The organism is Paenibacillus sp. GQ49, assembly GCF_059759055.1.
Genome location: NZ_JCAXEL010000033.1, coordinates 1 through 52,373, shown reverse-complemented (window position 1 = coordinate 52,373; position 52,373 = coordinate 1). Strand labels below are relative to the sequence as shown.

At 46.9% G+C, this 52,373-nt stretch carries 46 protein-coding genes, 1 tRNA gene and 2 other annotated features; of the genes, 1 reads left to right on the top strand and 46 read right to left on the bottom strand.

The features are described 5' to 3' along the window. Positions 1-447 precede the first annotated feature (447 nt). From AC6CIF_RS31210 to AC6CIF_RS30985, 46 genes are all read right to left on the bottom strand, one after another. Positions 448-2,079 (bottom strand): LysM peptidoglycan-binding domain-containing protein, encoded by a 1,632-nt coding sequence (locus AC6CIF_RS31210; protein WP_498202681.1) that lies wholly within the window; start codon positions 2,077-2,079, stop codon positions 448-450. Positions 2,080-2,274: 195 nt separating this feature from the next. Next, a complete protein-coding gene (gene ilvE, locus AC6CIF_RS31205) occupies positions 2,275-3,159 on the bottom strand; it encodes a branched-chain-amino-acid transaminase (protein ID WP_017692630.1) in 885 nt (294 codons plus the stop codon). A 148-nt stretch (positions 3,160-3,307) separates the two neighbouring features. Then, entirely contained in the window at positions 3,308-4,180 is an 873-nt protein-coding gene (gene pheA / locus AC6CIF_RS31200; protein ID WP_498202680.1) for a prephenate dehydratase, read from the bottom strand. After that, entirely contained in the window at positions 4,177-5,145 is a 969-nt protein-coding gene (thrB, locus tag AC6CIF_RS31195; protein WP_339297828.1) for a homoserine kinase, read from the bottom strand. Before thrB ends, pheA begins: the two co-directional genes overlap by 4 nt. Continuing rightward, positions 5,142-6,212 (bottom strand): threonine synthase, encoded by a 1,071-nt coding sequence (gene thrC / locus AC6CIF_RS31190; protein ID WP_036605915.1) that lies wholly within the window; start codon positions 6,210-6,212, stop codon positions 5,142-5,144. The genes thrB and thrC overlap by 4 nt, the downstream gene beginning before the upstream one ends. Positions 6,213-6,327: 115 nt before the next feature. After that, on the bottom strand, positions 6,328-7,614 hold the full coding sequence (locus AC6CIF_RS31185; protein WP_017692626.1) for a homoserine dehydrogenase: 1,287 nt from the start codon (positions 7,612-7,614) through the stop codon (positions 6,328-6,330). Positions 7,615-7,672: 58 nt separating this feature from the next. Continuing rightward, the gene (locus tag AC6CIF_RS31180) at positions 7,673-8,110 is read right to left on the bottom strand and encodes an ACT domain-containing protein (RefSeq protein WP_017692625.1); all 438 of its coding nucleotides are present in this window, start codon (positions 8,108-8,110) and stop codon (positions 7,673-7,675) included. 229 nt (positions 8,111-8,339) lie between these two features. Then, positions 8,340-9,650, bottom strand: a complete 1,311-nt coding sequence (obgE, locus tag AC6CIF_RS31175; protein WP_076216952.1) for a GTPase ObgE — start codon at positions 9,648-9,650, stop codon at positions 8,340-8,342. Positions 9,651-9,667: 17 nt separating this feature from the next. Then, the gene (locus AC6CIF_RS31170) at positions 9,668-10,465 is read right to left on the bottom strand and encodes a Spo0B domain-containing protein (protein WP_235193928.1); all 798 of its coding nucleotides are present in this window, start codon (positions 10,463-10,465) and stop codon (positions 9,668-9,670) included. 90 nt (positions 10,466-10,555) lie between these two features. Next, positions 10,556-10,867, bottom strand: a complete 312-nt coding sequence (rpmA, locus tag AC6CIF_RS31165; RefSeq protein ID WP_017692622.1) for a 50S ribosomal protein L27 — start codon at positions 10,865-10,867, stop codon at positions 10,556-10,558. 23 nt (positions 10,868-10,890) lie between these two features. Further along, on the bottom strand, positions 10,891-11,220 hold the full coding sequence (locus tag AC6CIF_RS31160) for a ribosomal-processing cysteine protease Prp (RefSeq protein WP_036605912.1): 330 nt from the start codon (positions 11,218-11,220) through the stop codon (positions 10,891-10,893). A 14-nt stretch (positions 11,221-11,234) separates the two neighbouring features. After that, positions 11,235-11,546, bottom strand: coding sequence for a 50S ribosomal protein L21 (gene rplU, locus AC6CIF_RS31155; protein ID WP_017692620.1), 312 nt, complete (start codon positions 11,544-11,546; stop codon positions 11,235-11,237). Between the two features lie 14 nt (positions 11,547-11,560). Next, positions 11,561-11,645 (bottom strand) — a sequence feature (ribosomal protein L21 leader region). A 56-nt stretch (positions 11,646-11,701) separates the two neighbouring features. After that, positions 11,702-12,952, bottom strand: a complete 1,251-nt coding sequence (locus AC6CIF_RS31150) for an Rne/Rng family ribonuclease (RefSeq protein WP_036605911.1) — start codon at positions 12,950-12,952, stop codon at positions 11,702-11,704. Positions 12,953-13,058: 106 nt separating this feature from the next. Further along, positions 13,059-13,919, bottom strand: coding sequence for a M50 family metallopeptidase (locus AC6CIF_RS31145; RefSeq protein WP_498202679.1), 861 nt, complete (start codon positions 13,917-13,919; stop codon positions 13,059-13,061). Beyond that, positions 13,912-14,760 (bottom strand): peptidoglycan DD-metalloendopeptidase family protein, encoded by an 849-nt coding sequence (locus AC6CIF_RS31140; RefSeq protein ID WP_498202678.1) that lies wholly within the window; start codon positions 14,758-14,760, stop codon positions 13,912-13,914. Before AC6CIF_RS31140 ends, AC6CIF_RS31145 begins: the two co-directional genes overlap by 8 nt. Before the next feature lie 148 nt (positions 14,761-14,908). Then, entirely contained in the window at positions 14,909-15,703 is a 795-nt protein-coding gene (gene minD / locus AC6CIF_RS31135) for a septum site-determining protein MinD (RefSeq protein ID WP_053783092.1), read from the bottom strand. Between the two features lie 3 nt (positions 15,704-15,706). Next, positions 15,707-16,369, bottom strand: a complete 663-nt coding sequence (gene minC / locus AC6CIF_RS31130) for a septum site-determining protein MinC (RefSeq protein WP_017692615.1) — start codon at positions 16,367-16,369, stop codon at positions 15,707-15,709. 74 nt (positions 16,370-16,443) lie between these two features. Further along, complete coding sequence (gene mreD / locus AC6CIF_RS31125; protein ID WP_091037552.1) at positions 16,444-16,977, bottom strand: rod shape-determining protein MreD; 534 nt, start codon at positions 16,975-16,977, stop codon at positions 16,444-16,446. Next, positions 16,977-17,849, bottom strand: a complete 873-nt coding sequence (mreC, locus tag AC6CIF_RS31120; RefSeq protein WP_498202677.1) for a rod shape-determining protein MreC — start codon at positions 17,847-17,849, stop codon at positions 16,977-16,979. Before mreC ends, mreD begins: the two co-directional genes overlap by 1 nt. A 185-nt stretch (positions 17,850-18,034) precedes the next feature. After that, positions 18,035-19,069: a rod shape-determining protein gene (locus AC6CIF_RS31115; protein WP_017692612.1), complete on the bottom strand. Its 1,035-nt coding sequence runs from the start codon at positions 19,067-19,069 to the stop codon at positions 18,035-18,037. A 181-nt stretch (positions 19,070-19,250) separates the two neighbouring features. Then, the gene (gene radC / locus AC6CIF_RS31110) at positions 19,251-19,940 is read right to left on the bottom strand and encodes a RadC family protein (protein ID WP_498202676.1); all 690 of its coding nucleotides are present in this window, start codon (positions 19,938-19,940) and stop codon (positions 19,251-19,253) included. 37 nt (positions 19,941-19,977) lie between these two features. Then, complete coding sequence (locus AC6CIF_RS31105) at positions 19,978-20,589, bottom strand: Maf family protein (RefSeq protein ID WP_091037560.1); 612 nt, start codon at positions 20,587-20,589, stop codon at positions 19,978-19,980. Between the two features lie 94 nt (positions 20,590-20,683). After that, positions 20,684-20,926: a DUF4321 domain-containing protein gene (locus AC6CIF_RS31100; RefSeq protein ID WP_047841183.1), complete on the bottom strand. Its 243-nt coding sequence runs from the start codon at positions 20,924-20,926 to the stop codon at positions 20,684-20,686. Between the two features lie 145 nt (positions 20,927-21,071). Continuing rightward, positions 21,072-22,301 (bottom strand): SPOR domain-containing protein, encoded by a 1,230-nt coding sequence (locus tag AC6CIF_RS31095; protein WP_498202675.1) that lies wholly within the window; start codon positions 22,299-22,301, stop codon positions 21,072-21,074. Between the two features lie 117 nt (positions 22,302-22,418). Further along, positions 22,419-23,789, bottom strand: coding sequence for a UDP-N-acetylmuramate--L-alanine ligase (gene murC / locus AC6CIF_RS31090; RefSeq protein ID WP_498202674.1), 1,371 nt, complete (start codon positions 23,787-23,789; stop codon positions 22,419-22,421). Between the two features lie 5 nt (positions 23,790-23,794). Next, positions 23,795-25,171, bottom strand: a complete 1,377-nt coding sequence (locus AC6CIF_RS31085; RefSeq protein WP_498202673.1) for a bifunctional folylpolyglutamate synthase/dihydrofolate synthase — start codon at positions 25,169-25,171, stop codon at positions 23,795-23,797. Between the two features lie 78 nt (positions 25,172-25,249). Continuing rightward, entirely contained in the window at positions 25,250-27,916 is a 2,667-nt protein-coding gene (locus AC6CIF_RS31080) for a valine--tRNA ligase (protein ID WP_498202672.1), read from the bottom strand. A 61-nt stretch (positions 27,917-27,977) separates the two neighbouring features. Further along, positions 27,978-28,259, bottom strand: a binding site (T-box leader). A 155-nt stretch (positions 28,260-28,414) separates the two neighbouring features. After that, positions 28,415-29,974, bottom strand: coding sequence for a LysM peptidoglycan-binding domain-containing protein (locus AC6CIF_RS31075; RefSeq protein ID WP_498202671.1), 1,560 nt, complete (start codon positions 29,972-29,974; stop codon positions 28,415-28,417). 233 nt (positions 29,975-30,207) lie between these two features. Further along, positions 30,208-31,116: an RluA family pseudouridine synthase gene (locus tag AC6CIF_RS31070; RefSeq protein ID WP_498202670.1), complete on the bottom strand. Its 909-nt coding sequence runs from the start codon at positions 31,114-31,116 to the stop codon at positions 30,208-30,210. After that, positions 31,113-32,417 (bottom strand): glutamate-1-semialdehyde 2,1-aminomutase, encoded by a 1,305-nt coding sequence (gene hemL, locus AC6CIF_RS31065; RefSeq protein ID WP_498202669.1) that lies wholly within the window; start codon positions 32,415-32,417, stop codon positions 31,113-31,115. The genes AC6CIF_RS31070 and hemL overlap by 4 nt, the downstream gene beginning before the upstream one ends. A gap of 26 nt (positions 32,418-32,443) precedes the next feature. Then, a complete protein-coding gene (gene hemB / locus AC6CIF_RS31060) occupies positions 32,444-33,445 on the bottom strand; it encodes a porphobilinogen synthase (RefSeq protein WP_498202668.1) in 1,002 nt (333 codons plus the stop codon). A 100-nt stretch (positions 33,446-33,545) separates the two neighbouring features. Next, positions 33,546-35,108, bottom strand: coding sequence for a uroporphyrinogen-III C-methyltransferase (gene cobA, locus AC6CIF_RS31055; RefSeq protein WP_498202667.1), 1,563 nt, complete (start codon positions 35,106-35,108; stop codon positions 33,546-33,548). 4 nt (positions 35,109-35,112) lie between these two features. Continuing rightward, positions 35,113-36,069, bottom strand: a complete 957-nt coding sequence (gene hemC, locus AC6CIF_RS31050; protein ID WP_498202666.1) for a hydroxymethylbilane synthase — start codon at positions 36,067-36,069, stop codon at positions 35,113-35,115. A gap of 2 nt (positions 36,070-36,071) precedes the next feature. Beyond that, entirely contained in the window at positions 36,072-36,722 is a 651-nt protein-coding gene (locus AC6CIF_RS31045; RefSeq protein WP_076216940.1) for a precorrin-2 dehydrogenase/sirohydrochlorin ferrochelatase family protein, read from the bottom strand. Between the two features lie 5 nt (positions 36,723-36,727). Next, positions 36,728-37,555, bottom strand: coding sequence for a cytochrome c biogenesis protein CcsA (gene ccsA / locus AC6CIF_RS31040; RefSeq protein ID WP_372238424.1), 828 nt, complete (start codon positions 37,553-37,555; stop codon positions 36,728-36,730). Positions 37,556-37,569: 14 nt separating this feature from the next. Further along, a complete protein-coding gene (gene hemA, locus AC6CIF_RS31035) occupies positions 37,570-38,955 on the bottom strand; it encodes a glutamyl-tRNA reductase (protein ID WP_091011879.1) in 1,386 nt (461 codons plus the stop codon). Positions 38,956-39,297: 342 nt separating this feature from the next. Beyond that, the gene (speD, locus tag AC6CIF_RS31030; RefSeq protein WP_036673526.1) at positions 39,298-39,699 is read right to left on the bottom strand and encodes an adenosylmethionine decarboxylase; all 402 of its coding nucleotides are present in this window, start codon (positions 39,697-39,699) and stop codon (positions 39,298-39,300) included. 337 nt (positions 39,700-40,036) lie between these two features. Further along, complete coding sequence (locus tag AC6CIF_RS31025; protein WP_076216938.1) at positions 40,037-40,624, bottom strand: non-ribosomal peptide synthetase module; 588 nt, start codon at positions 40,622-40,624, stop codon at positions 40,037-40,039. Positions 40,625-40,891: 267 nt separating this feature from the next. Continuing rightward, complete coding sequence (gene yihA / locus AC6CIF_RS31020; RefSeq protein WP_221820869.1) at positions 40,892-41,548, bottom strand: ribosome biogenesis GTP-binding protein YihA/YsxC; 657 nt, start codon at positions 41,546-41,548, stop codon at positions 40,892-40,894. A gap of 156 nt (positions 41,549-41,704) precedes the next feature. Beyond that, the gene (lon, locus tag AC6CIF_RS31015; RefSeq protein ID WP_498202665.1) at positions 41,705-44,044 is read right to left on the bottom strand and encodes an endopeptidase La; all 2,340 of its coding nucleotides are present in this window, start codon (positions 44,042-44,044) and stop codon (positions 41,705-41,707) included. Between the two features lie 86 nt (positions 44,045-44,130). After that, positions 44,131-45,885 carry an ATP-dependent protease LonB gene (gene lonB, locus AC6CIF_RS31010; RefSeq protein ID WP_076216935.1) on the bottom strand — a complete coding sequence of 585 codons (1,755 nt, stop codon included), beginning with the start codon at positions 45,883-45,885 and terminating at the stop codon, positions 44,131-44,133. Between the two features lie 167 nt (positions 45,886-46,052). After that, entirely contained in the window at positions 46,053-47,150 is a 1,098-nt protein-coding gene (ispG, locus tag AC6CIF_RS31005; protein WP_076216934.1) for a flavodoxin-dependent (E)-4-hydroxy-3-methylbut-2-enyl-diphosphate synthase, read from the bottom strand. 120 nt (positions 47,151-47,270) lie between these two features. Next, positions 47,271-48,524: an ATP-dependent protease ATP-binding subunit ClpX gene (gene clpX, locus AC6CIF_RS31000; RefSeq protein WP_076216933.1), complete on the bottom strand. Its 1,254-nt coding sequence runs from the start codon at positions 48,522-48,524 to the stop codon at positions 47,271-47,273. A 12-nt stretch (positions 48,525-48,536) separates the two neighbouring features. Further along, positions 48,537-49,127: an ATP-dependent Clp endopeptidase proteolytic subunit ClpP gene (gene clpP / locus AC6CIF_RS30995; protein ID WP_076216932.1), complete on the bottom strand. Its 591-nt coding sequence runs from the start codon at positions 49,125-49,127 to the stop codon at positions 48,537-48,539. 380 nt (positions 49,128-49,507) lie between these two features. Next, positions 49,508-50,848 (bottom strand): trigger factor, encoded by a 1,341-nt coding sequence (tig, locus tag AC6CIF_RS30990; RefSeq protein ID WP_237177848.1) that lies wholly within the window; start codon positions 50,846-50,848, stop codon positions 49,508-49,510. Between the two features lie 138 nt (positions 50,849-50,986). Then, a complete protein-coding gene (locus AC6CIF_RS30985; RefSeq protein WP_174806500.1) occupies positions 50,987-51,922 on the bottom strand; it encodes a hypothetical protein in 936 nt (311 codons plus the stop codon). 234 nt (positions 51,923-52,156) lie between these two features. On the opposite strand from AC6CIF_RS30985, the gene AC6CIF_RS30980 reads away from it, so the two are divergent. After that, positions 52,157-52,230 (top strand) — tRNA-Arg (locus tag AC6CIF_RS30980). The last annotated feature ends 143 nt before the right edge of the window (positions 52,231-52,373 follow it).

Below are 52,373 nucleotides of genomic sequence, written 5' to 3'. Positions count from 1 at the left end.
GTTCATTCTGCAAGCAGAATGTTCACTCACTCGTTGTTCAGTTTTCAAAGATCAAACTTGTTTCATTATCACTTGTGTTTCCCGTGTCAACCGTGTGTTTCAGCGGCGACTTAAATAATATATCATACGGTTGAATGTAATGCAACAGTTTTTTTCATTTCTTTTCTTTAGTAGTCTTACATTAGCTAAAGCTATCATATCCGTTCCCTATCTTGTCCTATCATAATAGGTTACGCTCATAGGGTACAAATATTTTAACACATTTATGAAAGGGTTTACAACAACTTCTCAATAAAATGCTCTTTATCATTACCAGAACAACTATATCTCCGTAATGCTAAACTCAATGTTTAATAAGGAAAGTGGAAAGCCTCTCTCCTTTATAGAGCAGACTTCCCACTAAATAAAACAAGCACCTGACTTTTTCATCAATCGCAATCCGCTAGGTTAGTTTTGTATCCATGGATTACGACGTTTTTTATTATCGGATTTCCGTTGGGTGGAAGTAGCTGCACCCTCTCTGGATGTTTTCCCGGACACGGATACCTTGGATTTATTCTTCAGAGGAGCCTTGCTTGTTCTGCGTTTTGCAGCGGCCGGCTTATTCCCTGCTTGCTTAGACTTCCCTTCCGAATCTGATCCAACCTCCTCAATTGCTACCTGACTTAAGTTAGCGTCTTCACGCCCCCCTTTTTTGCCACCCTTCCCTTGCCCCTGAGGAGGATACATTTCACCAAATGCTCCAAGCGGGGACGGGGGTACCATGTTCTGAGTAGGGTACGGATTCTGATAAGCATACTCAATAGGCTGGTTTGGCATCGTTGATGTGGACATTTCAGGCGGCATACCGTACGAAGGACCGTACATATTCCAAGCCGGATCCTGATAACCATGAGAAGGATAAGTATACTGAGGCATATGTGTATGTGAGCCACATCCGCATGGAGGGTACGGAAGCATTGAGTATGGAGATATGAAAGGCGGCTGATGATTCATATGACTAGGTGCTGCATACGTTGGGAATGGACTATTCACTTCGCCAGCTGGCGCAATCGGAAATGAGTTGTTTTGCATTTCTGCGGACAGATTCGGCATAACGTTATTGTGGTTATAACCCTGCTCCGCGCCAGTCCACGAACTGTTAGGCAGATCACTACCACTATAAGGACTAACTTCCGGAATCCCTGGAAACGACGTATTGTTACTCGCTCCTGCCGTGTACATGTCTTGCTGCGCACCATACACCTCTTGTGCAGGAACCGGGATTTGAACATAAGGGTGTTCGGCTGGCGCATGATGCAACTTATTACCACAACCACAAGGCTTTTCCGTTGCCGGTGCAACCTCAGTTGGAGACTTTGTATTAGGCATTACAGGCAAAGGCATAATTTCAGGCGAAAGATTAGGCATTGTGTATTTCTTGGATTCCGCTACCGGTTTTACATGAACTTCGGGTTTAACCTCTTCTTTTTTGTGTGTCTCCTTTTCGGGTTTCACTTCAGGAAGCTCTGGTAACTGCGGCAGTACCTCCAGTTCTGGTATTACATTCGGCATTACCGGATTAGCAGGTGGTGGAGCAGGCACCGGGACCGGAACAGGAACCTCTGCTACCGGAGCAGGGGGAGTTGGCGTAGCTGGAGCCGGTGGTTCCGGTTCTTTGACTCCCGTATATTCCTTACCTTCAGGTGACAACTTTTCATGAGCAGCAATGTTGCCGGCACCCGAATTAGATGTGCTGTTTCCTTGTGCGTGCATAGATGGAATATAAACTGTCTCCCCCACCAGCAGAGCATTCGGATTTTTCAACTGCGGATTGGCATTGATCATATCTTTTAAAGGAACTCCCCAAGCTTGTGCCAACTTCCATAACGAATCTCCTTGCTGCACCTTGTGACTGTGGAGCACACCCTCCGGCTTCGGTGTTACTGGCTCGGCAGGGATTTTAACCTTCATGCCAATATCCAACTTGTCGGGATTTGTGATTTGCGGATTAGCCGCGATCAATTTGTCCAGCGCTACATTGTATTTTTGGGACAGCAGATATAATGTGTCGCCTTTTTTCACCATGTGTATTTTCACAGGGAACTAACCTCCTAGACGTCATACTTGGGCAGTACATTCGCCCATACCGTTACTACATCCTATGCAGAAACCGGGCTAATGACATCAACTAAACAAAAAAAATCCTCCTGTCTCTAAAATCCCCATACACCAGGTATGCAGAATTTTATCGGACAAGGAGGATTCCTGTTCCCTATGTTATGCAATTCTAACTTAAGATTCCCACACTTTATATCCATCTTTGTCAACAATCTGACGGAATGCTTCCAGCAGTCTCAGCGTTACCGGACCTGCTACTCCCGTGCCGATTGTTCTTCCATCGACTTCATATGCAGCGATAACTTCTGCAGCTGTCCCGGTGAAAAAGACTTCGTCTGCGATATAGACATCATGCAGGGTGAATGGCACTTCTTTTAATTCAAGCTCCAGTTCGCCACATAGATCGATAATCGCTTGACGTGTAATCCCTTCAAGTGCTCCGAGATAACAAGGCGGCGTGTACACTACACCATTTTTGATGATGAAGATGTTATCACTTGAACCCTCAGTAACGTAACCTTGGGAGTTCAGCATGATTGCTTCACCAGCACCTGAATAGTTAGACTGGATTTTAACCAGGATGTTATTCAGATAGTTCAACGATTTAATTTTTGGATTCAATGCGTCCGGAATGTTCCGGCGTTGGGATACGGACACGGCTTTCAATCCAGTAAGATACGCTTCCTCCGGATAGATCGCCAATTGCTCCACGATGATGATTACGGATGCCTTAGGGCAACGTAACGGGTCCAACCCCAGATTACCAGGGCCGCGCGATACAATAAGACGAATATAACCATTACGCATATCATTGCGGCGCACCGTTTCAGCCATGACTTCCAGCATCTCATCAATGGACAGCGGAATGTTCAAACTAATGGATTTTGCCGAATCATACAAACGATCCAAGTGGGCCTTACATCTGAAAATATTTCCGTTATAGATCCGAATACCTTCGAAAATCCCGTCTCCATACAAAAATCCATGATCATATACCGAAACGGTTGCGTTCTCCTTGGTCACATACTGACCATCCAAATAGATCCATTGTTCTGCCACCGATGACTGCACCTCCATAAAATATCCATTCCCAGTACTCCGAAACGTTATTAACCCGTCCATTGTACACCAAATGACAAGCCATTACTCGCTCATTCTACCCCGACTTATGACAACCTTCTAACATTCCCAAACACCATCAGGTCAATTATCTCGAAGGATATGTATAACAAGGATAGCTACCCAGAACACGCACCTGACAATTCAACGCTTCAATCTCTGCCATGGCTGCGGTAAGCAATACCGAATCGACCGTTTCCACAACATCAATGTAAAAATAGTAACTGCCCAATCGTTTCTTCGTTGGACGAGATTCGAGACGGGTCAAGTTCAGCTTCCGCCATGCAAAAGCTGACAATACCTGATGCAACGCACCCGGTGCATCTTCTGGCAACGTCACCAGCAAGCTGGTTTTTACATGATCCGGCTCACGTGGAATGTTCACAGGTTCATGGCCGATGAGCACAAAACGGGTGTAGTTGTTGTCATGATCTGTAACCCGTTCAGCCATAATGTCCAGACCATGCTTCTGAGCAGCAAGTTTGGTACCAATCGCTACCCAGCCCTTACCCGGATTTTTTTTCACAATTTCTACAGCTTCGGCTGTACTGTTCACACCTTCAAGATCCGCCCCGGGTGAATGCAGCCGAATAAAATTCTGACACTGTGGAATAGCCACAGGGTGAGACATGATCTTGGTAATTCTACCAAAGTCATACTCGCCACTCTCTGTCTTAAATTCCGAGCCATGTCCAATCACATTCTGGATGGATGGGTATACCCACTCTGCTTGCATCGGAATATCTACTTCATTCACAAGCCAGTCCATATGAAGACTAACGGAACCCTCAATGGTATTTTCGATCGGAATGACACTGTATTGTGCAATCCCGCTATCCGTTGCTCGAAAAACATCCGAAATCAGCTTGGAATGAAGCAAGTCTAATGTTTCCCCGTTGAAAAGGAAATCAATTGCCTCATGAGAGACTGAGCCTTCAGGTAATACTGCAATTCGTTTCATGCATTAACTTCCCCTTTGATTCTGTCCAGAAAAGGACGTTCGTCTTGATCAGGCAGTACGGTTACACCGTCCAAATCCGGATCGAGCCACAGTGCAGAAGCAGATATGCCCTCCCGCTCCATGGTGTCCAGCAAATATTGTTCCAATCCCGCTTTCCGGGTGTCATGACGATCTACCAAAGTCAATACGGTCGGTCCAGCTCCGCTCAGGGCAGCTCCCAACGCTCCATGATCAACAGCATGTTCCAATATCTCAGCCATGCCTGGCACCAATGATGCCCGATATGGTTGGTGAATTCGATCTGACATCGCCTTCTGAATCATATCCAGTCGTCCACTCGCCAAAGCGGCAACGAGCAGTGAAGATCTGCTAATGTTATGCACCACATCAGACATGCCAAATTGCTCTGGAATTACATTCCTTGCTTTGGAAGTAGACAGCTGGAATTCAGGTACAATAACCAAAGCCTGCAGATCCTGGTGTGGTTCAATACGTATATGATCTACCTGTTGACCATTCCATGCAGCCGTAATAATACCGCCATACAGAGATGCTCCCACATTATCAGGATGCTTCTCGAGGGATGTGGCCATATCCAGAAGCTTGGCATCGGATAAAGGAGCACCAATTAATGCATTAGCCGCTGCCAATGCCCCAACGATGGCTGATGCACTACTCCCGAGTCCCCGCGTAAGCGGAATATCGGAATACATGGAGATTTCCAATTCAGGCACGGACACCCCAGCTTCATTGAATACCATCTGTGCCACTTCGTAAATCAAATTCGATTTATCTGTAGGCAGGCCTGTCAAATGATTGCCGTGAAGATGAAATGTTGTCTGCTCGGCAGGTTTCATTTCCAACCAGGCATACAAAGACAATGCCATGCCCAGGGTATCAAACCCCGGACCGAGATTGGCTGTGCTTGCAGGTATTTTTACGGTTACCTTTTCACGCAAACTCATACAGATTGCTGCTCCAGTTGTGCAATGGCCGCCATTACTGCTTCTTCCGTATCTTCAACAACAAGTGGCTCAGTCGCTACTGTTTTGATCGCAATATTAGGATCTTTCAGGCCATTACCTGTCAGTACACAAACTACAGTCTCTCCGCCTTTAAAGTACCCTTCACTCTTCAGTTTGTATACACCGGCAAGGGAAGCCGCAGAAGCAGGTTCAGCAAAAATTCCTTCCCGAGAAGCAAGTGTACGATACGCTGTCAGGATTTGTTCATCTGTTACATAGTTGATCTGTCCACCAGATTCCTCAGCTGCAGCTACTGCCGTTTTCCAGCTCGCCGGATTACCGATTCGAATTGCTGTTGCTACCGTTTCAGGTTCAAGGATCGGCTCACCTTTGACAATGGCCATCGCACCTTCTGCTTCGAAACCAACCATACGTGGAAGCGTGTTGGATTTACCTGCCTCTTTATATTCTTTAAAACCTTTCCAATAAGCCGAGATATTACCCGCATTACCGACTGGGATAGCCAGAACGTCAGGCGCTTCGCCAAGTTGTTCAATAACTTCAAACGCCGCTGTCTTCTGTCCTTCAATCCGGAATGGATTCACAGAGTTTACAAGCGTGATTGGATGTTTGGCTGTGATCTCACGCACAATCTCCAGTGCACGGTCAAAGTTACCATTAATCGCGATCACTTTAGCTCCATAGATCATGGCTTGGGCCAGTTTACCCAGTGCAATGTTGTTATTCGGGATCAGTACGATACAATTGAGGCCACCACGTGCGGCATAGGCCGCTGCAGCTGCTGACGTATTACCTGTGGATGCACACATGATCGTACGGCTGCCCTCTTCCATAGCTTTGGCAACTGCCATAACCATACCGCGGTCTTTGAAAGATCCCGTAGGGTTCAAACCTTCGTATTTGAAGTAAACATTCAAACCGAGCTCCTCAGACAGATTCTCTGCATGAATCAACGGTGTATTTCCTTCCTGAAGCGTAAGCAGGGGGGTATTTTCATTAACTGGAAGGTGCTCTCTGTACGTTTGCAAAAGTCCTTGATATCTCATTGTGGGTAAACTCCTTTATGTTTTAATAATCTGAAATGATGACCTGTTGAACCGGATATGATTAACTTGTACGTAATAACTGAAATAATTGAGATGCCGTATGGGATACGGACACTTATCCTTCGACCCGGTAGACACTCTTAATGCGGCGAATGACGCTGAGTGATTCAAAATGTTTTAACACTTTATCCATGCTTGCCTTACTTGCATTATGTGTAACGATAATGATCTCGGCATCCGGGTTGTGCTCATTCGGCTGTTGAACAACCGACGCCAGACTGACATCATACTCTGCGAAAATTTGTGTGATTTGTGCCAATACACCGGCTTTGTCGTCTACGTGTAGTAAAATAAAGTTTTTCGACACGATCTGCTCGTCGCTTTGCAGTCGCTTAATCTTATAAGGCACAATTGCTTTGAGACCGTTCACGCCAAGTTTAAGGTTTTTGGTAACCGCCACAATGTCAGCTACAACCGAAGTTGCCGTTGGGAGTTCTCCCGCACCCGCACCGTAGAACATCGTCTCCCCTACAGCTTCACCGTGTACATATACTGCGTTGAACACACCGTTGACTGAAGCAATCGGGTGATTCTGTCTAACCATCGTCGGCTGAACGCTGATCGTGATCTCATCGCCAATACGGTCCGCAATACCAAGCAACTTCATCTCATAACCCAGTCTTTTGGCATACATAATGTCTTCACGAGTTACGGAGGATATTCCTTTAACGGTTACATCCTTCAACTCCACATTGGTGCGGAAACCGAGTGTACTCAAGATCGCCATTTTGCGAGCTGCGTCAAGTCCCTCCACATCGGAAGTTGGATCGGATTCGGCGTATCCCAGAGCCTGTGCTTCAGCCAGTACTTCTTCATAGGATGCACCTTCCTGACTCATTTTGGTCAGAATAAAGTTCGTTGTTCCGTTCACAATCCCCATAATGCGGGTAATCCGATCAGAAGAGAAACCTTCAATCAGCGTACGAATGATCGGAATCCCTCCAGCAACACTCGCCTCATAGAACACGTCACATTGTTTTTCCTGTGCCTTCGCCAAAATCTCTGTACCATGTAGTGCCATGAGATCTTTGTTTGCTGTTACGATATGTTTCCCACGTTCCAACGCTTCAAGAATATACTCCTTCGTCTGATCAATACCGCCCATGACTTCAACGATGACATCAATATCCGGATGACGAATGACTTCCCAAGGATCTTCCGTAAGCTTGGCACGGTCTACAGCAATAACACGTTCTTTCTCTGTATTTTTCACTGCGATCTTCTCGATGACAATCGGCGATCCAACCTGACTGCTCAGATCCTCCTGATTCCCTTCCACAATGCGAACGACTCCCGTTCCGACAGTTCCCAGACCCAACAATCCGACTTTTACTGGTTTCACTAACGATCTACCCCCTAATGTCTATTCTTGTCTGTCAGTCCTGTATGTTAAAGCCTACTTACCCTTGGCCTACAATACGTGTACGTCTTACTCCAGGCATATCTTGCATTCGATCCAGCATTTCACCAATTTCGCCATGAAGATGTGTTGTTTCCACCGAAATGACAACATTGGCTCTTCCCTGAAGCGGGATACTCTGATTAATCGTGAGTACATTAGCTCCATAACCAGCTACATGTCCAAGCACACGAGACAAGATCCCTGACTGATGCTCCAGATCAATGGAGATCGTTACAATTCTCTCGCGCTCAAGCTGGTTGATCAGATGAATCCCATCCTTGTACTTGTAAAAGGCACTCCGGCTTAATCCGACCTGTTCAACCGCCTCATGCACTGTTTTAACATCACCAGAAGCCAGTAGTTCTTTGACCTGCATGGTCTTCACCACTGCCTCTGGTAAAATATCTTCCCGTACTAAGTAATAGCGTTCGTTCACAGAACGTCCTCTCCTCAAAGACTCATGTATTCATATAGTGGACATTATATAGGATCTATGACAAAAGGGCAATACATGACACGCCTATTTTTTGAAATACGTTCCTCACAGTATACAAGTTTATCCCTCTCCCATGTCAGGAAAAAACAAAAAAAACGCAGAGTTGCGGGTCAACTTCCCACTTCTCTGCGTTCCTATATCGATCTGTCTCTCCACGGAAGACGGCTACTTAGTAGTAACTGCTGCCTTCCACGAATTCGAATTCAAAGTCTCCAATACGCACGATGGTGCCTTCTACAGCTCCACGCTTACGCAACTCAGCGTCCACACCCATATAACGCAGTGTACGTGCGAGTTTCAGTATAGCTTCATGTGAGTTCAATTGCATCCGTTTCATCATGCGGTCAATCTTGGCACTTTCGACAACGAACATTTCGTTCTCACGCACAATTTTGAAACCATCGTCTTCTTTTTTGTCCAGACTGTATACTTTACGTTCAGATACATCTGCTACCTCTTCAACCACTCGCTCGTCTGGAACCTGATCCAGCAGATCAGCTGCACGATACAGAAGTTCTTGAATCCCTTTCCGGGTCAAGGATGAAATTGGCATCACTTCAATATCAGGCTGAACTTCACGAACTTGCTGTAAAAACTGCTCCAGGTTCGCTTCAGAGTCTGGCATATCCATCTTGTTAGCTGCTACAATTTGCGTTCTCTCGGCGAGAAGCGGATTGTACAACTTCAATTCGTCATTGATTTTCTGCCAGTCTTCAAAAGGATCGCGTCCTTCCGAACCCGACATATCTACGACATGAACAATAATACGAGTACGCTCGACATGACGCAGGAACTCATGTCCCAGTCCGACCCCTTCATGCGCACCTTCAATCAATCCAGGCAGATCAGCCATGACGAAGCTTCGGCCTTCTCCTACACCGACCACACCCAGATTCGGTGTAATGGTTGTGAAATGGTATGCACCGATCTTTGGCTTGGCTGACGAAACGACAGAAAGCAATGTGGATTTCCCGACACTCGGGAAACCAACCAGACCAACATCTGCCATAACTTTCAGTTCAAGTACGATGTAACGCTCTTGTCCTTCTTCACCGTTCTCAGCAAGTTCAGGTGCAGGATTGTTCGGTGTAGCAAATCGGATGTTACCCCGTCCGCCCCGACCACCACGAGCAATAACAACCTGTTGACCGTGACGTGTCATATCCGCCAGTACTTCTCCACTGTCTTCATCCAAGATGATAGTTCCTGGTGGAATGCGCACAATCATGTTCTCCGCGTTTGCACCATGCTGACTTTTGTTACGTCCCTTCTCACCACGTGGGGCCTTGAAGTGACGCTGGTAACGAAAATCCATCAACGTACGCAAACCTTCATCCACGCGGAAAATGATGTCAGCTCCTCTGCCTCCATCGCCCCCGGCAGGTCCACCGTTTGGTACATACTTCTCACGACGGAAAGAAATAATTCCGTCCCCTCCGTCTCCGGCTTTTACATAAATCTTCGCTTTATCTACAAACATTGGTTAACCCCTTCTTCCTATATTCCACACGGCATTCTGAATTGTATAAACGTATCCTCAGACGGAAACTGCTCCGTTCTGACTTTTTTTCCTTTGAGTACGGCAGTAAGCTGCCGCAGTGTTTCCGGATCGGGTGTTTGATCCCCATCCAGTCGGACAACCACATCTCCATGATCCTGTCCGAAGTTTAAGGTCAGTTTGCGAACCTCTCCCCAAGAAGACCGGCCGCCGCCATATTGATAGGCCCTGATTGCATCAGCAATCGCCCCGGTAAGTGACTCGCCATCCTCGGGAGAGACCAGAGCACTAAGCTGCAACTCATCTTCTATTTCCACATGCAAGTCCAGCGCAATTCCACTGGCGCGAAAAGACTGAAGATAAAATACGAGGGAAGGAATGCCTAATCTGGAGATTCGGCTTTCTTCTGTAACCCGCTCTTTTATTCTTTCCACACATTGCAAGGATTTATCAAGTTTGCCCAGCCGAAGATATCCATATAACACCTGAAGGTCGTTCATCCAGTCGTGTCGATGATGATTTAATGAAGCAATTGCTGTTTTTTCCATGGATTGTATGATGGCTCTGCGTTCCGCCTCCGCCTGTTTCTTCATCGCATTCACAGAAATGAGCAATACTGCGACGGACCACAATGCGCACACGACGCTTGAGATCATCGCCGGATACAACATAACGAAAACCAAAGGAATCAGAAGTGAACATGCCGCAATCCACGGCACTCTTTTCCAAGATTTCATGGCTTCTCCCCGTTCTACAAAACTCGGTTGGTCTACACCCACCGTAACCAAGTATAACATGTCTTTTCTGCCAGTTCATTATCGAATAACCGTTGAATACAAAAAACCTTCGGCAAAAATGCCGAAGGCTCCTTAGGCGGAATGCCGATATTACGCTTCTACTGCTGCTGCTACAGGAGCAACATTAACAGGATAGATGCTTACTTTTTTGCGATCGCGTCCCCAACGTTCGAATTTTACAACGCCGTCGATTTTCGCGAACAAAGTGTCATCTTTACCGATGCCAACGTTAGTTCCTGGGTGAATTTTCGTTCCGCGTTGGCGAACGAGAATGCTACCACCAGTTACAGTTTGACCATCAGCACGTTTAACACCCAGACGTTGAGCATTACTGTCACGTCCGTTCTTCGTGGAACCTACACCTTTTTTCGATGCGAATAACTGAAGATTTAATTTCAACATGATTGGTTGTCCTCCTTCTTTGCTTATTTGAATTGCTGTATTTTAATATACTTCCCGTATGACTCTGCAATATTAGAGAGCATAACCACCATGGATTCGAGTAACAATTGTACCTGGGACCAGGTTTCCCCTCTCTCTAACAAAGGTAAAGAACCGCTTAAAAAGCCATTCTTCATCTTGGCATCCATTTCGACACCGGTCAATGTTTCAATCGAGTTCACCGTACCCACTGTAACAGCGGATACCCCGGCACATACGATGTCTTCTCCCCGCTTGGCAAAATTAGCATGCCCTTCAATGGAAAAACGTTCGATGTTCCCGTCCTCATCACGAAAGATTTGAACGATAATCACTTATCGCACCTTCTTTACGCTTTGATTGTTTCGATAGTTACTTTAGTGTACGGTTGACGGTGACCTTGCTTCACATGGTAGTTCTTTTTAGGTTTGTATTTGTATACGATAACCTTTTGTCCTTTGCCATGTTTCTCCACTTTAGCCGTTACAGTAGCTCCAGAAATCAATGGTGTACCTGCTGTCAAACCTTGATCGTTAGATACAGCCAGGACACGGTCGAACGTTACGCTTTCGCCATCGTTCGCAGTCAATTTCTCGATGAACAGAACATCGCCCTCTTGGACTTTGTACTGTTTGCCGCCTGTTTCAATAATTGCGTACATTTGCCTTGCACCTCCTCATGTCTCAGACTCGCCCGTTCTCAGGTGACAGTATCCTTGCGGAACTGTTCTTATACCCGGCCAGTGCGGTTACAGCATGTGCAAGACCATTAGGCTAAACACATACTTGAAGATTATATCACGCAATATATCAAAAATCAATGCAAAGGTGAAATATATCTTTTTCCCGTACCATGGCAGGAAGAACACGGCTCCACATAGGGTAACGTACTTTCTTCTCGCACTTTCTTACGGGTAAGTTCGAGCAACCCCAGCTTGGTCCAACCCATTACAAACGCTTTGGTCCGATCCTTCTTGAGCTCACCCTCCAAGGTTGCTGCGACTTCATGCCGATTGGAGGCTTCCTCCATATCAATGAAGTCGACAATAATCATGCCACCGATATCTCGTAGGCGCATTAGACGGGCAATCTCCACTGCTGCCTGTATGTTGGTCTCTGTCACGGTCTCTTCCAGACTGTCACCGCCAGCTCCCGTATATTTACCCGTGTTCACATCCACTACAGTCAGAGCTTCGGTATGATCAATGACAATGTATCCGCCTCCGGGCAACCACACTTTCCGGGCAAAATCCTTATTCAACTGTTCCTGCACACCATAGGCAGCAAAGATGGATTCTGTTCCCCGATACACCTGTACTTTGGGTTGATGACCAGGACTAATCTCTTCGAGCAATGCTTTTACTTCACGAGCTTGTCCTTCACTATCAGTGATGACTTCGTCACTCCCTGGCGTATACACATCTCTGATGATTCGCTGTACCATGCTATGATCCCGATGCAAGAGGCTTGGTGAAGGCAAACTGTCCGCTTTTTCACGAATCAAATACCACTGCGCGCGTAATGTTTCCAAGTCCGACTTAATGGCTTCATGCTGCTCTTCTCCAGATACGGTCCGAATAATAAGTCCTTCTTCATCCCGCCTCAGTTGCTCCCCAAGTGCCTTAAGACGGGAACGATCCCCTTCACGGGCAATTTTCTTGGATACCGCTACATAGTCAGCAACAGGCATGTAGACAAGCCAACGGCCCGGGAGTGAATAATGAGTCGTCACCCGGGCTCCCTTGCCTCCTACCGGTTCTTTCAGAACCTGAACAATGACTTCCTGACCCGGACGAAGCAACTCCGAGATGGAAGGCTTCACCTTGGGCTGTTTCTCCAGATGGGGATGCAACACATCGTCCACATAAAGGAACGCATTCTTTTTCTGACCAATATCCACAAAAGCAGCTTGCATACCTGGTAACACATTCACGACCCGTCCCTTAAAAAAGGAACCCAGCAGTCCACGATCGCGTGTACGCTCTGCCGTAAATTCCACAGCTTTGCCTTCTTCCAGAAGCGCCATTTGCATGAGGTTATGTTCATTATGTACTATCATTTGTTTCATGGCTTCACCTCTAGAAGACAATTCAATTCATCCACATCCATTTCAGTATCTTTTCAATTCTCATTGTACATGTATTAACCCATTTCAGAACAGCTTCACCAGAACACTACAATTTATCACCATTTTGTTGAAAATAGGAACCGATTATCCGTTGCTCAGGCAAGACGGCCATAATTCGCCCCTGTCTGTTCATCACATATACCATATGGTATCTTTCTCTCTTTAATAGACGCAAAATAGTGTCCAAAGGTTTCGCCGGAAATGAGATTATTGGCTGCGCCAAACTGCCAGTAGCCGCGTGACGAGCGAACGCGCCTTCCCGATTCATGAGAAAACGGATGAAGCGATAGGGCACATTTCGGTAATCCGTTACGTTGGAATAGAACAAAAAAAGGCCGATTAACAGAATGTTGAGCGGTAGGCCGTAGTCTCCAGTAAACCATCGGCTGATAGCATATAAAATAACCCCTACGCTACACAGAATGCTAATTCTGTAAGTCCACATTAATGTTGTATAGTAGGGTGCCCACAGACTGACAAGCGCCTGAACAATTTTACCTCCGTCCAGAGGAAGTACAGGCAGCAGATTAAATAGAGCAATGAGCAGGTTCCCCTGAATGATATAGTTGAGAAAAACCGGATCGCCCAGATTGCCATACTGCAACAGCAAAACTACACCAACCATCAGCATGTTTTGTAATGGACCTGCCAGAGCAATCACGATTTCCCGGTAGGCCGTGATCGTACCTCCATCTTCGATAACCGCTACTCCTCCAAAAGGGAGCATCTGGATCGACAAGACACGATAGCCCAGAAGGGCAGCAGCCGCAGCATGTCCACATTCATGAATGAATACGATGGCAAACAACGTAATAAGTTCAATGAAATGTCCAGTCAGAAGGGAGGCCATCATAATAATTACAAAAAACGGATGAAACGTAATGCGGACTCCCCACACCCTAATCAAGGGCAACAACTTCCGCCGGGTCTACGTACTCCTCCCCCTCTTTGACTGCAAAATAGAGCGTGGCCGGTTGTTCACCACCCGTAGCCTTGAGACTCCCCACCGGATTCCCCGCTTCCACCCAGTCATTCACGCTCACTTCACTTTCGTTCAGACGACCGTATATTGCCGTGACATTGCCTGTATGCTGGATGACAACTGTGAATCCACTAGCTGCATCGCCGATAACCTCCATGACACGCCCCGCATCAGAACTTGCGACCTGTATAAGTTCTGCACCTGTGGCATCCGGAACGATCTCAATTCCCTTCATGCTCAGCGCGAATGGCTGAACCACTGTGCCTGAGATCGGTTTGCCCAGTAACTGCCGAATGCCTGAACCATTGACAGCATCCGTCGTATGTCCGAGGACCGGAAGAAACGAAGGCGTTCCTCCAAAATGCCGTTCATACCAAGCCGCTGCTGAGGCAAAATCCATATCTCGATGGAGTGCATCCGCAATTACTGTTTTGGTTGATGTCGTCCACGATGTATCCAACTGAAATAGACCCCACACTCCGCCAAATATCAAAGCGCTAATGACCGTCCGTTTGAGAAGTGACTTGAACAGGTTGAATCTCGAATGCCCCCCTGGAACAAAATGACCATTCTCTTTTTTCCACAACCATTCTGGATCTCTTTCCTGTATCCCCTCACTAGGCGTAAATGGTTTTGGGTGAATGATCTCATTCTTGTCCAACAGTGAACCCAATTTCTGCTCCTGTAAGACCTCCACAGTGGCACCATCCATCAGTCGCCGGATGCGTTCTTCTCGTCTCTGCTTGATTCTGAGTTTCGTGTTCATGGAATGTCCTCCCGCCGAGGCTTGTTTACTACATCCTATGAAGAGGCGCTTGATAATATGAACAAGCCTGCCCGCAGGTAACGAAAAAAGCCGGGCTATAAGCCACGGCTGTCATGTAATTGCTTTATAAATAAGTTCGTTTAACGAGTTAACCCATTCCGAAGAACTTTTTGAAACGAGTGAAAGCTCCCTTTTTCTGCTCCAGCTGCATTAATGGGACCGTATCTCCCAGAATGCGTCGTGCGATATTTCGATACGCAATCGCCGCAAGTGAATCCGGATTCATGACCGTAGGTTCTCCTGAATTGGCCGCTTTGATGACCAGTTCATCATCAGGCACAATGCCAATCAGGTCAATATTAAGTACTTGTAAAATACCATCGATATCTAACATGTCACCCGATTTAACCATATTATTGCGAATTCGATTCACCACCAGCTTTGGTGATTGAATGTGCGAACTCTCCAGCAGGCCGATGACACGATCCGCATCACGTACTGCAGCATTTTCCGGTGTAGTGACCACGATGGCCTGGTCTGCTCCTGCTACCGCATTTTTGAAACCCTGCTCTATGCCGGCTGGGCAATCAATAATGACGTATTCAAAATCTTTTTTCAATTCAAGGATAATATCCTTGACCTGTTCTGGCGACACTGAGTTTTTGTCTCTCGTCTGCGCCGCAGGCAACATGTATAATTCTTCGAAACGCTTGTCTTTGACCAAAGCCTGATTCAGACGGCAGCGGCCGTCCGCAACGTCGCACAGATCGTAAATAATACGGTTTTCGAGTCCCATCACGACATCCAAATTACGAAGGCCGATATCGGTATCTACCAGACAAACCTTTTTGCCGAGCAGCGCCAGCGCTGTCCCGATGTTTGCCGAGGTGGTTGTTTTACCCACGCCGCCTTTACCCGAAGTGATCACGATCGCCTCTCCCATGAGCTACACTCCTTTAAACACATTAAAATCTCGGCGTAACCGAACGATATTGCTCATTTTGTCTATCTGCATCTGATTGTCCTGTAAGTAAGCAAATTCCATTCCGGTCTCTCGGCTCTCCCATTCATCGGGAGGACGACTGATGATATCCGCAATCCGTAGCTGCGTCGGTGCAAATACCGAAGCGGCAATGATCGCTTCCTCGTCCCCGCCAATTCCGGCATGAGCCATACCTCTGAGTGAACCCAACACATATATATCTCCGGTACACGTCACTGTGCCCCCCGGATTGATATCCCCAAGAAACAGGAGATTTCCTTCATGATGAAGCACCTGACCTGAACGCACCATACCACACATGGTTACAATCGGCGGCGGTCCTTTAACCTCCGGTTGGAGTGCAGGTGAGTCGATGGATCGAATAAGCAAATTCCCTTTTTGCTTCAATATATCGAGGATTGCTTCTTTCTGGTCCTCTGTCACTTCGCGGGCACCCAACTTGATATCCACATGAACAATCGGTCCGGTCAAAATATTTTGATGGCTGTGTTCCAGCTTATAGCGGAGCTCATAGAGCAATTCCTCGAATTCACATTGATCGTCCAACAGGAAAACCAGGCCGTCTCGGATGCCTTTAATCGTTACGTGATTCGATTTTACCGTCATAAGCCTGTCCCTCCCATCTCATTACATTTCGTGCCCGGGGCCCCAAGTTCCTGCTTTGCGCTCCATAAATGTATTTAGGAAGCTTCTTCTGTCTTGCTCCGTCTCTTGCCGATCCGCTCCAGTTGTTTCCGAAGCGGGACATATATGATCAAGGCAAACACAAAATGAATGAACAAATTAGGAATCATGTATTCAATCAACGCCCAGTCAAAGGTCACGTGGTTAAGTTGGAAGAGCTTGTACAGGAAAAATAGCATAGTGTCATTAAGCAGACTTCCCAAAATGACAACCGATACCATAACCGGCAAGGGTGCACGAGGTGCTTGAAAAATGAGTCCCATCATGTATGCCGATAATCCCATCGAGAATCCATAAGGTCCAATCATCTCGCCGTAGAATACAACGTCATGCAATAGTCCAAAAAATATACCGAGTACTAGTGCCGTGTGACGATGATGATATACAGCGATAAACAAAATTACGATATAGACCAGATTGGCAGAAATACGCATGTGCCAGCCAGAAGGGATGAGCAGCGGCAAAATTGTGCCTTCCGCAATGAACAAAACGAATAGTAACAGGAACAAAACTTGCTTGCGCGTTACCATTATTCTTTTACCTCAGGCGGGATAATGACAATCAGCTCTTTCCAGTCAAGGAAACTAGCATATGGATCAATTGTAGCTGTTTTTGTTAAACCATACTCACTTTTCTCGACACTCTTCACTTCACCAATCCGCATGTATTTCGGAAAGTTATTGATGATCCCGGATGAAATTATTTCATCACCCTCTTTGATGTTTGAATCCTCTGAGATCTTGGTCATTTTGAGCATGCCAGTCTTCGGATCATAACTCTCAATCATACCAAACACTTTCTCTTTACCTACCGCCGTTGCTGCAATGGCATTGGATGTCGGATCATTGGCGTCCATGGACGTTAACAGATTAACCGTTGATGTATATGAGCTGACATGACTGATCACGCCGACCAGCCCTTCCTGGGAGGTAACGGCCATCCCCGGCTTGATTCCCGCATTTTCACCGATATCAATGTTAATGGTTCTGCTATTTGGATCCGAATTGGCACTGATAACCTGAGCAATTCGTGAACCGTAATTATAGCGATTCTTCTGTTCTTCTGTGAAATTGAGCGCTTTCTGAAGTTGCTCATTCACTTGCTCCATATCATTGTACTTTAGCCGATCCCGGGTATAGTGACCCATTGCGATGCGGAGCTCTTCATTCTCTTCATATACCGTACGCATGTTCGCTACATCTTTGAAAAAGCCCGCTACATAGGAAGCGGGCTTGTAAAATACGTATTGTACAAATCCAACTGAATCCTTCAGGAATTTCTCCGGCCAGGATAGAGTGGTTCGCGGACTGAGCGTAAAGCCCATTAACGCGATAAATGTAACAAGGCCCACCAGCAAAACAAAAAGTCTTTTGTTGCCTAGCAGTTTAAACAGTTCGAACACCCTCTAACATCCATATTCTCTTCCGAGCCATGCCCGGCGGGGAGACTGTCAGACCTGTAGTCCCTGCGAGAATATCAGCCGATCCTCCCCTGTTAAGCGGGTAATAGCTCATCCCCGGCGTTAACCGGGTCCTCTATAAAGATATCTTGCCACTTGGTCGCTATGCCAAGTTAGGCAAATACCAATTAACGTTTGGAACGAACTGCCGAACTGCTTCTGCTTTTGAACAAATGAATATTCTCTAGCGCTTTACCTGTTCCGATTGCTACACAATCCAGCGGATTCTCAGCCACAATGACAGGCATTCCTGTCTCACCAGCGAGAAGCTTGTCCAGGTTACGAAGCAATGCCCCACCACCTGTAAGAACGATACCCCGATCCATGATATCGGCAGCAAGTTCAGGCGGGCATTTTTCCAGTGTTACTTTTACCGCTTCAACAATTGCATTCACGGTATCAGCCAGCGCTTCACTGATCTCGTCCGAAGTAATCGTAATGGTCTTCGGCAGACCTGTTACAAGGTCACGTCCACGAATTTCCATCGTTTCTACTTGTTCCAATGGCATAGCTGATCCAATGTCCATCTTCAATTGCTCCGATGTACGCTCACCGATCATCAGATTGTATTGGCGTTTGATGTACTGGATAACGGATTCATCCATCTCGTCACCTGCTACACGAACCGAACGGCTCGTTACAATACCACCAAGAGAGATAACAGCCACTTCCGTTGTACCGCCACCAATATCTACAACCATACTACCCGTTGGTTCCCATACAGGCAGATCTGCACCGATTGCAGCTGCAAAAGGCTCTTCAATTGTATAGGCTTCACGTGCCCCAGCCTGTTTGGTTGCATCTTCAACCGCACGTTGTTCTACTGCAGTAATCCCGGATGGTACACATACCATCACGTTTGGATGACGCTGGAACATGGAGCGTTGTTTTTGCGCCTCACGGATGAAATATTTGATCATCGTTGCCGTTGTATCGAAATCGGCAATAACGCCATCTTTCATTGGACGAATGGCACGAATGTTACCTGGTGTACGTCCAATCATTTTTTTAGCGGCTTCACCTACTGCCTCGATGCTATTTGTATCTGTCCGTATAGCGACAACCGAAGGTTCGCGCACCACAATTCCTTTTCCTCGTACATAAACCAACGTATTTGCTGTCCCCAAGTCAATACCCAAATCTTTCGTAAAACCACCAAACATAACATAATCTCCTTTTCTGCCTCATATAGCCGCTCCATTCTGATCCAGAGCGTAATAATTTCATTCCCACGTAACACGTGGAGCTAATATTCGCATTTGTTTTTTTGCATTTAAAGTGAACCTATCTTTTACGGACAACGCCGTTAACATTCATAGGAAAACATCAACGCCAACCATTATATTATACTAAGCCCTTCTCCTTCAAACTTACGTACGTTCCATCTCCAATAATAATATGATCAAGCACGTCAATGCCAACAATAGCGCCTGCTTCAATCAGTCTCTTGGTTATCTGGATATCCTCCGGACTAGGCGTAGGATCACCACTCGGATGGTTGTGTGCGCACACAATCGATGCGCTGCTGCATTTGATGGCAGCCCGGAACACTTCACGTGGATGTACAATCGAAGCGTTAAGGCTGCCCATGGAGAGTGTTTCCTGGGCAATAATATAATTTTTGCTATTCAGAAAGAGACACACAAAATGTTCTTTTTGCAAGTAACGCAATTGTTCCATAAGGATATCAGCTGCATCACGCGGTGTACGAATAGAAGTCGACTGTGTGAGTCTGCTCTTGGCAATCCGATGACCCAGCTCAATGCCGGCTTTCAATTGCACAGCCTTGGCATTGCCAATCCCTTTCATCGTGGTCAGTTCTTCCAGACTCAAATCCATCAACGAGCGAATGCCACCCGCTTCGGCCAGAATCCGCTGTGCCATATGCACCGCGGATTCCTGTCTTGTGCCTGTTCGAAGTAAAATTGCCAGCAATTCAGCATGGCTTAAGGCGCCCGCCCCGTATTCCATCATGCGTTCTCTCGGGCGTTCTTCCTGGGGGATGTCGCGCATCATGTATTGAGGCGACTCCATATGTTCCCTCTTTTCATTTCACAACATTTGGCTTCATTCATGTTCGTGGCAACACATGTACGCCGAACCCGTCCAACATATCACTTAGCAAAGATAGCGGCAAGCCAACCACATTAAAATAACATCCTTCAATGCGGTCGATCAGTGAAGCACCAATGCCCTGAATGGCATATGATCCTGCCTTGTCTGAAGGCTCACCTGTCTGCACATAAGCACGGATGGTAGCATCCGACAGCTCTTTCATCGTTACATCGGTCTGGCGGTAATGAACTAACGACTGTCCATTGCCCGCATCAATACAAGCGACACCTGTAAACACCCGATGTACGCGGCCCTGCAGCCGGGATAACATACGTTCAGCATCCGCTTCGTCTACAGGTTTGCCTAGAATCTCACCATCCAGAACAACAACGGTGTCACTACCAACAATAATGGCTTCCTGCTCGCGGCCTTCAAGCCCGCGATACACGGCAAGCGCCTTGCGCAAAGCAAGCTCCTGCACAGTCTGTTCAGGTGTCCACTCTGGTGGTGTATCTTCATTGGCATGACTTGGTATTACATCAAACGCTAGGTGGAGTGATGCGATCAGTTCTTTGCGCCGAGGCGATGTGGAGGCCAGAATAATAGGGCGCTGTTGTGTGTTATCCAAAATGAACGGCTCCTTATGCCACGGCAACACCCTGTCCGGATCACGATAATAGATGTCACTGGTTTAATTTTTTTCGTCATAACTCGTCATTCTCCTACAGTCTGCGATACAGCCACACAGCGGCAATCATACCGATCAGACTCAGAAGGCTCATTTGAAATTGAAGTGAAATATCATAACTGATAATATCCAGATCAGCCTGCGGCGACCAACGTATGGTCGTGGCTTTCGTAAGAAAGGCTACTGCCTTTACAGGCTGCAGTGCCTTGGCGATCCACGCTCCGGCCATCCAGCCGAGCAGGAGAAACAGCAATAACATGCCGAAGTTTTTTTTCATCGGTAATCTTCCCTCGCCATTTTTTGACACCCACATTATTATACGGGGTTTTGTACGTCAATACAAACACAAATCCGGCAAGGGGAACTATTTCCAGTTCCTTGCCGGATGGGTATTTCCAAGCGTTGTTATGGGAAAGAGCATGTTACTGCTTTATCGCTTCAAGCCATTTTTTCTGCTGCAGTACATATTCCATCAGATCGGACTGCACGGACCACATGTGTACATCATCCGGGTTTTTGTTGTACTCCTCGATAGCCGTAATTGCACTGTTCATTGATTTCTCCATTCCACCAATAATAGGTTGTACATCTGCGGTCAGGCCAGGTGTAAGACTATTCAATCCCGTCAGCCAAGACTCGTGCTTATTTTGAATCGCGGTCATCGTTTCTGTAGAAACTGCTGCCGGAGCAGACTGTCCCAGCTGCTGAATGGACAAAGTAGATAATTGTTCCACCAGTGCCGAACTGTTTGTGAAGAAAAGCTGCACATCCTCTTGTTTGCCACCGAATATAGCCGGATTGATCTCAGGGTTCACAATCTCCTTGACATACAGTTCAACTCCCTGGGCTTTTAGCCTGGAGCTAAGTAGCTTGGCCTCTTCACGATCAGCCGAAATGCCTGCATATACTCGATTGCCATCTTCAGGATCAGAACCTGCGGCTATACCTGCCTGAGCGAGCTCAAGCTTGGCCTGCTCAGCACGTTCAGGAGAACTAAATACACCGTATTGAAGTGCATAATACGTGCTGCCAGTCGTAGCTGTCTGAAGTTGCTGTTCTGTACCTGCAGTCCCCTCCTGACCCGTCACAGTGGAAACTGCCTGATTGACGGGAAGAAGATCGCCTGGCTTGACGGCTCCTTCTTTATTAAAAAATGAGAGAATAACCATGCCAAAGAGTGCTCCGGTAACAAGTGCCCCAGTGACAGAACCAATCATTTTCCATCCCCTTGGAAGGCGATTGCGTTTATAGGAATAGTTCTCGGAATCTGCAAGCCAGTCGTGGCCTTGATCATCATGGGTATTGGACAGATCACGACGCTCTTCCTCCGGATTATCGGTGTGATTAACATAACCGTAACCGGTGCGGTTCCCAAAATAATGGGCCTCATCCAAGTTCAAGTTCGAATCATGGCTCACCCGCTCGTCAGGTTCAGGTACAGTAGAGCTTGTCAGCACCGTCTCTCCCCAGTCTCCGGGGATATCCTCAGGCGTCCATGATGGGGTTGTATCCATCTGCTTAGGCGTTAGCGGTTGATTATGCGGTAATTCTTCACTTAACGTCACCAATGGACTGGACGCGGATATCCTCTTGTTTTCAGGCTTGTCCGACTCATGACCCCCGAAGCGAAACGTCATTCTAGCATTGCTCACCCGTACCCTCTCCTTTGTCCCATTTATATAAGCTATATGCAGAGACTGGAGAATACATTCCATATAACGCAAAAAAACGCCTGCTTCGTATCGAAGACAGGCGATTTCTCAATTGATTTATTTCAAGCCTTTGGCAAGTGTATCGCCGACTTTCCAGATATCACCTGCACCCATCGTAATCACAAGATCTCCTGGCTGCAGACGATGCTGCAGATCAGCTACAACTTCTTCTTTCGTAGGAAGGTACCGTGCAGAAGCATTACTGTTTTGAACGATCAGTTCAACCAGTTTGGCTGAGGTTACCCCTTCGATCTGTTTTTCGCCCGCAGGAGAATAGATATCCGTAATAAGCACCTCATCCGCTTCCGCGAAAGCACGACTGAACGCATCCAACAGGAAGAACGTCCGCGTATAACGCTGTGGCTGGAATACCGCAATAATGCGTTTGCCTGTTGCTTTGGCAGCACTAATGGTAGCTTCGATCTCAGTCGGATGATGAGCATAATCATCGATGATCAGCATATCACGCGCCTCGCCCAATACCTGGAATCTGCGTTTGGCTCCGTGGAACTGAATGATAGCTGCCACAATCTTCTCGAATGGAATGCCTGCTTCCAGACAGGTAATCACAGTAGCCATCGCATTATAAACGTTATGCTTACCCGGCACTGATAATTCCACCGTGCCCATAGCAGCACCCTGATGATTCATCGTAAAGGAGATACGGCGATCGCCCAGTACAATATCCGTTGCCGTATAATCTGCAGCACGATCAATACCATAGGTTGTAATCCGGGACTTGAGTTCTGGCAAAATCGCTTGAACATTCTCGTCGTCAGAACACACAATCGCTGTTCCTTCCGGACGAATCTGGCTCAGGAACTGCACATAAGCCTTTTTGAGCTCCTCAAAATCACTGTTGTAATTCTCCAGATGATCTGCCTCAATATTGGTTACAATACCGAGCCATGGATGATACTGCAAAAAAGAACCATCGCTCTCGTCCGCTTCAGCGACTACCCAGTCGCCCTGGCCTGCCTTGGCGTTGGTGCCCACATTCATGATCTCTCCGCCAATGATATATGTCGGGTCCGTATCACATTTATCCATAACAAGTGCAATCATGGATGAGGTGGTTGTTTTACCGTGAGCTCCAGCAACAGCGACACCTTTACGTTCGTTCAACAAACGTGCAAGCATCTGGGAACGATGCAGAATCGGAATGTTCAGCTCCGCAGCTGCTACCCGTTCCACATTATCAGCAGGCGCTGCCGTAGAGTAGACAACAAGGTCTGCTCCAGTGACGTGCTCTGCCGTATGTCCGATATATATTTTCGCTCCCTTGGCTGCCAACTTCTCGGTCAACTCCTGTGAAGCGACATCCGATCCGGTAACGGTGTATCCCATTTCCAACATAACTCTTGCGATGGCACTCATGCCATATCCGCCAATCCCTATAAAATGAACGTGTTCCGATGTATTTAACAAAACTTTCACCAACCTTTTTCAGAATCGGTTTGATGCAAAAGGGCTGCCCGCACATCCGCAATCAGGTACAGTGTGCCGGAGACCACCCCCAGATCTTCCGCTTCCGTCCGTGACTTCAATAGATCAAGTGCCTTTGCCCATTCGGGCTCGACGATGATTTCCAGTTCCTGCTTCGCAATGGCGGGACGTACCCGTTCGACAATCTGCAGCAATTCGGCTGCATCCATTTTGCGTCGGAAATCTGGCTCGGTCAGGATCAGCGTATCCACTAGTGGCAGTATATGCTGCAAATACGCTTCGTGATGCTTATTTGCCAACATACCCATCATCAAAATTAACTTGTTGTGCGGATAGACATCTATAATACTCTTGGCCAGTGACTCTGCCCCTTCCGGATTATGTGCTCCATCGAGCACAATTCGGGGTTCATCGACGACTTTTTCGAATCTTCCTGCCCAGAAAGCATTCTCCAGTCCAAGTGCAATATCGTTGTCATCCAGCATAAATGCCATGTATTGTCTAAGCAATTCAAGCACCATAAGTGCGGCCGCTGCATTGTCACATTGATGTGAGCCCTGCATGCGTATGCGAACGTCCAGATCACGGAACGGGCCTGTAAAATGAAAAGATTGTCCGTTCTCATTGCTGTCCAGTCTATGATAAGAGAATTGATCTCCAGCCAAATACACGCTTGATTGAAGCTGCTTTGCTTTCTCCTGAATCACTTTCACAGCTTCGGGTTGAGTCGCGCAAGTCACAACGGGTACTCCCGGCTTGATAATACCTGCCTTTTCTCCAGCAATCTGCTCAATCGTATCTCCAAGCACATCCGTATGATCCATACCAATGTTGGTGATGACGGACACAACAGGTGCGACAATATTCGTTACGTCCATCCTTCCCCCTAGCCCCGTCTCCCATACCACAACGTCAGGGTAACACTCCTCTGCATAGTACAGAAGCGCCAGAGCCGTGGACACCTCAAACATCGTGGGTGATCCAAGCGGAGTGGAGGCCATTTCCATGACCAGTGGATGTAATCGGTTCGAGAGCTTAAGCAGGATTTCTTCAGGAATATCCTCACCGTTGTATTGAAAACGGTTTGTAAACTTGGTGATATAAGGCGACGTAAAGGTACCCACATCATATCCAGCCTGAAGAAGCACTGACGTCAAAAAAGCGCAAGTCGAACCTTTGCCGTTCGTTCCCGCGACATGAATAAATTTGAGACGTTGGTGTGGATTGCCTAACATGGACATCAGATTCTCGATTCGTTCCAATCCAGGTCGGATGCCAAAAGGAATAAGGCCATTGATCCAGTCCACGGCCTCGTTGTACGTAAGTAAAGGAGCTGCTGCATCTGTCGCGTCTAATTCCGTCATCTGATTCACCTTCGGTCCCGAGTTTGAGTGAAAAAAGCGGCCGGATGGCATAATGGCTCTCCATCCGACCCAAATATATTAACCTTTAAGTTCCTTGATTCGTGCAATCACTTTATCCCGTTTATCGGAATAATCTGCTTGCTTGGCGCGCTCTTCCTCAATAACTTTGGCAGGAGCTTTGGCAACAAAGCCTTCGTTCGCCAGCTTTTTCTCTACACGGAGAACTTCGCCCTCAAGGTTCTCCAACTCTTTCTCCAAACGAGCCACTTCCTGCTCGATATCAATAAGACCTGCGAGCGGCAAGTATAGTTCTGCCCCCGTAATGATCGCAGTCATTGCCTTATCCGGTGAGTTTAAATCCAGCCCACTATCGAACTCGGACGTATTACAGAAACGTTTGATGTAGTGACTGTTACGCTCAATGATGCTGGACGTCTCAGGACTGTTTGCTTTGACCATCAACTCAATCTTTTTGCTCATCGGCACGTTCACTTCTGCACGAATGTTTCGAACTGCACGAATGGTATCCATGAGCAGGTTCATCTCGGCAACTGCCTCTGGGTTCTCAAGAGCAGGATCATATACCGGCCATGCTGCCAACGTAATGGTCTCACCTTCATGTGGGAGATGCTGCCAGATCTCTTCGGAGATGTATGGCATAAACGGATGAATCAGGCGCATCGTCTGATCCAGAACATAAGCAAGTACGGATTGTGTTTTCTTCTTGGCAACCGGATCTTCCCCATAGAAGGACAGCTTAGCAAACTCAATGTACCAGTCACACAGGTCATCCCAGATAAAGTTATACAACACACGACCCGTTTCCCCAAATTCATACGCTTCGATTAGACGCGTAATATCGCGGGAAGTTTCGTTCAGACGGTGCAAAATCCAATAATCCGCTGTACCAAGCTCTCCGCTAATGTCACGTTCCTCATAGGTGAATCCTTCCAGATTCATCAATGCAAAGCGCGAAGCATTCCAGATCTTGTTGGCGAAATTACGAGCCTGTTCCACCCGTTCCCAACGGAAACGGAGATCCTGACCTGGCGTGCTGCTGGTTGAGATCATGTAACGCATTGCATCTGCGCCGTATTTCTCAATCACATCCAGCGGATCTACACCGTTGCCCAGTGATTTGGACATTTTGCGTCCATCTGCATCACGAACAAGACCATGCATCAGCACATCCTTGAACGGAATCTCATCGGTGAATTCCAATGCAGTGAAAATCATACGTGCAACCCAGAAATATATGATGTCATACCCTGTCACAAGTACACTTGTCGGATAATAACGTTTCAGGTCTTCCGTATCTTCCGGCCAGCCTAGTGTGGAGAATGGCCATAAGCCGGAGCTAAACCAAGTATCGAGTACGTCTTCGTCCTGTCTGAGCTTGCGTCCAGCATACTCTGGCAGCGTTGTTGGATCTTCAGTAGATACGATGATTTCACCCGTTTCTTCATCATACCAGGCAGGAATACGATGTCCCCACCACAGTTGACGGGAAATACACCAGTCACGAACGTTTTCGATCCAGTTCAGATAGGTTTTCTCAAAACGATCTGGAACAAAATTAACCCCTTCCCCGTTCTGTTGTTTTTTAATCGCTCTCTCTGCAAGTGGCTTCATCTCAACGAACCACTGTGTAGACAGATACGGCTCAACAACAGCTCCGGTACGTTCACTGTGTCCAACCTGATGCGTGTGATCCTCAATGTTGATCAATACGCCCTGCTCTTTCAAGTCAGCAACAATCTGCTTGCGGCAGTCACTGCGGTCCAGTCCCTGATACTTGCCTGCCTCAGCATTCATTGTGCCGCTCTCATCCATGACCGTAATCTGAGGCAGATCATGACGAAGACCTACTTCAAAGTCATTTGGATCATGCGCAGGCGTGATTTTAACTGCACCACTTCCAAACTCTTTATCCACATAATCATCAGCGATAATCGGAATTTCGCGTCCAATAATAGGCAGTACAAGTACTTTACCAATCATATCTGCATAACGCTCATCCTTCGGATGAACAGCAACAGCTGTATCACCCAGCATCGTTTCAGGACGCGTTGTTGCCACTGTAACGTAGCCACTTCCGTCTTTGAGCGGGTAACGCAGATGGTACAAGTGACCCTGAACCTCTTTATATTCAACCTCAATGTCGGACAGAGCTGTCCGGTTCACCGGGTCCCAGTTAATGATGCGTTTGCCTCGGTAAATAAGGCCTTTTTCATACAGTTGAACAAATACTTTACGAACCGCTTGGGACAGACCTTCATCCAGCGTAAAACGTTCACGTGAGTAATCAAGCGACAATCCCATTTTACCCCATTGCTGACGAATGGTAGTGGCATATTGATCTTTCCAGTCCCATACCTTCTCCAGAAACTTCTCACGTCCCAGATCATAACGAGTCAGACCTTCTTCACGCAGCTTCTGCTCCACTTTGGTTTGGGTAGCAATACCTGCATGGTCGGAACCCGGAAGCCATAGTGCGTCATAACCTTGCATCCGTTTGGTGCGGATCAGAATATCCTGCAGTGTAAAATCAAGCGCATGCCCAATGTGCAGCATCCCGGTTACATTCGGGGGTGGAATTACAATCGTATACGGCTCGGCATCTTTACGTTGACCGGCTTTGAAATATCCACGCTCCATCCAGGTGGAGTACCATTTATCCTCTGCCGCCTTAGGATCGTAAGTGGTCGGCATTTCTGTTGCAGCTGATTTTTTTTCCTCAGACATGTGTCATTCCTCCGTTACTTCATCATCTTCGCCAAAAAAAACAAAAAAAACCTTTCATCCATCAAAGGACGAAAGGTTAGCTTTCGCGGTACCACCTTTGTTTCACGACGACAGCAAGATAGACTTCACCCTCTGTACATGACGTGACACTTCAAGCAGATAACGGCTGCTACCGGCCCATCCTACCTCAGAAACAAATGACGATAGATCTCATTCATCCCTTGTATTCAAACAGGCAACTCCCGGGCGACTTCGATCAGTTGGTTCCTGCGGAATCTCACAGCGTTGCAATTCCACTCTCTGAAAGGTCATACTGTCTACTACTCCCGTTCCACGTTGTTCTTCAAAAAACCTACACACATCATACCTTGCTCGTGCGCGATAGTCAACCTGACAACAGCGGATAAAGAGCGCTGGAATGCAGGTTTAGGACGAATCATGCAAAAACCCGCAATCCTCAAGGGGATCACGGGTCGTAACGAAGGCTTTAACTACGGATTAAGGGATGTACAATATCTGACCTTCTTCCACAACCTGCTCAGATAATCGGTTATACAACTGAAGTTCCCTCGTGCTCAATTGATATCGATCTGCAATGGCATCCAGTGTATCCTCTCGCTGAACAATGCACAGTTTCACCTTGCGGAATGGGGTCTGGTCCACGATTGTTCCCAAGAACAGGTTCTTCCATTCCACATCATCAGCTGGATACGTTTCTTCCTGTACCACACCCGCAGGAACCTCATCACCTCGCTCCACTTCAGCATCGCGTGCCGCTCTGCCCGAGGATAACAAGGAAGAGATACCTACGCCCTCTTCTTGCCGTGGTGCGGATTCTTTTTTGCTGCCAAAAGCAACCTTCAGCTCCGGCTTGTCTTCCGTCTCAGCCACAGGTTCAGGAACAAATGCTTCGTTCTGTACGAACTCGTCTACCCCAGTCGCTTCAAAAGACGGCCGGTCTTCCTCCGCGTTGCCTGGTTCGGACGAAGCAAATACACTTTGCCAGTTCTCCGCCTGTGATTCGCCCGGGACATCGGCAATTGCCTGATTTTCCTGCTGAGGTACAGATCTCGCTGATTCGAAGTGCCATACCTCTGGTGCGTCCGGTACATCCGGTGCTCCCAACTCATTAGATGATTGATCTGCACTTCTCGAGTTCGCAGGCAATACATCCACGGAAGGCTCGGACCAATCCGAAGACTCGTCTTCCAGAGGCAGCAATGGTTCCGACTCAGGATAAGAAGCTAACCGATCAGCGGTCTCAGCCATAAATGACGAGATTGGAGAAGGTTCGCTATATTGCTCATTAGATGCCAATTCATCTGCATTCGCCGTCAGAGATGCGGGATCTTCGTTTGCATCAGGTTGTCTGTTTTCGTTAGCGTACTCCGCACTTTGCTCCTCGGATTGAAGTGGCTCGGCCAATGACGAATTCGCATATTGCTGCTGCGATTCTTCGCTATTCCTTAATGTTTCTTCCCTTGTGGACAAGTCAGCGAATTCCGGAGCACCATATGCAAGTTCTGCTGCATTCGCAAGTCTCTCTTCCTCACTCCGCTGGAGCAGGTACTCTTGTGCAAATGTGTTGGGGTCGCTGCCTGTCTGTGCTGCTTCATCGGAACGGTTGGATTGCTGAGCATCAGGTGAATGAACAACTGTAAACTCATCTGCTGACCACACTTGTGGCTCTTCAACAGGAAAACCCTCGATGCCTCGCAGCGACAATACGCCTGTAATGTTCAGACTGCGATTGGATAACAGATCCACGTCAAAATTTTCGATCTCGATAGAAATATCCTCAATCGATCTGACCCGGTTCAGCGGCACTGTGATCTCCACGGGAATGAAATGTTTGAGCTCCTCTGAAGCCTCATTTTCTCCTCTGTACGCACCTGTAAGTAAAAGATGCCCTCTTAACGTGGCATGATCATCCTGCCCTATGACTTGAATGCGCGGGTATAGTTCAATCTCCTCCAATTCCTCAATCGCAGGGACTCCCTCAGACAAATGAACGCGCTCATAAATATCGAACCGTAAACCATAAGGTTGATTCAACAAAGGTGGCGTCCTCCTTTCGGCATATGTTCACCATGATCCTTCTCATGGGACTGATCCATGGTCCAAATCCTTCGTTACCCCATCTATATGCCTTGAATGAGGGGAGCATGCCACCTTTTAAAAAACCGAAGCAGCTTTCTTTCAGAAAGCTTTTAGGCGAACGCTTTGCTTCTTCTGGTTGTTTCTGTCCTCTCTGTTTTCGTGTAAATAGTTAGTCGAACTTATATAATGTATTAATAATTTTGACGCTCTCGCTCTTCCAATTGTGTGAAATCGGATGGCCAAGGATCATTCACTTCAATCATCGCTCCGGTTAAAGGATGACTAAACTTAAGCATCTCTCCGTGAAGTGCTTGTCGCCCAATGGCATCCGCTCTACCTCCATACAATGTATCACCAATAAGCGGGTGTCCAGCGTAACTCAGGTGTACACGAATTTGGTGTGTACGTCCTGTATCCAGCTTCAATCGTACAAGGGTTGCTCGTTCCCATACTTCGACGATCTCCACATGAGTAACAGCTTCCTGTCCACCTTCGGAGACACGCCTGCGCTGTTTGTGATGTCTGTCCTTGCCAATCGGAGCATCAATTTTGTGGAGTTCAAGGGGGATTTGTCCACCTGCAATGGCTACATAATGGCGGCCAATCTCTTTGCGACGCATCGCTTCATCCAGTTTGGCGAGGGCAAAAGCATTTTTGGCATACAGAACAGGTCCGGTTGTATCCTCATCCAGTCGATGAACATGGCGTACGCTTGCCTGAATTCCGTTCATTTCATAATAGGAGGCAACCACATGATCCAGCGTGATGGCCTGATCAACACGGCTTCCATCTGGATGCAGTTTCATGCCTGCCGGTTTGTGCATAACCAGACAGAAATCATCCTCATACAATACATCCACATCAGCCCAGCGTGGCTCAACCTCGATTGGCTGGGACGCAAAAAGGGCCAGCCGAAGCCGGTCCCCTGCAAGTTGTATTCCTTGGTTTGCTTTCAGCTGACGAAGCAGTTTCTCCGGAAACTGAAGCTCAGACAGTAGCCATTGCTCTGCAGCCATCGATTTGTCCGAACTGCCTGTTACGGCTTTCCCTGGCATCAGTTCAAGCCATTCCCCACGGCGTTTCCAACTTTTGATGGTCATAACGATTGAAGAGCTTTACGATTCGCCTCAATCGTATCGTCAATATCCTGCTCTGTGTGCACACCAGAGACAAACATGCCTTCGTATTGCGAAGGTGCAACACTCACACCTTGATCAATCATGGCCGCAAAATAACGACGGAATTGATCCAGATTGCTTTCTTTGGCAATATCATAATTGGTTACTGGAACGGCACTGAAGAATGGACAAACCATGGAACCCACACGGTTAATGGTTATCGCAATACCCGTCTCAGCTGCATTTTTCTCGAATCCGGCTTGCAAACGTGCAGACAATGTCTCCAGACGGTCATAGACCTCTGGTGTTAACAATTTGAGCGTGGTATATCCTGCTGCCATAGCCAGCGGATTCCCGCTCAATGTACCTGCCTGATAGATCGGTCCCGTAGGAGCAATCTGTTCCATCAGATCCCGACGACCGCCATAAGCACCAACGGGGAGTCCGCCACCGATAACTTTACCCAGACAAGTCAGGTCAGGTGTAACCCCATACCGTCCCTGAGCACAGTTCAACCCGACTCGGAAACCGGTCATGACTTCGTCAAAAATAAGCAGGCTACCATATTGCGTCGTCAAACTGCGCAGGCCTTCAAGGAAACCGGAAGCCGGAGGAACAACCCCCATGTTACCTGCCACAGGCTCCACAATAACAGCGGACAGTTCTTCACCATAACGTTCAAAAGCAAGTCTCACGGACTCCAGATCGTTATAAGGCACCGTAATGGTATTCACAGCTACGCCTTCAGGCACGCCTGGACTATCTGGCAGACCCAGTGTTGCAACACCTGAACCCGCCTTGATCAGCAAGCTGTCCGCATGTCCATGATATGATCCTTCAAACTTCAGAATTTTACTACGTCCGGTTACCCCGCGTGCCAGTCGAATGGCACTCATGGTTGCTTCCGTGCCAGAATTAACCATCCGCACGATATCGATAGAAGGTACACGCTCACAGACCAGTTTTGCCATCTCGGTCTCCAGCAAAGTAGGCGCACCAAAGCTTGTTCCTTTGAGGGCTGTCTCACGCAAAGCTTCTACAACGTCAGGGTGTGCATGTCCCATAATGAGTGGGCCCCACGATCCCACATAGTCAATAAAAACATTGCCATCAATATCGTAGATTTTGGACCCTTCGCCGCGTTCTGCATAGATCGGAGTAAGTCCCACCGATTTGAATGCGCGTACAGGGCTGTTCACACCCCCGGGTATGTACTGCTTCGCTTCCTCAAACGCGTTGCGTGAGCGCTCATCATTGCGACGATTACCTTGTTGTGCAGTCATGAATATCCTCCTTAATGTAATGTATTTTATTTCTCAGCCAACCAGCGTGAAGCGTCTTTTCCGTAGTAGGTAATGATCATATCTGCACCTGCGCGTTTCATGCTGAGCAGGATTTCCATGGCAACTTTTTTCTCATCGATCCAGCCTTGAATCGCCGCCGCCTTCACCATGGCATACTCGCCACTTACATTATAGGCAACAAGCGGAAGATCAAATTGATCCTTAATCGTACGCATGACATCAAGATAGGAAAGGGATGGTTTTACCATCAACATGTCCGCTCCTTCGAGCACATCCGTCTCTGCTTCACGCAAGGCTTCACGTGCGTTCGCCGGGTCCATCTGATATGACTTGCGGTCTCCGAATTGTGGTGTGGAATCCGCAGCTTCACGGAATGGACCATAGAATGCGGATGCATATTTAACAGAGTAAGACATAATCGGAATATGACTGAATCCATTCTCATCCAGCCCCGCGCGGATCGCTTGTACAAATCCATCCATCATGTTGGATGGTGCAATAATATCCGCTCCTGCTTTGGCTTGAGACACTGCCGTTTGCACGAGTAGATCAAGTGATTCATCATTTAACACATCTCCGCAGATGTGGCCGTCAATCTCCACGGTGTGTACCATACCGCAGTGACCGTGATCCGTGAATTCACACAGACAAGTATCCGCAACAACCAGCAGTTCTGGGTACCAGGATTTGATCAATCTCGTTGCTTCCTGCACAATGCCATCTTCAGCAAAACCAGATGAACCTACACTGTCCTTGGTCTCCGGGATACCGAATAATAGTACGGCTGGAATCCCCAACTCAGCAATTTCCGTTACTTCCTCTTGAAGACGATCCAACGAGAAGCGGAACACGCCAGGCATGGATTTGATTTCGGATTTTACATTATGTCCATAAGTCACATAGATCGGTTGAATAAAGTCATCCACGGTTAGATGGGTCTCTCTGACCATATTGCGAATACCTGTGGATTGGCGTAAACGGCGATGCCGTACAATTGGAAAACTCATATGTGTAACCTCCTTGAAAATTAAATAGAGCAAAAAGGGAAGCGCGCTGGTATCCTATCGAATTCAGCACGCTTCATATGTTGACATGATTACATGTGTATTAATTTCGAAGAGCGCCTTCTTTGGTGCCTGTCCGTTTCCAGTCGCATAGCACTGTGATCAAGCTATCCATCGTTGCTTCCTCTGCCATCAGTGTAACCTTCAGTCCAGCCGCTTCTGCCGTCTTCGCTGTAACAGGCCCGATACATGCAACCTCCACATCTTTCAATAACGGCAGTGGATCTAGCAACCCCATACGTTTCAACATACTCATGAAATTGGTAACCGTCGATGAACTTGTAAAGGTCACCGCATGAATACCACCTTCTTCAAGCAGCTTGAGTAGTTCGTCATCATCCTCACCAGCGAGGATCGTATCGTAGGTGATGGCTTCGGTGACCTGAATTCCTCGTTCTCTCAACTGGTCACGCAACCACGTACGTGCAAGATCACCGTGCGGAAGCAATACTCTCTGGCCTTCCTTCAGCTCACTTTCAAAAGCTTCAAGCATGCCTTCGGCCTGGAAAGGACCTTTGACAACCTCTGCAACGATGCCATGTTTACGCAAAGCATCTGCTGTGGAAGGTCCTACGGCAGTAATTCTCGCTTGATGAATCGAGCGAATGTCCTTGCCTTCCTGTTCCAGATGGCGGAAGAAAAACTCCACGCCGTTCACACTTGTGAAAAACACCCAGTCATAGGTATCTAAAGCACTGAAGGCGTCTTTGACACTTTGCTTGGCAGATTCACTGGACGGCATGACCGTCTCAATGACCGGAAACTCATACGGTTCGCCGCCGAGTTCCTCAATGCGATTCACCAGTTCACTCGCCTGACTGCGAGCACGGGTTACCAAAATTCGTTTGCCAAACAGCGGTAGCGCTTCTGCCCATTTCAATTGTTCCCTTTGATTAACGACATCCCCCACCACAATAACAGCTGGTGGTTGGAAATTGGCTGCGATCACTTTCGCTTCTATATCTTCAAGGGTACCTGTAAGGGTATCCTGTTCCGCTCGTGTTCCCCAACGAATCAGAGCCACTGGTGTTTGCGCTGGACGACCATGACGAATCAATTGTTCGCTGATATATCCAATTTTGGCAACCCCCATCATAAATACAAGTGTGCCCGTTGCATTCGTCACTTTATCCCAATGGATACTGCGATCAAGCTTGTCCGGACTCTCGTGCCCCGTAATAATAGAGATGGAAGATGCATAGTCACGGTGAGTCACAGGAATTCCGGCATACGCAGGTACACTTATTGCAGCGGTAACCCCAGGTACAATCTCAAACGGAATTCCGTTTTTGTGTAGCAAACCCGCCTCTTCGCCCACACGTCCAAAGATAGTTGGATCGCCGCCCTTAAGCCGAACCACAACCTTGCCTTCAAGCGCCAGATCAACCAACAGTTGATTGATCTCTTCCTGTTTCATCGTATGCCGATCCGGGCGCTTGCCCACGTAAATCTTGACTGCGCCGGGTTTCATTTGTTTCAACAATCTCGGACTTGCCAAACGATCATAGACTACAGCATCGGCTTTCCCGATGGATTCCCACCCTTTTACCGTAATCAGCTTTGCATCCCCAGGACCTGCCCCTACCAAAAAGACCTTTCCCACCATGTCTTCATCCCCTAACTTCTGCCAGTATCTGCTCTGCTCCCCGTTCGATCAATCTCCACGCCACTTCTTCACCCAGACGAACCGGGTCCTTGCCGATCATAGCTTCCTTAAGAATCAGTCCACCATCCGGCGTGCCGACCATACCTGTTAATTGTAACGTGTTTTCACCATTCAGGGAATCTGTATCTTGCTGAGGCACCCATACCGCATGAGCACCGATCGGAACCTGACAGCCCCCATTTAATACACTGAGAAAACGGCGTTCCGCCTGTACAGGAAATGCTGTCTCGGGATCATTATACAGCTGCAGCAAGTGCAACAGTTCCTCATCGTCTTCACGACATTCGATACCAAGCGCGCCTTGACCCACTGCCGGAAGGCAAGCTGTTTCCGTCAGGTACTCTGTGATCCGGTCTTCCCAGCCCATACGGTACAATCCTGCAGCTGCCAGAATAATCGCATCGAATCCTTCAGTCTCCAGCTTCCGCAGACGGGAATCAATATTGCCGCGAATCGATTCCAATTGCAAATCTGGACGATAGGCCTTTAATTGACTCGACCGGCGCAGACTGCTTGTTCCGACTCTAGCTCCTTCTGGCAGTTGATCCAGAGTAAGCCCACCATTGGAGATCATCGCATCCCGTGGATCTGCACGACGAGGTATAGCCCCATTCGTTAATCCTTCGGGTAAATCGGAAGGCATATCTTTCATACTATGAACAGCCATATCAATCGTACGATCAATCATCGCCTGTTCAATCTCTTTGACAAACAAACCTTTGCCTCCCACTTTTGACAACGTTACATCCAGAATGAGATCTCCCTTGGTAACAATCTTATGTACTTCAAAGTCAAAAGCTAATCCTTCCCGCTCACAAATATCGCGTAAATCCTGAATGACATGACCTGTCTGGGTTAGCGCAAGCGCGCTCTGTCTACTTCCAACTTTAATTGTACGCATATCTACACTTCCTCCTGATTACGGGATATCCAGTCCCCGATTTCTTCTTCGGTCCACCACCGAAAATGGCCTGTACGAATATCTTCTAATATGTGCATTTCAGTTAATTGCCGAAGCAACGTACTTCTGAGACTTGAAGAAGATACGCGTGACTTCACCTCAGTCCTCATCTGGTGCAAAAACTCCAGATACGTTTCATACTCATCACCGAACTGTCGTTCGAGTGTGGCACGTATCTCAGCAGCTGCTGCCGGTCCCGCTCCTGCTGTGGATATCGCTATGCTTAATCTCCCACGCCTGACCACGCTTGGCGTAATAAAGCTGCTGTGCTCCGAAGACATTGCGTTATTCACCAATATGCCCGCAGCCTCCGCATCCCGAACCACAGTTGAATTGACCTCTGAATGGTCAGTCGCTGCATATACGAGAAAGGCCCCCCGCAAATCTCCATTGCGGTAGGACCGGTCTATCCATTGAATTCGGGATTCATGATGCAGTTGTTTTAATATGGGAGTAAGCTCAGGACTAATGACCGTAATCTGTGCCTCAGCATGCAGTAATCCCTTAATTTTACGTTCGGCAACACGTCCACCACCAACCACGCAGCACTTCTTGCCTGAAGTATTCACAAATATCGGCGTGTAACGGTCCATCCCCTTCACTCTCCCGTCCAACGATGAAACGCTGAATACGCATTGGATAAAAAACTTATAATGACAAATCCGTACCCGATCAGTGTCCATCTTGCCATGATAATTGTAGAGAACTGTTTCCTTCTCTTGGATACGAAATAACCCACATAGATGGCTATAGCAAGACCTGTCGCAATAACTTTGAGATCCAAGAGTAGAATCCAGCGTCTTTCCGCCACAATGGATAATACGGCAAGCATCACAGAAACGCCAAGGAGCGGTGTACCTATGAAATTAGCACCATCCATGTATTTGCCGATCACTTCCAGGCTTGGCATCCGTCGCATCGTTTCATTCCACTTTTTTTTCTTCAACTTACGGTGCAGGAACAGATATAACATGGCAAATACCGTAGCAACGGTTAACGCCGCAAAACCAAGATTCGCCAAGGTAATATGCATAATGAGTAATCCATGTACCGTTTGCCAGTTATGCAGTGATATCTCTCCGGCCGTAAACCACAGTCGGTTTAATACCGTAACGGAAAAACCTACAACATTCAGCAACAAAATGACAAATTCGGAACGCTGGATGCGAGTCATGACAAGAGACATCAGCACAATACTGAATGAGAATATAAACAAAAAATCAAAGGTGGTATAGATGGGGAAATGGCCTTCAGTCCACATGCGCAATATGACATGCGTTACCTGCAGTCCCCAAACAACGACAAGAAACCCTGTGCCTGTCCGCTTCGCCCCCGCATTGCGTCGAATGCAGTCCGAGAAATAGAACAGTAGGCTCAGGGCATACATATAGATTAGAGCTTCATAAACTTGTTCAGCAAGGGTCAAGCTGCCCACCCGCCTTATACGCCTGCCGGAGCATAAGCCGGCACGGGGTCTTGCCGGTTTTCGTTAAGGTGAGCGGCTGGCTTCGCCAGAGCTGTGGCATCACTCTGACTCACTTTTTCAGCCGCCATCTCTACTGAATCTTCCAGAGCGAAAATCTGAGTAAACATGCGCAGAGCTTCATCACCTTGCTTCGTGCCTGCCATTTCCTTAATCCGATTAATCGGATCTGTCGTCATTTGGTTCACAATACTCTTGGTCAAACGACGAATGACTTTACGTTGATGTTCATCGAGCTCAGGCAGTTTATTAAACAGGCTATCCATCGTTTCTTCATGAATGGAGACACCTTTTTCCTGCAAAGCGCGAATAACGGGACGAACACCCAACGTTTTGAGCCAATGGTAATAATCCTCCATCTCAAGCTCAATCATTCTCTCAATTTTGGCAGCTTCCACCTTACGCATCTCGAGGTTGCTCTCCACGATTCCTTCCAGATCATCAATGTCATAGAGAAATACGTTGGATAATTCACCAATCGCCGGATCAATATCGCGTGGAACCGCAATATCAATCAGGAACAATGGACGAGATTGACGACGCTTCATGCTCTCTCGTACCACTGCTGCATCCATGACATAACGTTCAGCTCCAGTGGAACTAATCACAATATCAACTTCATTAAGTCGATCTAGTGCCTGTTCCATCGTACAAGGTGTCCCCCGGAACTTGGCTGCCAATTCTTCAGCTCTTGCGAGCGTGCGATTCGCCACGATGACCTCGGATGCCCCGTTGGCATAGAGATGTTTCACGGTTAGTTCACTCATCTTGCCGGCACCCAAAATGAGCACCTTCTTGTCTGTGAACATGCCAAAAATCCTCTTACCGAGTTCAACAGCAGCATAACTGACAGATACGGCGCTCTCCCCGATGGAAGTCTCCGAATGTGCCCGTTTGCCCAGCGTAACAGCCTGTTTGAACAGCATATTAAACCAGGTACCTGTTGATTTTTCTTCCTGCGCTTTAAGAAAAGCCTGTTTCACCTGTCCAAGAATCTGAGTCTCACCAATGACCATAGAATCTAGTCCGCAGATGACGCGGAACAAATGGCGCATGGCTTGATCATCTTCATATATATATAAGTGTTGCGTAAATTCTTCCCGTGGTACGTTAAACCATTGTTCCATGAATGTTCGAATAAAATAACCACACATGTGAAGACGGTCCACCACAACATACAACTCGGTACGGTTACATGTGGCTACGATTACACCTTCCAATACACTCTTGGTCAGCTTGAGCTGCTGCAGCGCTTCAGACAAATCCTTTTCTGCAAATGTGAATCGTTCCCTAACCTCTACAGGCGCCGTGCGATAATTCAAACCAACGACAACGATGTGCATTGCAAGTTCACCTGCCTAATAAATTTCCAATCAAAGTGCTTACTGCATATGTCTATCCATTTATGATTGACAAGGTTAATTATATCACACATCATAGCCGTGACCGGGTCATTTTTATGAAATGTTTATGAAATCACCATGTTCATCATCATATGCACTGTCATTTATTGTAGTGTCTCACCAAACTTCACCGTTATGCGTTAAAAAGTGTCGATTATGAATATTCATAACGATACGCATATTAAAACAAATAGCCATGGAATTATTCCATGACTATTAGAGTTTGGGAGGTTACGTGTCCATCCCGATATGTGAACATTGTGTATGCAATATACTTTTTAATTAAACCCGTTCCGTCTGGTTGTTCATGTCTGGTGTTTCAACTTGCAATTCGCCCAAACCACGTACCAACTTCTTTGCATACGTTTTTTCAGGCTTTAATACGGATACCAGGTAGTCAATAGCAAGCTGTGGGTCTACAGTCTCCCCACAAGTGTAACAATCAATCGCTGCAAAACCTCTCTCAGGATACGTATGAATGGAGAGATGGCTCTCAGACAATAGTACAAGTACGGTCGCTCCCTGTGGATCAAACTGCTTGGACTGTACGGACATCACTGTCGCGCCACATGCCTCCGCTGCTTCAACCATTTGGGCTTCCAGATACTCTGCATTGTTCAGTAGATTAAAGTCGACACCCCAAGTATCAACAGCAACGTGTCTTCCGAAAGTTGAATATTCCATCCTTCGGTTCCCCCCTTCCTAGGAATAAAATGTTTGAAAAAATTTCATCCGCTAGGACCTACGTCATTCACTTCCCGAGGGAAAAATCTCTCGCAACATATAATGTCCTGAGTGAATCCTGGTTCCTATATTGTTTTCAACGAGATTAAAAATAACATTGAATCAGAGTGAAATCAACCCTTTTCCAGAAGATTGTAAAATAAATATGTTCAATTCGGAATATTTGATCTCACATCAAAAAATCCCCCTGAAACCTCCACATTGGCGAGTGCCACTGCCCGGAAGATACAAGGGAATTCATTATATACACATACGTTTATAAACATACAATTTTAAGCTAATAGGCTTCAAGCTCAAACAACCGTTTTTGATGACGAGCAAGGGTCTCATCAATCTGATGGAGCTGATCAGCAGTCGCATCTTTTCTAGTGTCCAGCAGTGAATCGATCTCGGCATACACACGGTTGATTTCGCGTTCTACATCTCTGGCCTGGAACAGATGTTGCAATTCAAGCAACGTATTTTTGTATTCATAGATCACTCGGGTGTTCTCCCCGGTCTTCTCCACAATTTTGTGGACAGTGCCTTGAGCATAAACATACGTCATGGTGAACCCTTTATAGATCCGATGAACGACCCCGTCACCCTTAAAAGTCACAAAGAGCTTCCGGACAACGTTGGTCAGATGCAGATTCACCAGGCGGCAAGATAACTCACAGATATAGAACCCTTCTATGCGGTCAAAAGGGAAATGCACTTCTTCTCCACTTACATCCCCCAGCACGACCTCCTGACAACCATTGTCCAACACCTTAACCCGATGATGAAGCCTGCCGTCTTCTGTCATGCGCAAAAACTGATGCATCTGGGGTTCTGACAATTTCATAGTGGCCTTAACATACTCTGTGGCTAACCGCTGAGCCATACAAATCCCTCAATTCTTTCCCGATTGTTTTGTCTTCCTGCACATGTAGCAGTCATCTCAAAATTCTTCAGGCCGGCTAAGCCGGTATGTTTGGTACTGTTGGCAATATGCACCTATGCTCATTATACACTATCCTAACGTTATATTTCTCCAGATCCAGATGATGAATTCTCACGAAATCCCATAAAAAACCGGATTAATCTGGATCTCATCAAAGATTCACTTAGCATGCTCACTTTCCTGCACTAAAACGGTATACTATCTCGGTTATCCGTTAATTCCGTTGGTTTCTTCCTCATCAGAAGCACCCTCTGCATCCAGCACTGGTGCATACTTATCTATGCGGGCATGGCGGGTAATGATGTCCCATAACTCTTCTTTCCCCAATCCCTCTTCGGATGAAAACGGCACAAACAAATCCCCTGAACGAAGACCCAGTGATTCCTTAATGACTTTGATATATTTGGCTCTGCGTGTTTTTGGAATCTTGTCCATCTTGGTTGCTACAACAACCAAAGGCAGTCCATTATGACGAAGCCATTCGTTCATCATCTTGTCCTCTTTGGACGGTTCATGTCTCATATCCACCATCTGCATAACCAGTTTCAATTCTTCGCGTCCCAACAAGTATTTCTCCATCATTTTACCCCAGGCAAAGCGTTGCTCTTTGGAAACTTTAGCGTAGCCATATCCCGGAAAATCGACGAAGTAGAGATCCTGATTAATTTTATAATAGTTGAGTTGCTGTGTCTTACCCGGTGTTGAGCTCGTCCGAGCCAAATTTTTACGATTGATCAAACGGTTGATCAGGGAAGATTTCCCCACATTGGAGCGTCCCGCCAAAGCAATCTCGGGCAAACCGTCATCGGGGTATTGTTCAGGCCGAACGGCACTGATAATAAATTCAGATTGATTTACTTTCATATTGTATCTTTCCTCTCTTGAAAACCTGTGCTATGCATCACCTGTTGAAGGTATTATGCCATGGATTGTTCTATCATACCAAAAAAACCGTTCCAGCGGACGCCGAAGCCTCCGCAGAACGGTCTAATCTTCATACGAACCTTTCGGATACGTGGATTACAGGTGAATTCCTGTCTGCTCCACAAGTGCATGCTGCAATACCTGATCCATATGGGCTACAGGTACAAACTCCACATCTTCCTTGATGCTGTCTGGAATGTCACGCAGGTCCCGCTCGTTATCCTTAGGCAATAATATTTTTTTATAACCGGCACGATGGGCTGCCAGTGATTTCTCTTTCAGACCACCAATCGGCAGTACACGTCCACGCAGTGTTATTTCACCAGTCATGGCGATATCCTTGGACACATGTTTGTTTGTCAAGGCTGAGATTAACGCTGTTGCCATCGTAATCCCGGCAGATGGACCATCCTTCGGAATCGCTCCTTCCGGAACGTGGATATGGATATCGTTTTTCTCATGGAAGTCAGGCGAAATTCCAAGCTGTGTAGCTTTGGAGCGGGTATAACTGAATGCGGCTTGTGCCGATTCCTTCATGACATCCCCCAGTTTACCTGTGAGAGTCAATTTACCTGTTCCAGGCACAACAGTCACTTCAATGATAAGGGTATCTCCACCCACTTCAGTCCACGCCAGACCCGTTACGGTACCAATCTGATCTTCCAGTTCGGCCATACCATAACGGAACTTGCCAGGTCCAAGGTAGTCTTTGATCTCATCGGATGAGATGTTAATCTGACCTTCCACGCCAGATACGACGTTCTTGGCAGCTTTCCGGCACAACGAAGCCATCTGCTGTTCCAGATTACGCACACCTGACTCCCGTGTATATTCACGAATTACACGCAACAACGCGTCATCCGGGATTTCCAATTGCTCTTCTTCCAGACCATGGTCCTGCTTCTGTTTGGGCAACAAATAGTTTTTCGCAATTTGCAGCTTCTCCAGCTCCGTGTAACCAGGGATGTTGAGCATTTCCATCCGATCCAGCAATGGACGCGGAATATTGTGTACCGTGTTGGCAGTTGTTATAAACATAACGTTGGATAAGTCAAACGGCAATTCTACAAAATGATCACTAAACGTATTATTCTGTTCCGGATCAAGTACCTCAAGTAACGCTGCGGAAGGATCTCCGCGGAAGTCTGAAGCCATCTTATCAATCTCGTCCAGCAGGAATACCGGATTAAGTGACCCTGCCGTTTTCATCCCCTGGATGATACGCCCAGGCATCGCGCCTACATAGGTGCGTCGGTGACCACGAATCTCGGCTTCATCCCGCACGCCGCCAAGAGATATTCTTACAAACTCCCGACCTAGCGATCTCGCGATCGAACGAGCAAGTGATGTTTTACCGACCCCTGGAGGTCCGACCAGACAGAGAATTGGTCCTTTGAGCTTCTTGACGAGCTTCTGGACAGCCAGATATTCAAGCACACGCTCTTTGGGCTTTTCCAATCCGTAATGATCTGCATTCAGCACATCTTCGGCTTTTTGGATATCCAGATCATCCGCTGTCATCTGACTCCAAGGAAGGCCAAGCAGCCAATCCACGTAGTTGCGAATGACTCCGCCCTCAGCTGAACTTGCAGGCATTTTCTCCAGTCGATCAATTTCTTTCTCGACCTTTTCTTTCACCTTGTCCGGCAAGCCGAGTTCTTCCATCTGTGTGCGAAGTTCCTCAACCTCACCCGCACGGCCTTCTTTTTCACCCAGTTCTTTCTGGATCGCTTTCATCTGCTCGCGCAAATAATATTCCTTCTGCGTTTTCTCCATCTGTTTCTTCACACGTTGGCTGATCTTGCGTTCAAGCTCCAGCACTTCGCGCTCATTGTTCAGGATATCCAGCAATTTCTCCAGACGTTCCCGAACGTCGATGGTCTCCAGAATTTCCTGTTTATCCTTGATCTTCAAGGACAGGTGACTCGTGATGACATCGGCCAGACGCCCTGGTTCTTCGATGTCAGACACCGCTGCGAGTGTCTCTGGTGTCACTTTTTTGGACAGATTAATATAATTCTCGAACTGGTTCAGAACGGTACGCATCAAGGCATCCGTCTCCGGATGGGTATTCTCCTCTTCAGGCAGCTCTTTAGCCAGTACTTCATAATATTCCTCGTTGTCCGTATATTCAATAATTTCAGCCCGTTCCATGCCTTCTACGAGTACACGAATCGTACCGTTTGGAAGCTTCAGCATCTGTCTGACCTTGGCCACGGTTCCGATTCTGAAAATGTCCTCTTGTGTTGGTTCTTCAATATTTACTTCGGCTTGGGAACATAGGAGAATCAGATGTTCTTCTACCATCGCTTTTTCTAAAGCCTTGACCGATTTCTCCCGGCCCACATCGAGATGCAGTACCATACTCGGGTAGACGAGAAGTCCTCTTAAAGGCAGTAAAGGAAAACGACGACCTTTCGCTTTGCTCGGTCCCATCGCTTTCGCACCTCCAATGGCTCTCAGGTTGTAGTCATTCATTATTCTATCAAATGTTCACATAAAAAACCAATGAAGGGAAGCGCTTAGCAGCTTCCCGAATCTGTAACCTGTCCTGGACGAGGCACGTCCGCACGCAAATAGGAAGCGGATGCCGGTGGAAAAATCTCCGGTGCAGGTGCAACTGTCTCCTCTGCAAGCTTCGTTTGTTCCATCTGTTGTGATTCCGGGACCCAGGCGAACACTTCACGGAATACGTCCTCTACGGTATCTACCGGGATAACGCGCAAGCCATCCAGATTCTCAAAAATGGACTGCCAGTTCTCCGCGGGAATAATAACGGTCTTCGCTCCTGCCTGAAAGGCAGCCTCCACCTTGGCCAGCACGCCACCAATAGGCTTAACCCGACCATGAATACTGATCTCGCCAGTCATCGCTGTCTCATGATCCACAGGGCGTCCCTGAATCGCTGATGTAATGGCAGTCGCCATGGCAATCCCGGCAGATGGACCATCAATAGGTGTCCCCCCTGGGAAATTCACGTGTAAATCGTAATCATTCGGACGAATACCCATGGCTTTTAATACGGTTAACACATTTTCAACCGAGCCTTTGGCCATACTTTTTCGCCGGAGTGTACGCGAACCGCCTCCAATCTCTTCTTCATCCACAACGCCTGTAATATTGATTCGGCCTTGATCTTTAAGAGCCGGAACAGCAGACACTTCGATCTCCAAAATGGTTCCCATATTCGGTCCGTATACCGCCAAGCCGTTAACAAACCCCACCTGCGGGTGTGTAGGGACCTTCCGATCAGGCCGTGGCTGAATCTGGCTGCTACCCGCCACCCACTCCACATCAGACGCCTGAAGCGTCTCACGCTTCTCTGTCAGCGCAAGCCCAGCAGCCAGCTGGATGATATTAACCGCTTCGCGTCCATTGGTTGCATATCGCTTGACCACATCAACGGCATCCGGACATGGACTGAACCCTATTTTCTGAACAGCATCCTCTGCAATTCGCCCAATCTCCTCAGGCAACAAAGGACGGAAATAAACTTCCATGCAGCGTGAACGCAAAGCTGGTGGCAGTTCATGAGGCGAACGAGTCGTTGCTCCAACAAGGCGGAAATCGGCCGGCAGGCCATTTTGAAAAATATCGTGGATATAAGCAGGAGTATGCGTGTCTTCCGAGTTATAGTACGCACTCTCCAAAAACACCTTGCGATCCTCCAACACTTTCAACAGCTTATTCATCTGAATCGAATGTAATTCACCAATCTCATCAATAAAAAGCATTCCCCCATGCGCTTTCGTGACAGCACCCGGTTTCGGTTGGGGAATACCTGCAACGCCCATGGCTCCTGCTCCCTGATATATCGGATCATGAACCGAACCAATTAAGGGGTCCGCAATACCACGTTCATCAAAACGGGCTGTTGTTGCATCCAGCTCCGTGAATTTGGCGTCTGGCTTGAAAGGCGATGTTGGATTCTTCTTGGCCTCTTCCAACACAACCCTTGCGGCAGCTGTCTTCCCGACTCCGGGTGGGCCATAAATGATAACATGTTGCGGATTAGCACTGCACAAAGCAGCTTTAAGGGCACGCAGCCCGTCTTTTTGCCCAACAATATCGTTAATGGTAGCTGGACGCGTCTTCTCCGACAACGGCTTGGTGAGTGAGATTGAACGCAACTTACGCAGCTTCTCCAGTTCCTTGCGAGATTCTCGCTCAACGGCACTGCGGTTCGTTTTCTGGCCACGCAGCAGGTTCCAGAAATACAAACCAATCACCACTCCAAAAAATAACTGAATCAACATGATGACCATACCAAATTCCATGTCTTCACATCCTCCTATTTTGTCGCTATTCTCATATGAGATCATGCTAATACTTGGTAGTATAGCCTTTTCAACGCGACGTAAACGGGCGATGCGAAATTTGTATGCGAGAAAATAAAAAGCCCGCCATCGCTGGCGAGCTTTTGCTGTAACAAGATATGAATCAATCAGTGCGAACGACCAGGAATAACACCTGTCTCTTCGTAGGCTTCGACGATTTTGTCGATCTCTTTTTTTAATTCCTCAACCATGATTTCTTCAGGCACTTTACGAATCATCTTGCCGTGACGGAACAAGAGACCTTCTCCACGAGCACCGGCAATCCCGATATCCGCTTCTTTGGCCTCACCTGGACCATTAACCGCACAACCCAACACCGATACTTTAATCGGCACCTTCAGTTTGGAGATATACTCTTCCACTTCGTTGGCAATGGAGAACAGGTCGATATCCAATCGTCCACACGTTGGGCAGGAGATCAATGTAGCTGCATTTGTAATGAGTCCAAATGTTTTGAGCAGATCACGAGCGACCTTGATTTCTTCTACCGGGTCCGCACTCAGTGAGATCCGCATCGTTGAACCAATACCCATGGACAATAAGGCTCCCATACCTGCGGAGCTTTTGATCGTACCGGAGAACAGTGTACCTGCTTCGGTAATCCCGAGATGCAACGGATACGGAATGATTTGAGCTGCTTTGGTATAAGCTTCAATCGCCATCGGCACATCCGATGCTTTGAGTGACACGATGATATCATGGAAATCAAGCTCTTCCAAAATACCAATGTGATACAATGCACTTTCTACCATAGCATCTGCCGTAGGATACCCATACTTCTCAAGGAGATGGTTTTCCAAAGAACCCGCATTTACTCCAATCCTAATCGGAATGCCGCGGTCTTTACAAGCCTTAACCACTTCTTCCACTTTCGCACGTTTACCGATGTTACCTGGATTAATCCGAACTTTATCGATGCCGTTCTCAATCGCAAGCAAAGCCAGCTTATAGTTGAAATGAATGTCCGCTACGAGCGGTATATGAATGCGTTTTTTGATTTCCTTGATGGCTGCGGCAGCTTCCTCATTATTAACCGTTACACGTACCACTTGGCAACCCGCTTCTTCCAGTCGCAGAATCTCTGCAACCGTTGCTTCAACGTCTGCCGTTTTGGTTGTACACATACTTTGGATAATGACTTCGTTACTGCCACCGATCGTTACGTTTCCCACTTTCACGGGACGTGTATCCTGTCTTAAATACATGAGTGATTTCTCTCCCCACAACGTCAAAGCTCCACCCTGACAGAGACATGAATTCGCCTTCTGCCAAAGTGGAGAACTGACAAGTCTATATTTCAGAGTTCAACGGGATTCAGGCCTTGATTAGGCGCTCTCTTCCTGCTTATCGTCCTTCGATTGGCTTAGTTCAGGCACGACTCTTTTCTCAACAACTTCTTCGGTAATGACACAGTTCGTAACATCATCACGTGAAGGCACTTCATACATGATTTCAAGCATGATACCTTCAATGATGGCACGTAATCCACGTGCACCTGTGTTACGTTTAATTGCTTCTTTTGCAATCGCGAGCAATGCAGCTGGTTCAAATACCAGATTCACATTGTCCAGCTCAAGCAGTTTTTGGTACTGTTTGGTAAGCGCGTTTTTTGGTTCGGAAAGAATCCGTACCAGCGTATCTTCATCCAGTGGCTCCAAAGTGGAGATGACTGGCAGACGGCCTACAAATTCCGGAATCAGACCAAATTTCAGCAAATCTTCCGGCAATACCATACCCAGGTATTCACCTGGTTTCAGATCTTTTTGCTCAGAAACGGTATTAAAGCCAATGACTTTTTTACCGATCCGGCGTTTGATCATTTGCTCCAGACCATCAAAGGCACCGCCGCAAATGAACAGGATGTTTGTTGTATCGATCTGAATGAATTCTTGATGAGGGTGTTTGCGACCACCTTGTGGTGGTACAGAAGCCACAGTTCCTTCAAGAATTTTCAAGAGAGCCTGTTGCACACCTTCGCCCGATACATCACGAGTAATGGATGGGTTTTCGGATTTACGCGCTACTTTATCAATCTCATCGATATAAATAATGCCACGCTCTGCTTTTTCCACATCATAATCAGCAGCTTGAATCAGTTTGAGCAGGATGTTCTCTACATCCTCACCTACATAACCCGCTTCTGTTAATGACGTAGCATCCGCAATAGCAAAAGGAACATTCAAAATTTTTGCCATCGTTTGCGCAAGCAACGTTTTACCAGAACCCGTAGGTCCTAACAGCAAAATGTTACTCTTCGACAGTTCAACATCTTCAATCTTGCTTTGAGTGTTGATCCGTTTGTAGTGATTGTACACCGCAACAGACAATGACTTCTTCGCTTGCTCCTGTCCAATAACATATTGATCCAGGATATTACGAATCTCTTTTGGTTTTGGAATATCTTTGAGGTCTACTTCTTCATCATGACCGAGTTCTTCCTCAACGATTTCGGTGCAAAGTTCGATACATTCATCACAAATGTACACGCCTGGTCCAGCGACCAACTTACGCACCTGCTCCTGAGATTTACCGCAAAAAGAGCATTTCAGTTGCCCTTTCTCATCGTTAAATTTAAACATGAAACCACCCCTTTAGGAATTGATCGGTCTACTGAGCACCTGGTCAATAATGCCGTACGTCTTAGCCTCTTCAGCGCTCATGAAGAAGTCACGGTCTGTATCCCGCTCAATTTTCTCAAGAGACTGACCCGTACGATCGACGTATATTTGATTCAGTTTCTGACGTGTTTTAATAATCCATTCTGCGTGTATCTTAATATCCGCAGCCTGTCCTTGAATGCCGCCAAGCGGCTGATGAATCATTACTTCGCTATTTGTCAGCGCATATCTCTTGCCAGGTGCACCGGCTGTCAGCAATAACGAGCCCATGCTTGCTGCCATCCCAACGCAAATGGTAGATACATCCGGCTTGATAAATTGCATCGTATCGTATATACCCATCCCTGCGGTGACAGAACCACCAGGTGAGTTAATGTACAAGCTGATATCCTTCTCAGGATCGTCGGCTGCCAAAAACAAAAGCTGTGCTATGACAAGATTGGCTACATCGTCATCAATCGCACTGGTTAGAAAGATAATGCGATCTTTCAGCAAACGTGAATATATATCGTAAGACCGCTCGCCTCGATTGGTTTGTTCTATAACCATTGGCACCAGACTCATGAGACCAACCTCTTTTCTACATGTAATTAGACATAGGCCACCTGTAAAGCAAACCCAAATTCATTCTAACACTTTCCTGTGACAATGTCATTTTTCACAAGAGGAGTCAGACATCCGTTTGTTTACTTTTTTAGCCTGATCATATTTAACCATGTTTTCTATGTATGTGCAAATTGAAGCCATCCTATGCCGTATTGCCTTTTTTTTATTTGCATGAAGTACATAGGTATGTAAAAAGTGTACAGGGATCAATAAAATTAGTGTTCATCCATATAATTACTTCATTTTCTATAAAATGGATGTCATAATTTAAAAATAAGGCACGCAATAATTCACGTGCCTTATCGTTTATTCAACTGACAAGTTGATAATAGCTTGTCTTATTTTTCGTCAGCTTCTGCAACAACTTCTTCAGCTGGAGCTTCAACCGGTTCAACAACTGTGCTGTTCTCAACAAGAACGTCAATCGTTTTACGCAGCTTAACTTCATCGCGAAGGCTGTCCAGGGAACCATTACCTTCGAGGATGCCACGGATCTCATCAGCAGGACGCTTGTAAGATTCAGCCATTTTCTCGAGTTCTTGATTCACTTCTTCGTCAGATACTTCAATGTTTTCCGCTTTACCTACAGCTTCAAGCACCAGGTTGTTGCGAACACGTTTGGAAGCATCTTCTTGCATTTGTCCTCTCAGGTCAGCTTGAGTCTGGCCAGAGAAGCTCAGGAACATTTCAAGGTTCATACCTTGGTTACGCAAACGGTTATCGAAATCACGCATCATGTTTTGTACTTCGCTCTCAACCATTGCAGCAGGAATGTCCACTTCAGCGTTCTCAGCAACTTTTTCTACAACTGCATTTTCTTGTGCAGCTTTGGCTTCGTCAGCTTTACGGGATTCCAATTGTGTTTTAAGGTCAGCTTTGTACTCTTCAAGTGTGTCGAATTCGCTAACATCTTTAGCAAACTCATCATCCAATGCAGGAAGCTGTTTGCGTTTGATTTCGTGAATTTTCACTTTGAATACCGCTTGTTTGCCAGCAAGTTCTGCTGCATGGTAGCTCTCTGGGAAAGTCACTTCTACGTCTTTGAAGTCACCAGTGGACAGACCCACAACTTGTTCTTCAAATCCAGGAATGAATGTGTTGGAACCCAGTTCCAGGGAATAACGCTCTGCTTGTCCACCTTCGAAAGGTACACCATCAACGGAACCGTCGAAGTCGATTACTGCAACGTCGCCGTTAGCAGCGGAACCTTCGTCGATTACAACGAGTTCAGCGTGACGTTGTTGAAGACGCTCAAGTTCTTCAGTCACTTCTGCTTCAGTTACTTCACCTTTTGCTACAGCAACTTCGATTCCTTTGTACTCACCAAGAGTAACTTCAGGTTTCACAGTTACTTTTGCTTTGAACTTGAAAGTTTGTCCTTTAGCGAATTGTTCAACATCTACGTCAGGACGATCAACCGGGAAGATATCCGTTTGGTCGATTGCTTCTGTATAGGCTTCAGGAAGCAAAATGTCGATTGCTTCTTGATAAAGGCTCTCTACACCAAAACGTGCTTCGAAGATGGAACGTGGTACTTTACCTTTACGGAATCCAGGTACGTTTGCTTGTTTAACCACTTTATTAAAAGCTTTGTCGAGTGCTGCAGTTACACGATCTGCATCCACTTCAACCTCAAGAACCCCAAGGTTCTTCTCTATCTTTTCCCAAGTTGCTTTCATTGTATACTTTCCCCTCCAAAATTCACATGTTCACGTAGGCAATCACGTACAAAATAACCATTTTAGTATAAACAAGATTAGATTCTTTTTCAAGGGGAATCCCTTGATACGGTTTAAGGAAAACGTTTCCGGCCTCTATTAACCATCCAATCCGGCAGATACAAACTGCTTCATGGAACGATAAGCCTGCTCCAGCCGAAAGCGCATTGCCCCTGTCACAGCATACATTGAACGGGTATTTTCCTCATCATGCGAGCCACCCAGACTGTCTGCAACGGTCATATGTAGAGCTGCTGCCCATATATCTGTCATGGAATCATTTTCTTCCAGCATCGATACATAATCACGGGTTCCATACACCGCCATGACATATTGTATCCACAGTTCCTGGGCAAAATAAAAGAGCGTAGGTTCATGAACCTCCGTCTGATCTGCCACTCGTTCCAGAATCTGGACGATTTGGAGCGGGAATTCCTCTGGTCTAAGAGGCACGGTGTCGATCTCGACTTCAACCTGCTCTTCGCCTCTCGTAAACAGGATCATACCTTGAACACCTCGTCGACGCAAGGTTTGCAGCACCCGAAATTGAAGCAGAGGGTGAAGCGACTTATCTTTTAACCAACTCGTAAGTGCCTCGTCAATCTTCGGTAGATCAAGATAGGCCAGCTGCTCCAAAGCCAGCATCGTCTGTTCAGACAGCGGCTCCTCCATTACTGTGCGAAGCATCTTATCTGCATAACCATCATCCTGTTCAAGCTTCATTCGGGCATGCTGCCGTGCCATGTCTTCCTCACTAATCTCTTCTTCCTCTTCTCGTTCTTCAAGAACGGCAGGCGAGGTTTCTTCATATTGAGGAAACGCAGCCTGAAGCCATTCGAGCAGAGCCCGCCATTCATCATAATGGCGCTCTTCCTGTCCCTGACATTGCAACAAAAAGTGAAGCAATTTCATCGCTTCACCATACCGTTCATTTTCAAGCATAACTGTCAATTGAATCTGGTAATAGTCCAGCGTCTTAGGAAACAGCACAATATTGTTGTTATGCTCGGTTTCCGGGGTCGTGGATTCCTTAATGGGAGCACCTCCTCTATATCCTGAATCTCCAGTTGGAATCAACCTAAATAGATATATATTAAAACGATTGTTGATCTATTTTTTTTGAGTTCTCCTGATATTCTAACATAACCTTAAATATAATGAAAAAAACGTTACTGCCGCCAAATATCATATACGAAAAATAGTTTAAAATAAAATACTTGATATTCCTGTATGCATATGATAAAATCAATTTTGCTTGAAAAAATTCATGTCTCAGTAGCTCAGCTGGATAGAGCAACGCCCTTCTAAGGCGTCGGTCGGGGGTTCGAATCCCTCCTGGGACGTAAAAAAAAGAAGCTTCCCTCGGGAAGCTTTTTTTGCGTCTGGGGATGAGAACCCCAATGGTTCGTCGGAGCATTCGCTTCGTTAGCACTACTTCGCAGTCTTGACTGCAAGGAGAGTATCCCTCCTGGGACGTAAAAAAAAG

Excerpts from the sequence above, each read along its gene's own strand:
- cobA (WP_498202667.1), bottom strand. The coding sequence starts at position 35,108 with ATGGTGGGAAAGGTCTTTTTGGTAGGGGCAGGTCCTGGGGATGCAAAG.
- minD (WP_053783092.1), bottom strand. The coding sequence starts at position 15,703 with ATGGGAGAGGCGATCGTGATCACTTCGGGTAAAGGCGGCGTGGGTAAA.
- AC6CIF_RS31070 (WP_498202670.1), bottom strand. The coding sequence starts at position 31,116 with ATGACCATCAAAAGTTGGAAACGCCGTGGGGAATGGCTTGAACTGATG.
- thrC (WP_036605915.1), bottom strand. The coding sequence starts at position 6,212 with ATGAGATATCAAGGACTTTTGCAAACGTACAGAGAGCACCTTCCAGTT.
- pheA (WP_498202680.1), bottom strand. The coding sequence starts at position 4,180 with ATGAAACGAATTGCAGTATTACCTGAAGGCTCAGTCTCTCATGAGGCA.
- AC6CIF_RS31170 (WP_235193928.1), bottom strand. The coding sequence starts at position 10,465 with ATGTTATACTTGGTTACGGTGGGTGTAGACCAACCGAGTTTTGTAGAA.
- clpX (WP_076216933.1), bottom strand. The coding sequence starts at position 48,524 with ATGTTTAAATTTAACGATGAGAAAGGGCAACTGAAATGCTCTTTTTGC.
- tig (WP_237177848.1), bottom strand. The coding sequence starts at position 50,848 with ATGAAAGCAACTTGGGAAAAGATAGAGAAGAACCTTGGGGTTCTTGAG.
- hemL (WP_498202669.1), bottom strand. The coding sequence starts at position 32,417 with ATGACTGCACAACAAGGTAATCGTCGCAATGATGAGCGCTCACGCAAC.
- AC6CIF_RS31080 (WP_498202672.1), bottom strand. The coding sequence starts at position 27,916 with ATGTCTGAGGAAAAAAAATCAGCTGCAACAGAAATGCCGACCACTTAC.
- ispG (WP_076216934.1), bottom strand. The coding sequence starts at position 47,150 with ATGTATTTAAGACAGGATACACGTCCCGTGAAAGTGGGAAACGTAACG.
- AC6CIF_RS31100 (WP_047841183.1), bottom strand. The coding sequence starts at position 20,926 with ATGAAAAAAAACTTCGGCATGTTATTGCTGTTTCTCCTGCTCGGCTGG.
- hemA (WP_091011879.1), bottom strand. The coding sequence starts at position 38,955 with ATGCACATCGTTGTCGTTGGTTTGAATTATCGCACGGCGCCTGTAGAG.
- radC (WP_498202676.1), bottom strand. The coding sequence starts at position 19,940 with ATGGAGTCGCCTCAATACATGATGCGCGACATCCCCCAGGAAGAACGC.
- mreD (WP_091037552.1), bottom strand. The coding sequence starts at position 16,977 with ATGGTAACGCGCAAGCAAGTTTTGTTCCTGTTACTATTCGTTTTGTTC.
- clpP (WP_076216932.1), bottom strand. The coding sequence starts at position 49,127 with ATGAGTCTGGTGCCAATGGTTATAGAACAAACCAATCGAGGCGAGCGG.
- AC6CIF_RS31045 (WP_076216940.1), bottom strand. The coding sequence starts at position 36,722 with ATGGACCGTTACACGCCGATATTTGTGAATACTTCAGGCAAGAAGTGC.
- AC6CIF_RS31115 (WP_017692612.1), bottom strand. The coding sequence starts at position 19,069 with ATGTTTGGTGGTTTTACGAAAGATTTGGGTATTGACTTGGGGACAGCA.
- AC6CIF_RS31140 (WP_498202678.1), bottom strand. The coding sequence starts at position 14,760 with ATGAACACGAAACTCAGAATCAAGCAGAGACGAGAAGAACGCATCCGG.
- thrB (WP_339297828.1), bottom strand. The coding sequence starts at position 5,145 with ATGAGTTTGCGTGAAAAGGTAACCGTAAAAATACCTGCAAGCACAGCC.
- AC6CIF_RS31150 (WP_036605911.1), bottom strand. The coding sequence starts at position 12,952 with ATGAAACAAATGATAGTACATAATGAACATAACCTCATGCAAATGGCG.
- rplU (WP_017692620.1), bottom strand. The coding sequence starts at position 11,546 with ATGTACGCAATTATTGAAACAGGCGGCAAACAGTACAAAGTCCAAGAG.
- obgE (WP_076216952.1), bottom strand. The coding sequence starts at position 9,650 with ATGTTTGTAGATAAAGCGAAGATTTATGTAAAAGCCGGAGACGGAGGG.
- AC6CIF_RS31025 (WP_076216938.1), bottom strand. The coding sequence starts at position 40,624 with ATGGCTCAGCGGTTAGCCACAGAGTATGTTAAGGCCACTATGAAATTG.
- speD (WP_036673526.1), bottom strand. The coding sequence starts at position 39,699 with ATGGAATATTCAACTTTCGGAAGACACGTTGCTGTTGATACTTGGGGT.
- lon (WP_498202665.1), bottom strand. The coding sequence starts at position 44,044 with ATGGGACCGAGCAAAGCGAAAGGTCGTCGTTTTCCTTTACTGCCTTTA.
- hemC (WP_498202666.1), bottom strand. The coding sequence starts at position 36,069 with ATGCGTACAATTAAAGTTGGAAGTAGACAGAGCGCGCTTGCGCTAACC.
- AC6CIF_RS31085 (WP_498202673.1), bottom strand. The coding sequence starts at position 25,171 with ATGACGGAATTAGACGCGACAGATGCAGCAGCTCCTTTACTTACGTAC.
- rpmA (WP_017692622.1), bottom strand. The coding sequence starts at position 10,867 with ATGTTGAAATTAAATCTTCAGTTATTCGCATCGAAAAAAGGTGTAGGT.
- minC (WP_017692615.1), bottom strand. The coding sequence starts at position 16,369 with ATGACGGTAAAATCGAATCACGTAACGATTAAAGGCATCCGAGACGGC.
- hemB (WP_498202668.1), bottom strand. The coding sequence starts at position 33,445 with ATGAGTTTTCCAATTGTACGGCATCGCCGTTTACGCCAATCCACAGGT.
- lonB (WP_076216935.1), bottom strand. The coding sequence starts at position 45,885 with ATGGAATTTGGTATGGTCATCATGTTGATTCAGTTATTTTTTGGAGTG.
- yihA (WP_221820869.1), bottom strand. The coding sequence starts at position 41,548 with ATGAAAGTAAATCAATCTGAATTTATTATCAGTGCCGTTCGGCCTGAA.